The 54550-nt window shown below is 70.3% G+C and carries 58 protein-coding genes and 2 pseudogenes (1 of these 60 only partly in view); 41 read left to right on the top strand and 19 right to left on the bottom strand.

The window, feature by feature from the left end:
* The first annotated feature begins 330 nt into the window (after positions 1-330).
* The 8 genes from rpmH to MKD51_RS01380 all read left to right on the top strand — a co-directional run bounded on the left by rpmH (position 331) and on the right by MKD51_RS01380 (position 6415).
* A complete protein-coding gene (rpmH, locus tag MKD51_RS01415; protein WP_240237309.1) occupies positions 331-468 on the top strand; it encodes a 50S ribosomal protein L34 in 138 nt (45 codons plus the stop codon).
* A gap of 7 nt (positions 469-475) precedes the next feature.
* Entirely contained in the window at positions 476-799 is a 324-nt protein-coding gene (gene rnpA / locus MKD51_RS01410; protein ID WP_240237307.1) for a ribonuclease P protein component, read from the top strand.
* Entirely contained in the window at positions 796-1086 is a 291-nt protein-coding gene (gene yidD / locus MKD51_RS01405; protein WP_240237305.1) for a membrane protein insertion efficiency factor YidD, read from the top strand. The genes rnpA and yidD overlap by 4 nt, the downstream gene beginning before the upstream one ends.
* A gap of 4 nt (positions 1087-1090) precedes the next feature.
* A complete protein-coding gene (gene yidC, locus MKD51_RS01400) occupies positions 1091-2056 on the top strand; it encodes a membrane protein insertase YidC (protein ID WP_240237303.1) in 966 nt (321 codons plus the stop codon).
* A gap of 5 nt (positions 2057-2061) precedes the next feature.
* On the top strand, positions 2062-2547 hold the full coding sequence (locus MKD51_RS01395; protein ID WP_240237302.1) for a R3H domain-containing nucleic acid-binding protein: 486 nt from the start codon (positions 2062-2064) through the stop codon (positions 2545-2547).
* Positions 2548-2551: 4 nt separating this feature from the next.
* Positions 2552-3202 (top strand): 16S rRNA (guanine(527)-N(7))-methyltransferase RsmG, encoded by a 651-nt coding sequence (gene rsmG / locus MKD51_RS01390; protein WP_240237300.1) that lies wholly within the window; start codon positions 2552-2554, stop codon positions 3200-3202.
* A 1342-nt stretch (positions 3203-4544) separates the two neighbouring features.
* A complete protein-coding gene (locus tag MKD51_RS01385; protein WP_240240792.1) occupies positions 4545-5378 on the top strand; it encodes a ParA family protein in 834 nt (277 codons plus the stop codon).
* Positions 5375-6415, top strand: a complete 1041-nt coding sequence (locus MKD51_RS01380; protein WP_240237298.1) for a ParB/RepB/Spo0J family partition protein — start codon at positions 5375-5377, stop codon at positions 6413-6415. Before MKD51_RS01385 ends, MKD51_RS01380 begins: the two co-directional genes overlap by 4 nt.
* Before the next feature lie 58 nt (positions 6416-6473).
* On the opposite strand, the gene trxA is transcribed toward MKD51_RS01380, so the two are convergent.
* From trxA to MKD51_RS01355, 5 genes are all read right to left on the bottom strand, one after another.
* Positions 6474-6785, bottom strand: a complete 312-nt coding sequence (trxA, locus tag MKD51_RS01375; protein WP_240237295.1) for a thioredoxin — start codon at positions 6783-6785, stop codon at positions 6474-6476.
* Complete coding sequence (gene trxB, locus MKD51_RS01370; protein WP_240237293.1) at positions 6782-7756, bottom strand: thioredoxin-disulfide reductase; 975 nt, start codon at positions 7754-7756, stop codon at positions 6782-6784. Before trxB ends, trxA begins: the two co-directional genes overlap by 4 nt.
* Before the next feature lie 44 nt (positions 7757-7800).
* Entirely contained in the window at positions 7801-8202 is a 402-nt protein-coding gene (locus MKD51_RS01365) for a hypothetical protein (RefSeq protein ID WP_240237291.1), read from the bottom strand.
* 111 nt (positions 8203-8313) lie between these two features.
* Positions 8314-9996, bottom strand: coding sequence for a murein biosynthesis integral membrane protein MurJ (gene murJ / locus MKD51_RS01360; protein ID WP_240237289.1), 1683 nt, complete (start codon positions 9994-9996; stop codon positions 8314-8316).
* Positions 9993-12035 carry a DUF6049 family protein gene (locus MKD51_RS01355; protein ID WP_277603902.1) on the bottom strand — a complete coding sequence of 681 codons (2043 nt, stop codon included), beginning with the start codon at positions 12033-12035 and terminating at the stop codon, positions 9993-9995. The genes murJ and MKD51_RS01355 overlap by 4 nt, the downstream gene beginning before the upstream one ends.
* Before the next feature lie 73 nt (positions 12036-12108).
* Between MKD51_RS01355 and MKD51_RS01350 the strand changes: the two genes are divergently transcribed.
* From MKD51_RS01350 to MKD51_RS01315, 8 genes and pseudogenes are all read left to right on the top strand, one after another.
* Positions 12109-13557, top strand: coding sequence for a CCA tRNA nucleotidyltransferase (locus MKD51_RS01350; RefSeq protein ID WP_240240790.1), 1449 nt, complete (start codon positions 12109-12111; stop codon positions 13555-13557).
* A 29-nt stretch (positions 13558-13586) separates the two neighbouring features.
* Positions 13587-14828, top strand: a complete 1242-nt coding sequence (locus MKD51_RS01345; protein WP_240237285.1) for a hypothetical protein — start codon at positions 13587-13589, stop codon at positions 14826-14828.
* Between the two features lie 148 nt (positions 14829-14976).
* Positions 14977-15336: pseudogene (rpsF, locus tag MKD51_RS01340) on the top strand (30S ribosomal protein S6); the annotation flags it as partial.
* A 164-nt stretch (positions 15337-15500) separates the two neighbouring features.
* Positions 15501-16055 carry a single-stranded DNA-binding protein gene (locus MKD51_RS01335; protein ID WP_240237281.1) on the top strand — a complete coding sequence of 185 codons (555 nt, stop codon included), beginning with the start codon at positions 15501-15503 and terminating at the stop codon, positions 16053-16055.
* Positions 16056-16115: 60 nt separating this feature from the next.
* Positions 16116-16370: a 30S ribosomal protein S18 gene (rpsR, locus tag MKD51_RS01330; protein ID WP_240237279.1), complete on the top strand. Its 255-nt coding sequence runs from the start codon at positions 16116-16118 to the stop codon at positions 16368-16370.
* 11 nt (positions 16371-16381) lie between these two features.
* Entirely contained in the window at positions 16382-16834 is a 453-nt protein-coding gene (gene rplI, locus MKD51_RS01325; protein ID WP_240237277.1) for a 50S ribosomal protein L9, read from the top strand.
* A gap of 388 nt (positions 16835-17222) precedes the next feature.
* Positions 17223-18572, top strand: a pseudogene (dnaB, locus tag MKD51_RS01320) (replicative DNA helicase); the annotation flags it as partial.
* 107 nt (positions 18573-18679) lie between these two features.
* Positions 18680-19591 carry a serine hydrolase domain-containing protein gene (locus tag MKD51_RS01315; protein ID WP_240237275.1) on the top strand — a complete coding sequence of 304 codons (912 nt, stop codon included), beginning with the start codon at positions 18680-18682 and terminating at the stop codon, positions 19589-19591.
* Positions 19592-19746: 155 nt separating this feature from the next.
* Here MKD51_RS01315 and MKD51_RS01310 read toward each other — a convergent pair whose 3' ends face one another.
* Entirely contained in the window at positions 19747-20028 is a 282-nt protein-coding gene (locus tag MKD51_RS01310; protein ID WP_240237273.1) for a Fe-S cluster assembly protein HesB, read from the bottom strand.
* Between the two features lie 196 nt (positions 20029-20224).
* On the opposite strand from MKD51_RS01310, the gene MKD51_RS01305 reads away from it, so the two are divergent.
* The 3 genes from MKD51_RS01305 to MKD51_RS01295 are packed head-to-tail and all read left to right on the top strand — an operon-like array spanning position 20225 to position 23516.
* Complete coding sequence (locus MKD51_RS01305) at positions 20225-21490, top strand: MFS transporter (RefSeq protein ID WP_240237271.1); 1266 nt, start codon at positions 20225-20227, stop codon at positions 21488-21490.
* 20 nt (positions 21491-21510) lie between these two features.
* Positions 21511-22566: an NYN domain-containing protein gene (locus tag MKD51_RS01300; protein ID WP_240237269.1), complete on the top strand. Its 1056-nt coding sequence runs from the start codon at positions 21511-21513 to the stop codon at positions 22564-22566.
* 47 nt (positions 22567-22613) lie between these two features.
* Complete coding sequence (locus MKD51_RS01295) at positions 22614-23516, top strand: DNA-formamidopyrimidine glycosylase family protein (RefSeq protein WP_240237267.1); 903 nt, start codon at positions 22614-22616, stop codon at positions 23514-23516.
* Between the two features lie 99 nt (positions 23517-23615).
* On the opposite strand, the gene MKD51_RS01290 is transcribed toward MKD51_RS01295, so the two are convergent.
* Entirely contained in the window at positions 23616-24974 is a 1359-nt protein-coding gene (locus MKD51_RS01290; RefSeq protein ID WP_240237266.1) for an NAD(P)/FAD-dependent oxidoreductase, read from the bottom strand.
* The gene (locus tag MKD51_RS01285) at positions 24974-25252 is read right to left on the bottom strand and encodes a YciI family protein (RefSeq protein ID WP_240237264.1); all 279 of its coding nucleotides are present in this window, start codon (positions 25250-25252) and stop codon (positions 24974-24976) included. Before MKD51_RS01285 ends, MKD51_RS01290 begins: the two co-directional genes overlap by 1 nt.
* Before the next feature lie 113 nt (positions 25253-25365).
* On the opposite strand from MKD51_RS01285, the gene MKD51_RS01280 reads away from it, so the two are divergent.
* Positions 25366-26295 carry a CPBP family intramembrane glutamic endopeptidase gene (locus MKD51_RS01280; protein ID WP_240237262.1) on the top strand — a complete coding sequence of 310 codons (930 nt, stop codon included), beginning with the start codon at positions 25366-25368 and terminating at the stop codon, positions 26293-26295.
* A 119-nt stretch (positions 26296-26414) separates the two neighbouring features.
* On the opposite strand, the gene MKD51_RS01275 is transcribed toward MKD51_RS01280, so the two are convergent.
* Together MKD51_RS01275 and MKD51_RS01270 are read right to left on the bottom strand one after the other, a co-directional pair.
* Positions 26415-26987, bottom strand: coding sequence for an NADPH-dependent FMN reductase (locus tag MKD51_RS01275; protein WP_240237260.1), 573 nt, complete (start codon positions 26985-26987; stop codon positions 26415-26417).
* 119 nt (positions 26988-27106) lie between these two features.
* The gene (locus MKD51_RS01270) at positions 27107-28327 is read right to left on the bottom strand and encodes an amidohydrolase (RefSeq protein WP_240237258.1); all 1221 of its coding nucleotides are present in this window, start codon (positions 28325-28327) and stop codon (positions 27107-27109) included.
* 57 nt (positions 28328-28384) lie between these two features.
* On the opposite strand from MKD51_RS01270, the gene MKD51_RS01265 reads away from it, so the two are divergent.
* From MKD51_RS01265 to MKD51_RS01250, 4 genes are read left to right on the top strand one after another with little or no spacing between them, the layout of a single operon-like run.
* Positions 28385-28969 (top strand): hypothetical protein, encoded by a 585-nt coding sequence (locus tag MKD51_RS01265; RefSeq protein ID WP_240237256.1) that lies wholly within the window; start codon positions 28385-28387, stop codon positions 28967-28969.
* Positions 28966-29223: an ABC transporter ATP-binding protein gene (locus MKD51_RS01260; RefSeq protein ID WP_240237254.1), complete on the top strand. Its 258-nt coding sequence runs from the start codon at positions 28966-28968 to the stop codon at positions 29221-29223. The genes MKD51_RS01265 and MKD51_RS01260 overlap by 4 nt, the downstream gene beginning before the upstream one ends.
* Positions 29220-29819, top strand: coding sequence for a hypothetical protein (locus MKD51_RS01255; RefSeq protein WP_240237252.1), 600 nt, complete (start codon positions 29220-29222; stop codon positions 29817-29819). Before MKD51_RS01260 ends, MKD51_RS01255 begins: the two co-directional genes overlap by 4 nt.
* 42 nt (positions 29820-29861) lie before the next feature.
* Positions 29862-30701 carry a sulfurtransferase gene (locus MKD51_RS01250; protein ID WP_240237250.1) on the top strand — a complete coding sequence of 280 codons (840 nt, stop codon included), beginning with the start codon at positions 29862-29864 and terminating at the stop codon, positions 30699-30701.
* On the opposite strand, the gene MKD51_RS01245 is transcribed toward MKD51_RS01250, so the two are convergent.
* Positions 30688-31338 (bottom strand): response regulator transcription factor, encoded by a 651-nt coding sequence (locus MKD51_RS01245; RefSeq protein ID WP_346986719.1) that lies wholly within the window; start codon positions 31336-31338, stop codon positions 30688-30690. The genes MKD51_RS01250 and MKD51_RS01245 overlap by 14 nt on opposite strands.
* Positions 31335-32525, bottom strand: coding sequence for a histidine kinase (locus MKD51_RS01240; protein WP_240237246.1), 1191 nt, complete (start codon positions 32523-32525; stop codon positions 31335-31337). The genes MKD51_RS01245 and MKD51_RS01240 overlap by 4 nt, the downstream gene beginning before the upstream one ends.
* Before the next feature lie 117 nt (positions 32526-32642).
* On the opposite strand from MKD51_RS01240, the gene MKD51_RS01235 reads away from it, so the two are divergent.
* From MKD51_RS01235 to MKD51_RS01225, 3 genes are all read left to right on the top strand, one after another.
* Complete coding sequence (locus MKD51_RS01235) at positions 32643-33392, top strand: GAP family protein (protein ID WP_240237244.1); 750 nt, start codon at positions 32643-32645, stop codon at positions 33390-33392.
* An 80-nt stretch (positions 33393-33472) separates the two neighbouring features.
* A complete protein-coding gene (locus MKD51_RS01230; RefSeq protein WP_240237243.1) occupies positions 33473-33895 on the top strand; it encodes a Fur family transcriptional regulator in 423 nt (140 codons plus the stop codon).
* Positions 33896-33920: 25 nt separating this feature from the next.
* Positions 33921-35426, top strand: coding sequence for a catalase (locus tag MKD51_RS01225; protein ID WP_240237242.1), 1506 nt, complete (start codon positions 33921-33923; stop codon positions 35424-35426).
* A gap of 136 nt (positions 35427-35562) precedes the next feature.
* On the opposite strand, the gene MKD51_RS01220 is transcribed toward MKD51_RS01225, so the two are convergent.
* Complete coding sequence (locus tag MKD51_RS01220) at positions 35563-36195, bottom strand: hypothetical protein (RefSeq protein ID WP_240237240.1); 633 nt, start codon at positions 36193-36195, stop codon at positions 35563-35565.
* A 131-nt stretch (positions 36196-36326) separates the two neighbouring features.
* On the opposite strand from MKD51_RS01220, the gene MKD51_RS01215 reads away from it, so the two are divergent.
* Genes MKD51_RS01215 through MKD51_RS01195 form a run of 5 tightly spaced genes read left to right on the top strand, consistent with a single transcriptional unit; the run spans position 36327 to position 39076 of the window.
* A complete protein-coding gene (locus tag MKD51_RS01215) occupies positions 36327-37046 on the top strand; it encodes a hypothetical protein (protein ID WP_240237238.1) in 720 nt (239 codons plus the stop codon).
* Positions 37047-37061: 15 nt separating this feature from the next.
* Positions 37062-37667 (top strand): hypothetical protein, encoded by a 606-nt coding sequence (locus tag MKD51_RS01210; RefSeq protein ID WP_240237236.1) that lies wholly within the window; start codon positions 37062-37064, stop codon positions 37665-37667.
* 7 nt (positions 37668-37674) lie between these two features.
* Positions 37675-38169 carry a hypothetical protein gene (locus tag MKD51_RS01205; protein WP_240237235.1) on the top strand — a complete coding sequence of 165 codons (495 nt, stop codon included), beginning with the start codon at positions 37675-37677 and terminating at the stop codon, positions 38167-38169.
* 23 nt (positions 38170-38192) lie between these two features.
* Positions 38193-38639 carry a hypothetical protein gene (locus tag MKD51_RS01200; protein ID WP_240237233.1) on the top strand — a complete coding sequence of 149 codons (447 nt, stop codon included), beginning with the start codon at positions 38193-38195 and terminating at the stop codon, positions 38637-38639.
* Entirely contained in the window at positions 38636-39076 is a 441-nt protein-coding gene (locus MKD51_RS01195) for a hypothetical protein (RefSeq protein ID WP_240237231.1), read from the top strand. The genes MKD51_RS01200 and MKD51_RS01195 overlap by 4 nt, the downstream gene beginning before the upstream one ends.
* Before the next feature lie 30 nt (positions 39077-39106).
* Here MKD51_RS01195 and MKD51_RS01190 read toward each other — a convergent pair whose 3' ends face one another.
* From MKD51_RS01190 to MKD51_RS01180, 3 genes are read right to left on the bottom strand one after another with little or no spacing between them, the layout of a single operon-like run.
* Positions 39107-39670: a GAD-like domain-containing protein gene (locus tag MKD51_RS01190; protein ID WP_240237229.1), complete on the bottom strand. Its 564-nt coding sequence runs from the start codon at positions 39668-39670 to the stop codon at positions 39107-39109.
* 14 nt (positions 39671-39684) lie between these two features.
* Positions 39685-41064: an adenylosuccinate lyase gene (gene purB, locus MKD51_RS01185; protein ID WP_240237227.1), complete on the bottom strand. Its 1380-nt coding sequence runs from the start codon at positions 41062-41064 to the stop codon at positions 39685-39687.
* A gap of 9 nt (positions 41065-41073) precedes the next feature.
* Positions 41074-41586 carry a low molecular weight protein-tyrosine-phosphatase gene (locus MKD51_RS01180; RefSeq protein WP_240237225.1) on the bottom strand — a complete coding sequence of 171 codons (513 nt, stop codon included), beginning with the start codon at positions 41584-41586 and terminating at the stop codon, positions 41074-41076.
* 136 nt (positions 41587-41722) lie between these two features.
* Between MKD51_RS01180 and MKD51_RS01175 the strand changes: the two genes are divergently transcribed.
* Together MKD51_RS01175 and MKD51_RS01170 are read left to right on the top strand one after the other, a co-directional pair.
* A complete protein-coding gene (locus MKD51_RS01175) occupies positions 41723-42001 on the top strand; it encodes a hypothetical protein (protein WP_240237224.1) in 279 nt (92 codons plus the stop codon).
* Positions 41998-43602, top strand: coding sequence for a hypothetical protein (locus MKD51_RS01170; protein ID WP_240237222.1), 1605 nt, complete (start codon positions 41998-42000; stop codon positions 43600-43602). Before MKD51_RS01175 ends, MKD51_RS01170 begins: the two co-directional genes overlap by 4 nt.
* A gap of 9 nt (positions 43603-43611) precedes the next feature.
* Here MKD51_RS01170 and MKD51_RS01165 read toward each other — a convergent pair whose 3' ends face one another.
* On the bottom strand, positions 43612-44016 hold the full coding sequence (locus tag MKD51_RS01165; protein ID WP_240237220.1) for a phage holin family protein: 405 nt from the start codon (positions 44014-44016) through the stop codon (positions 43612-43614).
* Between the two features lie 58 nt (positions 44017-44074).
* Between MKD51_RS01165 and MKD51_RS01160 the strand changes: the two genes are divergently transcribed.
* The 5 genes from MKD51_RS01160 (at position 44075) to MKD51_RS01140 (ending at position 49252) form a co-directional block, all read left to right on the top strand.
* On the top strand, positions 44075-45133 hold the full coding sequence (locus MKD51_RS01160; RefSeq protein ID WP_240237218.1) for a histidinol-phosphate transaminase: 1059 nt from the start codon (positions 44075-44077) through the stop codon (positions 45131-45133).
* Positions 45130-46266, top strand: a complete 1137-nt coding sequence (locus MKD51_RS01155) for a thiamine pyrophosphate-dependent enzyme (protein WP_240237216.1) — start codon at positions 45130-45132, stop codon at positions 46264-46266. The genes MKD51_RS01160 and MKD51_RS01155 overlap by 4 nt, the downstream gene beginning before the upstream one ends.
* Positions 46263-47237 carry an alpha-ketoacid dehydrogenase subunit beta gene (locus MKD51_RS01150; RefSeq protein ID WP_240237214.1) on the top strand — a complete coding sequence of 325 codons (975 nt, stop codon included), beginning with the start codon at positions 46263-46265 and terminating at the stop codon, positions 47235-47237. Before MKD51_RS01155 ends, MKD51_RS01150 begins: the two co-directional genes overlap by 4 nt.
* Before the next feature lie 18 nt (positions 47238-47255).
* Complete coding sequence (locus tag MKD51_RS01145; protein ID WP_240237212.1) at positions 47256-48542, top strand: dihydrolipoamide acetyltransferase family protein; 1287 nt, start codon at positions 47256-47258, stop codon at positions 48540-48542.
* 161 nt (positions 48543-48703) lie between these two features.
* Positions 48704-49252 (top strand): hypothetical protein, encoded by a 549-nt coding sequence (locus MKD51_RS01140; RefSeq protein ID WP_240237210.1) that lies wholly within the window; start codon positions 48704-48706, stop codon positions 49250-49252.
* Positions 49253-49369: 117 nt separating this feature from the next.
* On the opposite strand, the gene nadE is transcribed toward MKD51_RS01140, so the two are convergent.
* The gene (nadE, locus tag MKD51_RS01135; protein WP_240237208.1) at positions 49370-50203 is read right to left on the bottom strand and encodes an ammonia-dependent NAD(+) synthetase; all 834 of its coding nucleotides are present in this window, start codon (positions 50201-50203) and stop codon (positions 49370-49372) included.
* A 121-nt stretch (positions 50204-50324) separates the two neighbouring features.
* Between nadE and nhaA the strand changes: the two genes are divergently transcribed.
* The gene (gene nhaA / locus MKD51_RS01130; protein ID WP_240237199.1) at positions 50325-52154 is read left to right on the top strand and encodes a Na+/H+ antiporter NhaA; all 1830 of its coding nucleotides are present in this window, start codon (positions 50325-50327) and stop codon (positions 52152-52154) included.
* A gap of 6 nt (positions 52155-52160) precedes the next feature.
* On the opposite strand, the gene MKD51_RS01125 is transcribed toward nhaA, so the two are convergent.
* Positions 52161-53849, bottom strand: coding sequence for an FAD-dependent oxidoreductase (locus MKD51_RS01125; RefSeq protein ID WP_240237197.1), 1689 nt, complete (start codon positions 53847-53849; stop codon positions 52161-52163).
* 113 nt (positions 53850-53962) lie between these two features.
* Between MKD51_RS01125 and MKD51_RS01120 the strand changes: the two genes are divergently transcribed.
* A protein-coding gene (locus MKD51_RS01120; protein ID WP_240237195.1) for a metal ABC transporter substrate-binding protein crosses the window boundary here: on the top strand, positions 53963-54550 show its 5' portion. 474 nt of this gene lie beyond the right edge of the window; the window shows 588 of its 1062 coding nt (coding positions 1-588); it begins with the start codon at positions 53963-53965; the stop codon falls past the right edge of the window.

Raw genomic sequence — 54550 nt, 5'->3', positions numbered from 1 at the left:
GGTGCGGTTCCTCTCCGCGAGCAGTCGCGTGACGGGTGGTGTCCACACCATTATCCACAGGTTGCTGGGGAAGAGAGGACCGCCCTGAGCGGTGCCCCTGGCACCTGCCGCGGCGCGGATTCATAGAGTCTGCACGCATAGTGCATCGCGTGCAAGTCCCGATGTCACACGCTCGGCGTGGCGTGAATCGCAGTCTGTCCTCGTTGACCCCGGGGCCCGGTTCGCGTATGCTCGTCAGGTTGCCGCGCCCGCAGTGCGGCGCATCGTCGAGCCCGTTGGCTCGCCACCATGACTTGCGGCGCGGTGAGCGCCGGACCACGGGAGAACACCATGAGCAAGCGCACGTTCCAGCCGAACACCCGCCGTCGCAGCAAGAAGCACGGCTTCCGCCTCCGCATGCACACGCGTGCCGGTCGCGCCATCCTCGCTGCGCGCCGTCGCAAGGGTCGCACCGAGCTCTCGGCGTAGCACCGAGGTGCTCGCGAAGGCGAACCGGATCGTGCGCGGAGACGACTTCCGTCGTATCGTCCGCACCGGTCGTCGCGCGGGCTGTGAGCTCGCGGTGGTGCACCGCACGGAACCCGAAGCGGCAGTCGCCCGCTTCGGGTTCATCGTTTCCAAGAAGGTCGGCAACGCCGTGATCCGCAATCGTGTGAAGCGCCGTCTGAGCGAGATCGTGCGCGCCGAGCTCGGCGACATCGAGACCTCCGACATCGTGATCCGCGCGCTCCCAGCGGCGGGCACGGCCGATTTCGCTACACTGAGTGCCGGCATCGCGCCGCTGCTGGTGCGTCGGTGAAGAGTCTCTGGCTCCTGCCGCGCAACATCTGCGTCGCGATCCTCGTCGCCTACCGGGCAGTGATCTCACCGCTCTACGGCGACGTGTGCCGCTATTACCCCAGCTGCTCCCAGTACGCCATGCAGGCGATCCAGCAGCACGGGGTGGTGCGCGGCATCTGGTTCGGTGTTCGACGCATCCTCCGCTGCCACCCGTGGGCGGCAGGCGGGGTCGACGACATCCCAGAACCGCGTGAGCGGTTCGCAACGACTCGGGTGGGATTCGTGCTCGCCCGCAAGGAGCAGTGACAGCTTGGACATCTTCGCCCTGCTGATGTGGCCCATCAAGTGGGTCATCGAGGCGATCCTCGTCGGCTTCCACACGCTGTGGACCGCGATCGGCTTCAGTGACGGCTCAGGCCTGACCTGGGTGCTCTCCATCGTGGGCCTGGTGCTCGTGATCCGCAGCGCGATGATCCCGCTGACGGTTCGGCAGATCGTCTCGTCGCGCAAGTCGCTCGAGATCCAGCCTGAGATCCAGCGGATCCAGAAGAAGTACAAGGGCAAGAAGGATCAGTTCTCTCGCGAGGCGATGCAGCGCGAGACGATGGCTGCGTACAAGAATGCCGGGACCAACCCCTTCGCGTCGTGCCTGCCGCTGCTGATCCAGATGCCGATCTTCCTCGGCCTGGTGCAGGTGCTGACGGACGCGAACCAGCAGAAGCCCGGTGTCGGCCTGCTCACGGTCGAGCTCGCCACGCTCTTCAGTCGCTCGACGCTGTTCGACGTGGTGCCGCTGCACATGACGATGCAGGCGGGCTTCCAGACCGGCAGCATCCCCGTGATCATCACCGCGATCATCCTCACAGTGATCATGTGCGCGACGCAGTTCTACACGCAGCTGCAGATCATGACGAAGAACCAGACGCCGGCGATGAAGGAGTCGCCGATGTACAAGCAGCAGCGCATCCTGCTGTACATCATCCCGGTGTTCCTGCTCGTCTCCGCCTGGCTGTTCCCGCTCGGCACGATGTTCTACTGGCTGGTCTCCAACATCTACACGCTGGTGCAGCAGCTCATCATCATCAACAAGCTGCCGACGCCAGGTTCCGAGGCCGCTCTGGCACGTGAGGCGCGCCTTGCCCGCAGGCGCCAGCGCATGGGCCTGCCGGCTGCCGACGACGCGGATGCGGCGGAGCCGACGCCCGAGATCGACACGAAGACGCAGCGGAATCAGCCGAGGTCGAAGCGGCCCAAGTCTGCGCGAGAAGAGGACTGAGCAGCATGACGAATCAGGACACATCGGTGCAGGACGAGCAGACGACCCCCGATGAGGGCGAGATCGCCGCAGACTACATCGAGGGCCTCCTCGACATCGCCGATCTGGATGGCGACATCGAGATCGAGCAGACGGATGCACGCACGACCATCGTCGTCGGCGAGACCGGCGATGAGCTCGGCGGGCTGTCGACCCCCGACGTCGTGTCGGCGCTGCAGGAGCTGACGCGGCTGGTGGTGCAGCAGCAGACCGGCGAGTTCTCACGTCTTGTGCTCGATGTCGCGGGTTCCCGTGATGCACGCGCGGAAGAGCTGCAGGCCCTCGTGGATCGTGCAGCGGCGTCGATCGCGGGCGGTGCCGAGCGCGTGCCGCTGCAGCCGATGTCGTCGTACGAGCGCAAGCTGGTGCATGACCTCATCCGCGAGCGTGAGCTCTCGAGCGAGTCCGAGGGCGAAGCCCAGGACCGCCACATCGTCGTGCTCCCCGCTTGAGGCGATGACCGACTCCACTCCCCCGGCCGTCGAGGGCGAGCCTGCTGCAGCCACTGCGCTGTTCGGCGACCGCATCGAGCTGGCTCGCTCGTACACGGCGTCGCTCGCAGCGCACGGCGAGACGCTCGGCCTGATCGGGCCTCGCGAGCTGCCGCAGCTGTGGAGTCGACATATTCTCAATTCAGCATTGTTGGCGCCGCTGCTCCGCGGTCGCGTCGGGGATGTGGGCTCCGGCGCAGGCTTGCCCGGGCTCGTGCTCGCGATCGCCCGTCCGGATGTGTCACTGACGCTCATCGAGCCCATGGAGCGGCGCACCGACTGGCTCCAGTCCGAGGTGGATCGGATGGGCTTGGACAACGTCACGGTGCTGCGCGCGCGGGCCGAGGATCTGCCCGGGTCAAGCGCCCTGAAGCCGCTCGACCAGGTGACGGCGCGTGCTGTCTCGGCGCTTCGCACCCTGATCCCGTTGACCGCTCCCCTGGTCCGCAGCGGTGGCCAGCTTGTGCTGATGAAGGGCGGCCGCGCTGAGGACGAGATCGCCGCGGCACAGAAGGTGATCCGGAGGCACAGGCTGCAGGACGTCGAGGTGCTTGAGCTGGGCGTCGAGCACGGACTCGAGCTGACTCGCGTGGTGCGCGCAGTCGTCGATCCTTGATTCTCGTGACGTGGATGCGCGGGCGGTGTGGGTCGGGTCCTACACCGCCCGCAGTGTTTCACGTGGAACATCGCGCCTCGGATGGGCGACCGGACTCTGACGGCGCAGGGCACGACAACGGGCTCTTGTCGTGAGGCTCACGCTTGCCGGGTCACGCGTGGGCCGATGCCACGACTCTGGGCCACCTGTCCCGGCATTGCGCCCTCCGCCGGCGCAGCGCCATATGCCTCCTGCTCGTGTTGGTTCTCAGGATTGCTCCTCCAACGCCAGAGCCGGTTTGACGGTTGCCACGGAGCCGAAGCATCTCTGCGACGGGAGCCGAAGCTCGCGCGCATCCAATCCCGGTGGCGGGTGGTGCGCGCAACAGTTCGCGCGCTCCGAGCGCCGGAATGTTCCACGTGAAACATCGATGACTTACCCACGCGTGGCGCGGCAGCGGCGCGCATAGATTGAGTGAGTGCGCAGTATCGGCGCAGATGGTGCGACACGGTGCAGGAGGTCGGAGTCGATCCATAGGTTTCACGTGAAACATACGCTCGATCGAGATCGCCGCGTCCCCGGGTCTCCACAGCCGCGACTGTGTGCATGCAGCACCGGCGCGTCGCGAGGCTTTGATCACGCCCCTGGTCGCCCCCGGCCCGGGGATCCCGACGTGGTCATGGGTTCCCGCAGCAATCAGAGAGCCCAGAGTCGGCGGCGAGAACGTGCGCGCGGGGGCCGGCAACTGCGCGGATGAGCGTTCTGTTGGCTTGGTTAGGTGTTCCACGTAAAACATCCACTGGAGCGCTTCACACCAGTGTCGCGACCATGCGCCATGGCGACGAGAAGGAAGACTCGGTGGAAGCTACACCGCGTCGTCACTCGCGGCTGAGGTGATCAGGTCTCGATTTCGCCAAAGACATCGTGGTGCACGTCGCGTCACGCGATGCTGTAACCCATGGGCAGAACCGGCCCCGCCTGTGGAGAGCTGTGGATAACCGGGCGCGGGCATTCAGCGCGTCGACGGCCGGCGGCGTGCCAGCGAGACGCGGATTCCGCGGAATCACGCGGGTAATCGGGTGTACCCCACAGGTTTCAGGTTGCAGTTGAGGTGCGACCAATGCAAACACTGTTGTCCACAGGGGTGTGGATAACTCTGTGTGGGCGGCATGGCCCCAGAGAACGCAGAATCGGCCTGTCTCCGACTTTGCGTTTGAGCGATGGCGGGCCAGACTAGGGGTCTCACACCCCACGTGCTGTTCGTCGCGCACACGACGATGTTCCACGTGAAACATCGACCAGGAAGGCACGCGTGACCACGGGAAAGTTCGACACGACCCCGATCGCTCGCGAACTGGCGGCGATGGCACGACGTCGACAGGCGCTCTCGTCTCAGCATCTGCCACTCCCTGCGCGCACCCGGATCTTCACGGTGGTCAACCAGAAGGGCGGCGTCGGCAAGACGACAACCGCCGTCAACCTGGCTGCAGCGCTGGCGCAGGGCGGCGCGCGAGTTCTCGTGCTCGACCTCGACCCGCAGGGCAACGCATCCACCGCACTGGGGATCGACCACCACGCGGATGTCGCGAGCACCTACGACGTGCTCATCGATGGCGAGCCGCTGAGCAGCGCGATCGCCATCAGCCCGCAGAGCAAGCTGCTGCAGGTCGTTCCGGCGACGATCCACCTGGCCGGCGCCGACCTCGAGCTCGCTGGCATGGAGCGCAGGGAGCACCGTCTGCGCGAGGCGCTCGACGCGCACCTCTCCTCGGTGGAGGAGCCTCCCCACTACGTCTTCATCGACTGCCCTCCGTCGCTCGGGCTGCTGACCATCAATGCCTTCACCGCCGCGAGCGAGGTGCTGCTGCCCATCCAGTGCGAGTACTACGCGCTCGAGGGGGTCACGCAGCTGCTCGACACCATCGGCCGCATCCAGGAGCACCTCAACCCGAAGCTGCTGGTGACCACCGTCATCCTCACGATGTTCGATGGCCGAACGCTGTTGTCGCGTCAGGTCGTCGACGAGGTGCGCGCACACTTTCCGGAGCAGACACTCGAGTCGGTCATCCCGCGCTCGGTGCGAGTCTCTGAAGCGCCTGGCTACGGCCAGACGGTGATCGCCTACGACCCCAACTCTCCTGGCGCGCTCTCATACCGTGAGGCAGCGGCGGAGATCGCACGCAGAGGAACGGCATGAGCAAGAAGGCAGGACTCGGGCGCGGCATCGGCGCGCTCATCCCGACCACCCCCACGCCCGCAGCGACAGCGACGGAGGTGCCCGACGAGGCAGGCTCCGAGACCGCGTCGCCGGCACGGCGTCGTCGCCCTGCCAAGCCGGGGGCGCGGCCGGTCGATGTGTTCTTCTCCGGCGAGGACGACAGCCAGGAGCTGCTCGAGGTGCCCGGCGCAACGCTGCTGGCGGTCCCGCCCGGCTCCATCCGTCCGAACGCCAACCAGCCGCGCATGGTCTTCGACGAGGACGACCTCAGCGAGCTCGAGCACTCGATCCGCGAGTTCGGTGTCCTGCAGCCGATCGTCGTGCGCCCCGCGACGCCAGCGGAGGACGGCACCAAGTACGAGCTCATCATGGGGGAGCGGCGCTGGCGAGCGAGCCAGCGCGCAGGGCTCGAGACCATCCCGGCGATCGTCAAGGACACCCCTGATGACGCGATGCTTCGCGACGCGCTGCTCGAGAACCTGCACCGCGCGCAGCTCAACCCGCTCGAAGAGGCCTCCGCGTATCAGCAGCTGATGGAGGACTTCTCCATCACGCAGGACGAGCTGTCGAAGCGCATCGGCCGCAGCCGGCCGCAGGTCTCCAACACGATCCGCCTGCTCAAGCTGCCGCAGCCCATCCAGACCCGCGTCGCGAGCGGTGTGCTCTCCGCCGGCCACGCGCGAGCGATCCTGTCGCTCTCGACGCCCGAGTCACAGGAGCAGCTCGCGGCGAAGATCGTCAATGAGGATCTCTCAGTACGCGCGGCCGAGGCGGCGGCGGGCCTCGTGCAGACGCGCAGCCCGCGCACGACGCCGACGAAGGGGGCGCTGCAGCACGGACTCGACGAGATCGCCGCTCGCCTGGAGGACCGCCTCGACACTCGCGTGCGCGTCGCGCTCGGCCGCTCGAAGGGTCAGCTCACGATCGACTTCGCCACCGTGGCCGACCTCAACCGCATCCTCGGCCAGCTGGGGGAGCAGGGGTTCGGCGCGGCAGGAGAGCCCGCAGCGGACTGAACCGCATGCCGACAGCAGAAGGCCCCGAGGACGCATCCTCGGGGCCTTCTGGCGTCGCTCAGAGGAACGCCGCGAGCTCCTGCTCGATCGCGGGCTTCGGGCGCGCACCGATGAGCTCGTGCACGACCTCTCCGCCCTTGAAGACCTTCATGGCCGGGATCGAGGTGATGTTGTAGCGCATCGCCAGATCGGGCTCCTGGTCGACGTTCACCTTGACGACGTCGAGCTTGTCCGACTCGCTGTCGATCTGCTCAAGGATCGGGCTGACCGCGCGGCAGGGGCCGCACCAGGCTGCCCAGAAGTCGACGACGATGGGCTTGTCCGCGAGCAGGACGTCCTGCTCGAACGATGCGGTGGTGACTTCCTTCACAGTGCTGCCTCCGTAGGGGTGGTGACGAGTGCCGGCACGGCGTGCGCGGCCAGGTAGTGCTGGGCGTCCAGCGCGGCGACGGTGCCGGATCCGGCTGCCGTGACGGCCTGGCGGTAGGTCGGGTCGATCACGTCGCCCGCGGCGAAGACGCCGGAGACCGAGGTGCGCGAGCTGCGGCCATCGACCGCGATGGTGCCCTCGCTCGTGAAGTCGAGCTTGCCGTGCACCAGGTGCGTGCGCGGGTCGGAGCCGATCGCCACGAAGACGCCGTCGATCGGCATCTCCCACGTGCTGCCAGAGGCCGTGTCGCGCAGCGTGACGCCCGAGACCTGGTCGGTGCCATTGATCTCGGTGCCGTTGATCTCCTCGACCACCGCGTTCATCAGGAACTCGATCTTCTCGTCCTGACGAGCGCGCTCCAGCATGACCTCGCTGGCACGGAAGCTCTCGGAGCGGTGCACGATCGTGACCTTGTCGGCGAACTTCGTGAGGAAGGTCGCTTCCTCCATGGCCGAGTCGCCGCCGCCGACCACGATCAGCTGCTTCTGCTTGAAGAAGAAGCCGTCGCAGGTGGCGCACCAGGAGACGCCGTGGCCAGACAGCGGCTCCTCGCCCGCGATGCCGAGCTTGCGATACGCGGAGCCGGTGGCGAAGATCAGCGTGCGCGTCTCGAGCACGTCGTCACCGACGTGGATGCGCTTGACCTCGCCGTCGAGCTCGAGCTCCGTGGCATCCTGCATGCGCACATCCGCACCGAACTTCTCGGCCTGCTGCTGCATGGCGAACATCAGGTCGGGACCCTGCACGCCATCGGGGAAGCCGGGGAAGTTCTCGACCTCGGTCGTGGTCATGAGGTCGCCGCCCATCTCGACGCTCGAGGCGAGCACGATCGGCTGCAGATTGGCGCGGGCCGCATAGATGGCTGCGGTGTAGCCGGCCGGTCCGGAGCCGATGATGATGACGTCGTGCACGAGGCCTCCTGGTTCGTGGCGGAATCCTTCTGGGACAACCGATTCTAGGTCGCCGGCATTCCCTGGCCGCGTGGCTGGCCGACACCGTGCTCGCTGACCACGGTCAGCAGGTCGCCGGTCGCTGCGTCGACGACGATGAGGCCGCCGGCAGGCCATTCGGGCGTCCTGCGCACCACGGGTCGCTGCACGCGGTCGCGGATGCGTCGATCCCAGGAGTCGATCAGGCGTGCGGTGTCGGCGTCGACGATGAGCACTGCAGGGTGCGCGTGCGCGAGCGACGACGAAGCATCCGACGACCACCAGCCCTCGACCGCGAGCGGTCTGGGCGCCGCCGTGAGCTCGTGCTGCTTCCGCTCGCGCGTGAGCGTGCTGGCGACGATGGCGCCGACGCCGGCGAGTGCGCCGACGAGCAGCGGACCAGCGATGCGGATGAGCGGACGTGTCATGTCTGCCTCCTGGCGGTGTCTGCCCGACGGACGGGACGCATCCGCCCCGACCTGGCCGCCATGCTAGACGTCGTGCTTGTGCGCGCGCAGTGGGAGGCGTCCGCCGCAGGCTCAGACCGGGTCGGTGCCGTCGGGGACGTCGGGTGCGGCGCCGCCCTTGCCGCCGTCGCCGCGGCCGCCGCGGAACTTCGAGACGACGATGTCGACCGTGGCGCGGAAGTCCGGATTGCGCGTCAGGTAGAGGAGCCCGAAGTAGATGAGGGCCATGACGATGCCGGCCGCGATGCAGGTGGCGACCGCGCCGGTCACGTTCACGGTGCCGAACCCACCGGCGCGGTAGCCGCCCAGCGCCCAGACGGTCCCAGCGCCAGCTGCGGCCGCCACCAGCGCGTATGCCAGGTACTGCACATGCCGCAGGCCGATGAGCTTGAAGCCGAAGGGACCGATCTTCCTCCGCACCAGGACGAGCCAGACCGCGCAGGAGATGAGGTTGGCACCGGAGACCGCCAGCGCGGTTCCGGCAATGATCCAGACGGGTGGAAGCGTCGACGCCCACCAGAGCAGGCCGAACGTGATGAACATGCCGAAGCAGGCATAGATGAACGGCGTGCGGGTGTCTCCCAGGGAGAAGAAGACCCGCTGGATGACGTATTCGGCGCTGAAGGCGACGAGGCAGACGAGGAACGCCCAGATGACCCAGGCCATCGAGAGCATCAGGTCGAAGCTGGGCTCGAGGATGCGTGCGAACGGCACCGCGACGACGGCGAGCATGAAGGCCGAGATGGTCGTGAGCATGCCGACGCCACGCAGCGCCGAGGAGAGATCCTGGCGGACGCCGGCGATGTTCGACTCGCTCGCGTGCCGCGACATGCTCGTGAAGTAGGCGATCGCGATGGAGACGGCGATGACCGAGTGGGGGAGCGAGAACACGTACCAGGAGTTCTGCATCGTGGCGATGTTGGCGACTTCGCCCAGCGACGCGACGCGCGACTGCACGATGCCCTTGATCTGGCCGATGATGACGATGCCGAACAACCACATCGCGGCCGTGCCCGTCGCCTTGAGGCCCACTCCGCGCCATCCGAAGTCCAGCCTGAACTTGAGGCCGGTCTTGCGGAAGAAGAGCACCAGCACCAGCGCCTGCACGGCTACCCCGGCGGTGGTGACGGCGCCGAGCAGGGTGATGCGATCCGGGTTCCACACAGCAATGTCGCTGTTCACCGCCTCGCCGCCGAACAGCAGCATGAAGGCACCGAGGCCAGCGATCGAGACCACGTTGTTGACGACCGGAGCCCAGGTGTAGGGGCCGAACTGCCCGCGTGCGTTGTAGATCTCGCCGAGCAGCGTGTAGATCGCGTAGAAGAGGATCTGCGGCATGCACCAATAGGCGAGGGCGACGGCGAGCGCCATCTGCTCGTCCGTGAACCCCGTGCCGTTCTCGCCCGCGCTGACCGCGTAGACGTTGACCAGGAGCGGTGCTGCGATGGTCGCGACGATCGCGAGCAGCAGGAAGACCGTGCCGCCGAGCGTGAGGATCTTCGAGACGTAGGACTCGCCGCCATCCGCGGCCTTCGACGCCTTGACGATCTGCGGCACGAGCACGGCGCTCATGACGCCGCCGGCGACGAGCGCGTAGATGTTGTTCGGCAGCTGGTTCGCAAGGCCGAAGGCCTCTGCGGCGAGCGAACCGCCCTGGCCGATCGCCCAGGCGAGCATCGCCATCTTCACGAAGCCGAGCAGTCGGGACACCATCGTGCCCGAGGCGATGATCGCGCTCGCCCTGCCTGCGTTCACGCAGTCTCCTCCGGGATCGGGTTCGCAGCCTCGTCCTGCTGGCTGCGCGGCGCGAGGTCGTCGAGGTCACCGCGGGTCTCGCCGCGGCGCCGCTTCTGGATGGAGCGGAAGATGCCGAAGCCGAGCAGTAGCGCGACCGCGATGCCGAGCGTCCACGCGACGGCGACCTCGATGGTCGGCTGCGCCGACACGCTGAGCGACTGGATCTGGCCGAGCGGGACGCCATCGGGCGTGTGCAGCTGCACCACCACGAAGAGCGAGCCGGTGCCGACCACGTCGATCGGCACCTGCACACGCTGCTCGCTGGTGGGCGCGATGGTCACCTCGACCTCGGGCTCCGGCACGCTCACGAGGGCGTTCGTCGGCCGCACCGACAGCACCACGTTGGCCGGCACATCCAGATCGTTCCTGATCGTGACGGGCAGCCCGACGCTCTCGCCGACCGCTCGGATGGGGCTGCCGGCGACGAGCTGCACGGCGGTGCGCACGTCGCTCATGCTGGCGCCGAAGCCTTCGATCGCACGCCGGTCTGCCTCGGTGACCTCGCGCCCGGCGGTGGGCAGCGCCGCGAGGAGTGCGAGGCGCAGCTCTGCCAGCAGCGTGTCGGGCTCGTCGACGATCGTGGCGATGCGGGAGACCTCTGCCTCCTGTTCGAGTGCGGCGACGACGAGCTCGGCCCCGGCGTTGCGCTGCGGGTCGTCGGTCTCGACCAGCGTCGCTTCGCGCGGCCCCGTCTGCTGCGCGGCGTCGAGCCCCGCAGTGTCGACGAACTGCGCCTCAGCGAGATCGGCGAGCAGCGCGGAGACGTCGCCGCGGCTCGCCTCGGGCAGCATCGCGGCGAGGGTGCGGGGGTCGCTCGGCCGCTCGCGGGTGATGGTGGCCAGCAGTGCGACGACCTGGGAGCGGACGTCGGCGGCTGCGACGCCGTCGGACGTCGCGGCCGCGTGGATCAGCTCCTGCAGCTGCGCATCTGCGGCGAGCACCTCGACGCCGCCGACGCTCACGTTGGCGCTCGGTGTGGCGCCGCCGAGCTCCTCGTCGAGCATGGCGGTGGAGAGCACCACCGTGCCTGCGCCGGCCAGCGAAGCGAGCTCATCCTGCTGCACGACCGCTTCCGTGGCGTCGAACACGTGACCGGCATCGCCCACGGCACCGGTGTCAGCGGGGAGCGGGTCGTCGTCCTCACGAGGGATGCCGAGAGGCTCCAAGGGATAGGCCCCGGCGCGCACCTGAGCGAGCGGATCGGCGTTGCCGTAGAGCAGGGAATAGGTCTCCGGCTCGTCGACGCGCGACAGCCAGGCGTCGGCCGACTCCGGTGCCTGGTCGCCGAGCGCTGCAGCGCTGGCACCGAACGCCGGGTCGACGCCCAGGGTCGCCCCCGCACCCATCGCGGCGTCGAGCGCCGTGCGCGCGCTGCCGCCGAACTCGGTCGCCTCCTCGAGCTGGTCTGCGTCGAGCAGGCCGGTGTCCCCGATCCCCGAGTCGATCGGCGCTGCGAGCGCGAGCGTCGTCGGCTGCGCTTCGCCGGGCTCATCGCGCACGACCACGCTCGTGGCGCCGCCGAACTCCGGGGCGGATGCGGCGAGGCCGTAGGGGCCCCAGGCCCGGCCGTCGAGCCCGAGCGCCTCGGCGTCGACCTCGGTGCGCACGGTGGCGCTGTCGGCAGCGTCGACGGCGGGCACGTTCACCGTCGCGATGACCGAGCTCGCCAGGAACGCCTCGCCGTCGAACCAGCGACTGAGGCTGTAGCGCGTGCCGATCGGCTGCGAGGTCAGCAGCAGGTCGACCGACGTGGCGGCAGTCGGGGAGGAGCTCTGGTTGTCGATGGTGAGCTCCACCTCGATGCCCTCGCCGTCCTGCAGCAGCGGGTCGACAGGAGCGATGCGGAGCTGCGGTGCTGCATCGGTCGTCTCGTCGGGCTGGCCGGTGGCGCTGGCGGTGCTGGGAGCGAGCATAGGAGCCGCCACGATCGCCGTCGCGAGCGCAACGACGGCGCACGCGGTCGCGCGCCGTCGCGCGAGGCGACCTGCCGACAGCATGCTGGCAAGTGTAAGCGGCTCGGCCACGACAGCCCTGTTCGCCGACCTGTCAGAATGTTCCTCCGTGACTGACATGGCTGAGGCGACCGCGCGACTGCACGCGCTCGTCGCCACCGCGCCCACGGCGCAGCTCGCAGAGGCCTTCGCCGCCGCCGGCCACGAGCTGGCCCTCGTCGGCGGCCCCGTGCGCGACGCGTTCCTCGACCGCGCGGTGACCGATCTCGACTTCGCCTCGAGCGCGACGCCCGACGAGATCCTGTCGATCATCGCGCCGCTCGCCGACGCCACCTGGGATGTCGGCCGCGAGTTCGGCACCATCGCCGCGCGCATCGGCGACGACACGATCGAGATCACCACCTACCGCGCCGACAGCTATGACGGCGTCTCCCGCAAGCCGCAGGTCGCATTCGGCGACACCCTCGAGGGCGATCTCGTGCGCCGCGACTTCACCGTCAACGCGATGGCGCTGCGGGTCACGCCGCTGCGCGGCGAGCAGATGACGGATGGGTCGCCCCAGCTCGTCGACGTCGGCGGCGGCCTCGAGCACCTGCTGGCCGGGGTGCTCGACACCCCACAGGCGGCCGAGCAGTCCTTCGACGACGACCCGCTGCGCATGATGCGCGCCGCGCGCTTCGCTGCGCAGCTGGGCTTCGACGTGGCCCCTCGCGTCGTGACGGCCATGACCGAGCTGGCCGAACGCATCCGCGACATCTCCGCAGAGCGCGTGCGCGACGAGCTCACCAAGCTGCTGCTGACAGCGGAGCCCGTGCCGGGCATCCGTCTGCTGACCGACACCGGCATCCTCGACCGGGTGCTGCCCGAGGTGCCGGCGCTGCGACTCGAGGCCGACGAGCACGCGCATCACAAGGACGTCTACGAGCATTCGCTCACGGTGCTGCAGCAGGGCATCGCGCTGGAGGCGTCGAGGCACCCGGATGCGGCTCCCGACCTTGTCTCGCGGCTCGCGGGCCTGCTGCACGACATCGGCAAGCCCGACACGCGTCGCATCGAGGGGCGCGTCGTCACGTTCCACCAGCACGACCTCGTCGGTGCGCGGCTGGCGAAGCACCGACTGAAGGCGCTGCGGTTCGACAACGACACCGTGAAGGCGGTCGCGCGGCTCGTCGAGCTGCACCTGCGGTTCTACGGCTACGGCGAGCAGGCGTGGACGGATTCGGCGGTGCGCCGCTACGTGCGCGACGCGGGTCCGCAGCTCGAGCGGCTGCACATCCTCACGCGCTCGGACGTCACCACACGCAACCGCCGCAAGGCCGAGCGACTGGAGTTCGCCTACGACGACCTCGAGCAGCGCATCGCCGAGCTGCGCGAGCAGGAGGAGATGGATGCGGTGCGTCCCGACCTCGACGGCGAGCAGATCATGGCGATCTTGGGGCTGAAGCCCGGCCGCGAGGTGGGGGAGGCGTACCGGATGCTGCTCGAGCACCGGCTCGAGGAGGGCCCGCTGGGACCCGAGCGCGCCGAGGCCGTGTTGCGCGACTGGTGGGCGGCGCGCGCCTGCTGAGCCGAGTCCCCGGCGGTTACGCTTCGTCCATGTCAGGAGCCGTGCAGCACGAGCCTGACGGTGTCGAGCTCGCCATCGTGCCTCGCTCGCCCGCGACAGGGCTCAGAGATCGGATGCTTGCGGCGCTGCGTTCTGAACGGTTGATCGGCGTCGTGTACCCGTTCTCCGACGATTCCACGCTGCACGGGTGGATCTTCGTGGACGACGGGGCTCTCGCGCTGCGCGCGGCGGGGGACGACGTGGAGTCCGGACTGGAACTCGCGACGGTCGCTGCGAGGCTCTCGCGAGCCCTCGACGCGGCTGTGCTGCTGGATACCTGCGAGCTACCGGTGCGGCCGCACGGCACGGACGAAGACGGAGAGCTGCGGATCGTGCCGGACGGCATCGACCTCGACGCCGCGTGGGACAGAAGGGAAGCGTCGATATCGCAGACATCGGACCAGGCAGTTCGTGCTGTCGCGGTGGCGCCGCTGTCAGCAACGGTCGTCGCGGCGCGATTCCCGCAGGCCGCACTCGGCGCGCGCGCCCGTACCGTGCTCGTGCCGGACGGCGACCGGACGATCGTGGTGACGGATAGCCTCCGATCCATTTCCTGGTGGCGGGCAGCCTGCCCGATTGTGCGGCTCGCGGAAGCCCCTGACGGGACAGAGATCGAGGTACTCGTTCATTCGCGATGGCTTGGGCCCGACCGTGCGTGGGGCCGTGGCTGGGGCGACCCTCCGGTCGGCATCCAGTCGCAGGAGCATTCCGCTGCGGTCGACCTGCAGTTGGCAGTGACGCAGAGCGCGCCGTATATCGAGCCGTCTCCAGAGCTCGCGCAGCGTCTCGGATGGAATGCAAGCACGCTCGACGCGCTGCGGTCGATGGCGGACGAGCCGCGCCCCGCTCTCCATGCGCTCGCGGTCGCCATCGAAGGCTCTCCCACATTGCTCCGGATCGCGGCTGGCGCCGATCCGGAGCGAGAGGCCGGGGCGATCGTCTATCCGCAGACCACGGCAAGGGCCATCCTCGCCGAGGCGATGCGGACGCCGGATCCCGACCAGGATTCAGGGTGGTCGAGATATGCGCGGTGGTGGCGTGAACGCCCAGGCTTCTCGATCGCAATCGGCATCCTGATGCTGGCGATCAGCGCTGCTGTCGCGATGCTCGCGACCCTCACCAGCGGCTGGACCTGGTGGCGCGCCATCCTCTGCATCGTCGTCCTCATCAATGGCATCGGCGTCCTCACCTCTGCAGCACGAGCGACGCGCACTCACCGACGCGCCGACTGACCCCGGCATCCGTACCGCGAAACCTTGAGGGCGGGCGCACGCCTGCGCTACAGTTGACAGGTTGCGCTGGGCCCTGCCCGCGCACCATGCATACCCTCCTGCTGCAGACCGTCTGCAGCCGTTCTAGTCCGAAGGAGGTGGGTGAAGCATGCAGCAGTACGAACTCATGGTGATTCTCGACCCGGAGGTGGACGAGCGCACAGTCGCTCCGTCGCTCGACAAGTTCCTCAACGTGATCCGCAACGATGGCGGCACGATCGAGAACATCGACATCTGGGGCCGTCGCCGCCTCGCATACGAGATCGACAAGAAGACCGAGGGCATCTACGCCGTCGTCAACTTCTCGGCAGAGTCCGCGACCACCGACGAGCTGGACCGCCAGCTCGGTCTCTCGGAGGCCGTCATGCGCACCAAGGTGCTGCGTGCCGACACCGCCGTCGCGGTGACGAGCGACTCGAGGCGTCACGCCGAGGCGAAGGCCGCGAAGGCCGCGAAGGCTCCCGCCGCACCGGCAGCTCCGGCTGCGGATGCAACTGCGCCCGCCACCGACGCGAAGCCCGCTGCCAAGAAGGCCGCTCCCGCCAAGACCGCTCCCGCGAAGGCCGCCGCTGAGGCAGAGGTCGCTCCGGCTGAGGCAGAGGCCGTTCCGGCTGAGGCAGAGGCCAAGTAACGATGGCTGGCGAGACGATCATCACGGTGGTCGGCAACCTCACTGCCGACCCGGAGCTGCGGTACACGCAGAGCGGACTCGCCGTCGCGAACTTCACGATCGCGTCGACTCCCCGCACGTTCGACCGCCAGGCCAACGAGTGGAAGGACGGCGAAGCGCTGTTCCTTCGCGCATCGGTGTGGCGCGAATTCGCCGAGCACGTCTCGCAGAGCCTGACGAAGGGCAGCCGTGTCATCGCACAGGGCCGCCTGAAGCAGCGCTCGTTCGAGACGCAGCAGGGCGAGAAGCGCACGGTCATCGAGCTCGAGGTCGACGAGATCGGCCCCTCGCTCCGCTACGCCACCGCGCAGGTCACCCGCACCACGGGCGGCGGCGCAGGTCGCAGCTCCGGAGGCAACCAGGGCGGCGGCTTCGGCCAGCCGCAGCAGGTCGCTGAGGAGCCGTGGGGCCAGCAGCAGTCGCAGCCGCAGGCCGGCGCTCCGCAGGCCGGTGGCCAGCAGGGCGGCGACGTCTGGGGCGCCCCGGGCACCGCTTACAACGACGAGACGCCCTTCTAAGGCTTCTCGCTCACATCTCAGTTTCACGGGACGAGAGTCCCGAGCACGAAAGAAGGAATCATGGCTGGAAAGCCGCAGAACCGCAAGCCGCGGGGACCGAAGGGCGGCAAGCCCGTCGCTCCGGCAAAGGCGATCAGGGTTGGCATCATCGACTGGAAGGACGTCGCGACGCTCAAGAGGTTCATCTCGGAGCGTGGCAAGATCCGCGCCCGTCGCATCACCGGAGTCTCGGTGCAGGAGCAGCGTCTGATCGCCAAGGCGATCAAGAACGCACGCGAGATGGCGCTCCTGCCCTACTCGGGCGCCGGACGCTGAGGGGCTGAACGATGGCAAAGCTCATTCTCACGAACGAGGTCTCCGGCCTCGGTTCCGCTGGTGACGTGATCGAGGTCAAGAACGGCTTCGCACGCAACTACCTCGTGCCCCAGGGCCTTGCTGTCGCGTGGACGCGCGGCGGCGAGAAGCAGGTCGAGTCGATCAAGGCAGGCCGCGTCGCTCGCGAGCACGCCACGATCGAGGAGGCGCAGGATCTCCGCGCTCGCCTCGAGGCGAACCCGGTGACGCTGTCGGCCAAGGCCGGCGCTGAGGGCCGTCTCTTCGGCTCGATCCAGACGAAGGACATCGCTGACGCCGTCAAGGCAGCCGGTCACGGCTCGCTCGACAAGCGCGTCATCGAGATCGCGACGCCGATCCGCTCGGTGGGCGAGTTCCAGGCGACCGCTCGCCTGCGCGACGACATCGTCGCGACGATCACCCTCAAGGTGGTCGCTGCGAAGTAGTCGCGCCGCACGCACGAGGGCCCGCATCCGTCATGGATGCGGGCCCTCTGTCGTGCACGGCACAGGGGCGGATGGGCGTCAAGTCGACCCGGGGGACGCCAACCTTCAACGTGTACTTCAGTCTCGAATCTACCCACCGGGTGTGGAATCGAAAAAGCCCGGTCAGCATCCCTTTAGGGGCGAAACTGATTTCTGCGTCCACAGGTCTGTGCACAGGGTCGCGGGGTCTCGCGCGACGGTTGTCCCGGCGTTGTCCCCAGGTCTCCACAGGGTTCTCCACAAGGCGATTCGACGCCCGCGCCTGCGGCTCCTAGCCTGTGCGAGGCTCCCTCTCTCGATCGCCTGCGTGGGTGGGATGCGCCATCGTCGAGTCGGAGGGAGACGCGCCATGACGGATCTGGCTGACATCGGCATCGAAGAGCGCCGCTACAGCGAGCGCACGCCCCCGTTCGACATGCTCGCCGAGCAATCGGCGATCGGCGGCATGCTGCTGTCGAAGGATGCGGTGGCGGACTGCCTCGAGACCGTCCGCGGCGGTGACTTCTACCAGCCGAAGCACGAGATCGTCTACGAGGCGATCCTCTCCCTCTACTCGCGCGGTGAGCCCACCGACGTCATCACCGTCTCCGATGAGCTGACGAAGACGGCGATGCTCTCGCGTGCCGGTGGCGTCGAGTACCTCCACTCGCTCACCTCGATGGTGCCGACGGCCGCGAACGCCGGCTTCTACGCCGAGATCGTCGCCGAGAAGGCCGTGCTGCGCCGACTCGTAGAGGCAGGCACCCGCATCGTGCAGATGGGCTACGCGTCCGAGGGTGAGGTCACCGACCTGGTCAACAACGCGCAGGCCGAGATCTACGCGGTGATGGGCGACGACCAGTCCGAGGACTACGTGCCGTTGAGCATCGCCGTCGAGATGGCCATCGAGGAGATCGAGGCCGCGAAGGGACTCGATGGCGTGATGACCGGGGTGCCGACGGGCTTCCGCGAGCTCGACGAGCTCACCAATGGGCTCCACCCCGGCCAGCTGGTCGTCATCGCGGCCCGACCGGGCCTCGGCAAGTCGACGCTCGCGATGGACCTCGTGCGCTCCGCGTCGATCAAGCACGACATGCCCTCTGCCTTCTTCTCGCTCGAGATGGGTCGCACCGAGATCGCGATGAAGCTGCTCTCGGCCGAGTCGAACATCCTGCTGCAGAAGCTGCGCAAGGGTGCCATCGAGGGACGCGACTGGACGACGCTCGCGCAGGTGCGCGGCCGCATCAACGACGCTCCGCTCTACATCGACGACAGCCCCAACCTGACACTGGTCGAGATCCGCGCCAAGTGCCGCAGGCTCAAGCAGCAGGCCGGGCTGAAGATGGTGGTCGTCGACTACCTGCAGCTCATGACCAGCGGCAAGAAGGTCGAGTCGCGACAGCAGGAGGTGTCGGAGTTCTCCCGTTCGCTCAAGCTGCTCGCCAAGGAGCTGCAGGTGCCCGTCATCGCGCTGTCGCAGCTGAACCGTGGCCCCGAGCAGCGCGGCGACAAGAAGCCCGCGATCAGCGACCTGCGCGAGTCGGGCTCGATCGAGCAGGACGCCGACATCGTGATGCTGCTGCACCGCGAGGACGCCTACGACCGCGACATCCGCCCGGGTGAGGCCGACATCATCGTCGCCAAGCACCGCGGTGGCCCCACAAAGACGATCCCGGTCGCCTTCCACGGACACCTGGCGCGCTTCGCCGACATCGCGCCCGGCATGGGCCCGAGCGACGGCGGCGGCATGCCCGGGCTGCCGCCAGGTGGCACCCCCTTCGGAGGCAGCCCGTATGGCGCGCCGTCGGAGCCCCCGCCGGAGGACTGATGCGGGTGCTCGAGCGTGCGCTGGCCGCTTATGTCGCGGCCGTCGATGCCGAGGGGCTCGCAGCGCACGGCGTGAACGTGCTGGTCGGCGACGAGACTGTGGAGCACCGCTGGCGCAGCGACGACCGCGTCGACCTGCACTCGGTCTCGAAGGGCGTCGCCGCACTCGCGGTCGGCATGGCGGTCGACGAGGGGCTGCTCGCGCTCGAGACGACTGCGGGCGAACTGCTGCCGGAGCTCGCGACCGGGCGCGGCTGCGCGGCCGTCACGGTGCGGCAGCTACTGACGATGACGAGCGGCATCGACTTCGCCTGGTTCGCGCAGCAGCCGGTGCCGTGGCCAGATATCGCCGGGGAGATGCTCGGGCGCGACGTCACGGGCACGCCGGGAGCGACGTTTCAATACAGCGATGCCTCGACGTACGTCGTGCTGCGCATGCTGCGCGCCGCGACGAGCGTCGATGTGCGGGACTGGCTGCTGCCACGCCTCTTCGAGCCGCTCGGCATCGACGATCCGCAGTGGCGGCGCTGCCCGCTCGGACATCCGCTCGGTGGCTCCGGGCTGCTGCTGCGCACGAGCGAGCTCGGTCGCACCGCGCTGCTGCTGCGCGACGAGGGTGCCTGGCAGGGTCGCCAGCTCGTCTCACCCCGCTGGATCCGAGCGATGCACGCTGCCGACCCCGTGCATCCGAGCTGGACCGCCACGGGAGCGCCAAGCGCATCCGACTTCCATCATTACGGGCTCGCGATCTGGGAGGGCCCCGCAGACTGCTGGCGCCTCGACGGGCTCTACGGGCAGTACGTGGTGATCGACGCAGCCTCGGCGGTGGCCGTGGCCATCACGGCGCACGAAGAGGCACGTGACGCGCGCCTCGTCGAACTCGTCGCCGAGGTGCTGCTGCCGCAACTGTGAGCGGGTGCGGCCCGGGGAGACTTCGGCTCCGCCTGGCTCGCGGGGACGGCGGCGGCGCGAGGCAAGTTCGAGACTCCAGTGCGCATGGCGCCACGTGCCACAGACCGGGCATGAGAGAACCCCCGATCACATGACCGGGGGCTCTCCACATGCGATCAGTCCTGCTGGCCGATCGCGAAGTCCACGCGCCCGTCGGGCTGTGCCGACGCATCCAGCACCTTGTCGTCCAGGCTGGTCGCCGCCTGCGGGTCGAGGAAGACCTTCGCTCCGGCGGACTCGACGACCTGGTCCTCGGCCTCCGGCTGGTTGGCGACGGTGACGTTGAGGCCAGCGCCCTCGACGTCCTGGGAGATGCGGATGCCGCCGGTCTGCGGCGCCTGCGCGCCGTCGACGATGCCGGTGATCACGGTCTGGGCGTTCTCGGTCAAGGTGAGCATGGCGCTCCTTCCGATCGGTGAGTCAGCCACGATGCCGTGCCCAGCGCGCCCCCGCAACCGCTGTTCGCCCTGCGCGTGGTTCGTGGATCCGCGCGTGTCGCAGGCGAGGATGCCGCTGCGGCCGGCCCGCTGCTGACAGCAGAACGCGCCACATCGGAGCTCGAGGGAGCTGCCGCGCGTGCCAGGATCGGATGCCGTGAGCGACGACGGAGGCAGACGGGCGCGCCCCACGAGCAAGAGCCTCGGTGCGAGCTTCTGGCGGCTGTTCGCCTCGTCGACCGGCTCCAACCTCTCGGACGGCATCCTGCAGGCGGCGCTGCCACTGCTCGCCGCCAGCCTCACGCGCGACCCGTTCCTCGTCTCGCTGGTCGCATCACTGGCGTTCCTGCCATGGTTGCTGTTCGCGATCCCGGCGGGGGCGCTCGTCGACCGCATCGATCGCCGCCGCGCGATGCAGCTCGCGAACCTCTCGCGGGCAGTGATCCTGGTGCTGCTCGCGGTCGCTGTCGGTGCCGGCCTCTCGAGCATCGGCGTGCTCTACGCCGCGGCCTTCCTGCTCGGCGTCGCCGAGACCGTCTACGACAACGCGGCCCGCGCCATGCTGCCGCGCGTCGTGCGACGCGATCAGCTCGAGCGCGGCAACGCGCTGCTGTCGACGGCCGAGAGCGTCTGCAACCTGTTCCTCGGCGCACCGCTCGGCGCTCTGCTGTTCGCGCTCTCAGCGATGCTGCCGCTGGGCGTCGCCATGGCGCTCTACGTGCTCGCCGCACTGCTCATCGTGACGGTGCGCGGCTCGTTCGCGCCCGAGCGCAAGGCCGAGCACGAGCGCACGACCTTCACCGCAGACATCCGGGAGGGCCTCGTGTGGCTCATGCGGCATCCGATCCTTCGGCAGCTGCTGTGGGTGACGACGATCGGCGGTCTCGGCAACTCGATCGCGAACGGCGTCGCGGTGCTCTTCGCGCTCGAGGTGCTCGGCATCGAGGAGGCGGGCTTCGGCCTGTTGCTCGCGACCGTTGGTGTCGGCGCGGTGATCGGCTCCATCGCCTCGCCGCTGCTGACCCGGCTGCTCGGGCGAACGGCCGCGATGGGTGTCGCCGCCACCGTCGGCGGCCTCACGCTCGTCGCGATGGGCATCTGGCCGACCCTCGTGATGACGCTCATCGCCTGGCCGCTCGGCGCCGCGGCGATCAGCGCCTTCAACGTGCAGATCATGTCGGTGCGGCAGGTGCTCATCCCGGATGCGCTGTTCGGCCGGGTGCAGGGTGCCTACCGAACGGTCCTCTGGGGCAGCATCCCGATCGGCACGGCGGCCGGCGGCGCGATCGCCTCGTTCAGCGACATCCCGACATCGCTCGTGGTCGGCGGCCTGCTCGGTGCGGTCTCCGGCGTCGGCGTCTGGCTCGTGCTGGCCGTCTATCGGGAGCGGATCGCTGCCGCGTTCCTGGAGGAGCACGCGTAGGGGACTGACAGACTGGCTGCATGCCCACAGACCTCGAGACGCGTGTCGCCGTCTACATCGACTTCGACAACATCCTCATCTCCCGCTACGACCAGCTCCACGGTCGCGGCGCCTTCCATGCCGACAAGGTGCGCACCCTGCCAACGGACGGGCGCGAGTCGAAGGCACGCACCCGCTTCCAGCAGGCCACCGTCGACCTCGGCGCCATCATCGACTACGCCTCGAGCTTCGGCTCGATCGTGCTGAGCCGCGCCTACGCCGACTGGTCGGTGCCGGCGCACGCCGCCTACCGCGACCAGCTGCTGGCGCGCGCTGTCGACCTCGTGCAGATGTTCCCGACCACTCGGGCCCTGAAGAACGGCGCCGACATCCGCCTGGCCGTCGACGTGGTCGAGGACCTGTTCCGCCTCGACGACATCACGCACGTCGTGATCGTCGCCGGCGACAGCGACTACATCGCGCTCGCGCAGCGTGCGAAGCGCCTCGGCAGCTATGTCGTCGGCATCGGCGTCGCTGGCAGCACCTCCAAGTCGCTCGCGGCTGCCTGCGACGAGTTCGCCGACTACGACGCGCTGCCGGGCATCGAGCCGGTGCAGATCGACGAGCTGGAGCCCGAGCCCGAGGCGACATCTGCTCCGGCGAAGAGCGAGACGAAGTCGTCCAGGCGGGGCAGCTCGAAGACGGCGAAGGCCGCGGCTGCTGCGGATGCATCGGCTGAGCCGCAGGCGGAGGCAGAGGCGGAGCCCGAGCCCGAGGCGCCGCCGGCCCGCCGTCGCCGCCGCGCGACGAGCGAGTCGGTCGCCGCCACGCAGGATGAGGTGGCGATGTCGGCCGACCAGCGTGGCGATGCCGCGACCGGGCTCCTCGAGCGCGCCATGCGCATCCTGCACCAGAAGACCGACGACGAGTGGCTGCACGCCAACGTCGTGAAGGAGCAGATGAAGCGCATGGACCCGGTCTTCAACGAGAAGTCGCTGGGGCACAAGACGTTCTCGGACTTCGTGACGGCCCGGGAGAGCCTCGTCGACATGCGTGAGGAGGGGCAGGCCCGCCTGCTCCAGCTCAAGGACGCCTAGCGAGACTCGCTCGCCCCGCGTGGGTGGGCGGGTGCAGACTGGGCGGCATGCCGGAGCTGCCGGAGGTCGAGGCGCTCGCGGCCGACCTGGGCGAGCGCCTGATCGGCCGCACGATCCGCCGTGTCGACGTGACCGAGATCGCCGCGCTCAAGACCTTCGACCCATCCGTCGACGCCCTGCACGGCGCGGTCTTCACAGAGATCGGCCGGCGCGGCAAGCACCTCGTGCTGTCGGTCGACAGCGGGCTGCACCTCGTGCTGCACCTGGCGCGCTCGGGATGGGTCAGGTGGCGTGACGCTTCGCCGCGACCGACAGCGGGGCGCGGCCGGGGACCGCTCGCGGCGCGGGTGGTGCTCGAGCCGCCTTCGGCGGACGCGGCCGGCAACCCGCTCGGCGGCGACGGCGTCGACGTCACCGAGCAGGCCACGCACAAGCGCCTCGCGATCCACGTCGTCGAGCACCCCGATCAGGTGCTCTCGATCGCCACCCTCGGGCCCGAGCCGCTCGATGAGGCCTTCACGGAGGAGCGCTTCGCGGCGCTGCTCGCGCACGCCGGCCGCGCGCAGATCAAGGGCGTGCTGCGTGACCAGCGGCGCATCGCCGGCATCGGCAACGCCTACTCCGACGAGATCCTGCACGTCGCGAAGATGTCGCCGTTCCATCCCGCCTCGATGCCGGCGGCAGACGTGCGCCGGCTCTACGACGCGCTGCGGCAGGTGCTGGGCGACGCGGTCGATCGTGCGCGGGGCGTCCCGGCATCGTCGCTCAGGGCCGAGAAGAAGCAGGGGATGCGCGTGCACGGCCGCAAGGGGGAGGCGTGCCCCGTCTGCGGTGACACCGTGCGACAGGTGATCTATGCCGACTCGACCTTCGAGTACTGCGCCACCTGCCAGACGGGCGGCAAGTCGCTCGCCGACCGGGTGCTCTCGCGGCTCGGCATTCGGCGATAGGCGCGGTCTCGAGATGGCTGCGACCTGCGATCGCGGCCTCCTCGACCAGCGGGAGCTCGTGCTGCGACCTGCGGTCGCGGCCTCCTCGACCAGCCGGCGTCAGCGCAGCTCGCCCAGCACCTCGTTGAGGGCCTCGGTCGACGACGGATGGGTCCAGATGCCGTCGCGCAGCTCGGTGGCCGTGACGCCGGCGCGCATCGCGAGGGCGACGAGGTTGATGACCTCCTGCGCGTCGACAGTGTGGAGGGCAGCTCCGAGCACGAGATCGGTCTGCGCGTCGACCACGATCTTGATGATGCCGTGCGTCTCCTGCACCGCCTTCGGTCGAGGCATGGCGGCGATCTTCGCGACCGGCTTGGCCCCGACTCGCACCTCGCGGCCACGCTCACGAGCCTCGCGCTCGGTCATCCCGACACGGCCGAGCGGGGGCGTCGTGAAGGTCGTCGTCGGCACGGCCGTGCGGTCGGCGCGGCTTCGGCCGGCCGCATCCGTGAGCTGCGCCTTCACGATGCGGAAGTCGTCGAGCGAGATGGGCGTCAGCTGCTGACCGCCGTTCACGTCGCCGACCGCCCAGACGCGCTCGGCACTCGTGCGCAGCAGGTCGTCGACCTGCACGAAGCCACGCGCGTCGGTCTCCACGCCACCGGCGGCGAGGTCGAGCGCTGCGGTCACGGGGGTGCGGCCGGTGGCGAGCAGCACGGCCTCGGCCTGCAGCTCGCCGGCGCTGGTCGCGACGGTCGCGATCGTGCCGTCGTCGATGCGGGAGGGCTCGGCGTTGGGGAGGATCGAGACGCCGGCGTCGGCGAGCGCCTCCTCCATGGAGGTGCGCACGTCGTCGTCCTCGTCTGGGAGGATCCCGGCGCCGCGCGCGACGATGGTCACGGCGCTGCCGAAGCGGGCGAACATGCTCGCGAACTCCAGCGCGATCACGCCGGCGCCGACGATCACCAGCCTGGCCGGCACCCCGCTCAGGTGCTGGATCGAGGTGGAATCGTGCACCCGCGGCCCCCGCTCGCCCGGGATGCCCGGCAACCGTGGCTCCGTGCCGGTGTTGAGCACGACGTGCTGTGCGGTGATCTCGAGCTCTTCATCGCCGCCGGTCACGCGCACGGTGCGCTCGCCTGTGAAGGCGGCCTCGCCGCGCACCAGCGTGACGGCATCGACGGTGGCGAGCAGCTGCCGGTTCGCCTCGCGCAGCCGTCCGACGATGCCGTCGCGCGTCGCGACCGCCTGCGCCAGGTAGGTCTCAGGGTCGTCCTCGGGTCGGCGCTGCTCGGCCTGGTGCACGAGCGCCTTCGTCGGCACGCACGCGATGTTGATGCAGGTGCCGCCGACCATGGCGTCGTCGCGCTCGACGAGCACCACCCTGCGCCCAGCGCTGCCGAGCGCGCGGGCCAGCGTCTTGCCGCCCTTGCCCCACCCGACGACCAGCAGGTCGGTCGTGAGGCGCTCGCCCATCAGGCTTGCCCCGGGATGGCCCCGGTGGCGACCGTCCAGGGCTGCACGGTGACGACCTGCACGCCCGGCGCCGAGTAGTAGGGGTCGTCGGCGATCGCCGCTTCGACGACGGCCAGGTCATCGGTCGAGAACAGCAGCAGTGCGCCCGACTGATCTGCGAAGGGGCCGCCCGCGAGCAGCACGCCCCGCTCGTGCAGCGCGGCGGCGCGCTCGCGATGCGCCGGACGCAGCTCGAGGCGGGCAGGGTCGTCGGAGAAGGAGAGGGTGACGGCGATCATGCCCTCAGCCTAGGCAGTGCTCGCCCGATCGGTCGCGAGGCTGGGGGTTGACCGGAACACAGCCTCCGGGAACCCCCGCCGACAGCGCGGCACCGTGCGACAAGGCTGGAGGCATGGCCCCGAGCACCCGCCAGCATGCCTCAGCGCCGGTCACCGCGACGGCTCACGCCGGCGAGCGCCCCGCCGACCAGCGCCGCGCCGCCGCCCATCCCGCCGAGGTCGGCACCCCATCCGGGTGGGCGCCCCACGCCCGCATCGCGCTGGCTGCCTTCGCGGCACTGACGCTGCTGCCGATGCTGGGCCTCGCAGCACTCGCCTTCGCCGGCGGCATCGACGGCGCCATCCTGCAGGACATGACGCCGGCACTCATGCTGCTGCCGGCACTGGTCGCGGTCTTCGTCTGGTCGGTCACACGACCGCACGACTTCGGTGATGCACTGCGGCTGCGGGCGGAGCGGGGCTGGCTGCGCGCCATCGGCTGGTCGCTCGCCGCGCTCCCGGTCGTCGCGCTGCTCGGCATCGTGACCGCAGGCGCCGCGGTGCTGCTCGGCGTCGCGCAGCCGGGTGTCGACTGGCAGACGCTGCTGCCAGCCGTGCCAAGCGTGTTCACGAGCATGCTGCTGCTCGCGCTCGCGGAGGAGGTCGGCTGGCGCGGCTTCGCCCAGCGGCTGCTCGCGCCGGTCGGTGTGGTGCGCGCCTCGCTCGCCATCGCGGCGTTCTGGGCGCTCTGGCACACGCCCGCGATGGCCATCTGGGTCTGGGAGGGCACGATGCCGGTCGCCGTCGCCGCGACCACGCTCAGCAGTCTGCTGCTCGGCGGTCTCGTGCTCTCGGCGCTCGCGGCCCTCGGGGGCAGCGTGTGGCCTGCGGTCGTCGGCCACGCGGCGATGAACTCGCTCGTCGTCTTCACCACCAGCACGCTCGTCACGGGCGACGCCGCCGCGATCGGCGCGATCGGCTGGCTGCCGTGGGCACTGGCGGCAGTCTCGCTGCTGCTGCTGACGACGCGCGCGCTGCGCGGCCGTCGCGCAGCCGGCGCCTGACCGGGCCGATGACGAAGGGCGGATGCGCTGCCCGGTCTGGCAGCGCATCCGCCCGTGTGATCCGCCCGTGTGATCCGCCCTGTGTGATCCGCCCTGTGGTCGTGCGGCTCGTGGCGGCGTCAGGCCGCGATGAGCTGCTTGCTGGCGCGGGCGACGACCTCCGCGATCGTCGCGCGGACGGCCTCCGCGTTGCGCTCGACGATGGCAGGCACGCTGACGACCGTCATCTGCTCGGTGAAGTCCTCGGGCTGGAAGGCCATCTCGGCGGTCGGCGCGAGCTCGGCGCCGATGAACTCGAGCACGTCGCGCAGCTGCTGCGCGGCGAAGTGGCCGCCGGCCCAGCCGTAGGCGACGATGCCGCCCTGCTTGCCGACCCACTCGTTCTTGAGGCCATCGACGGCGTTCTTCAGCACCGCGCTGTAGCCGCGGTTGTACTCGGGCGAGACGAACACGACGCCGTCGAGCGACTGGATCTGCTCGGCCCACGCGATCGTGTGCGGCAGGGTGCGCACACCGGATGCCGGCGGCAGCGCCTCGTCGAGGAACGGCAGGTCGATCTCCTTGAGGTCGAGCATCACCGCGTCGGCTCCGGCGGCCTCGATCATCGGCACGAGCTGGTCGGCGACCTCTCGTGCGATGCGGGCGGGGCGGTTGCTGCCGACGATGATGCCGACCTGCGGGCGTGCAGACATGACTCTCCTCTGGAAGGTGGTGTGGTTGCAGCGCGCGACCGCGGGCGCCACTCCGAGCCAACATCCCGAAGGAGGTCAGATATTCCAGATTCGAAACAGATGACGGATGCGGCCGGCGACTACGCGAGGAAGGCGCGCGCCGCCGTGACCATCGCGGTCGTCGCGGTGTCGAGCGTCGGCTGCAGCACGGGGATGAAGTCCGGAGCGTGGTTCGAGGGCACCTCGACGTCGAAGGTGCCGCGCTCGCGGGCCTGCCCGACGAGCTCGGGGTCGAAGCCGCCATACATCCAGAAGACGTACGGGGCATCCCAGACGGCCGGCAGGTAGCTGAAGTCCTCCGAGCCGAGGTACTGCGGCGAGGGCACGTGGGCCGCGCCGAACGCCTCGTCGAACGCCGCCCCAACGGTCGCAGCCGCATCCGCATCGTTGACCGTCAGCGGCGCGATGTCGCCGGTCTCGATGGTCGCGGCCGGTGCACCGGCCACCGCGCACTCGCCCTGCACGATGCGCTCGATCGCGGCGATCATCCGCGCACGCACCTGCGGCTCGAAGGTGCGGATGTTGATCTCGAAGCGCGCAGAGTCGGGGATGATGTTCTGCTTCACGCCCGCGTGGAAGGTGCCGATCGTGAGCACGGCGCGATCGGCTGGCGCCACCTCGCGCGAGACGATCGTCTGCAGCCGCAGCACCATGCTGGCGGCCAGGACGATCGGGTCGATGGTCTTCTCGGGCTGCGAGCCGTGGCCGCCGCGACCGTGCACCGTCACGATGAAGTGGTCGCTCGCGGCCATCAGCGGGCCCGCAGCGGTCTGCACCTCGCCGGCTGCGGCGGGCATGACGTGCTGCCCGAGGGCGATGTCGATGCCTCCGGGCAGCAGCTCGCGCAGCGCATCCTGCATGCCCATCGCCCCCTGCATGACCTCCTCGGCCGGCTGGAAGACGGCGACGATCGTGCCCGCCCAGTCATCCTGCTCGGCGAGGATCGCCAGCGCGCCCTGCAGCGACGCCATGTGGGTGTCATGGCCGCAGGCGTGCATGACGCCGGTCGCCTGACCGTCGAGCTGATCCGTGGCGGTCGAGCGGTAGGGCACGCGCTCTGCCTCGGTCACCGGCAGCGCATCCATGTCGGCGCGCAGCAGCACCGTCGGCCCCTCGCCCCGGCGCAGGATGCCGACGACGCCGGTCGCCGCACCCACCTGCTCATGCGTCTCGAAGCCCCGCTCGCGCAGCAGCTCGGCCATGCGGGCAGCCGTGCGGTGCTCTCGGTTCGAGAGCTCGGGATTCGCGTGCAGCTCGCGGTAGAGGTCTTCGATGAACGGCCGGTGCGTCGCAAGCGTCATGCCGCCAGGCTACGCCGCGCGCGCCGGTACGATGGAGGACGAACCGTGAGGAGAGCCGTGACCGCCACGCCGACCGCCTCGCAGGGGCTGCAGCACTGGCATCTCCCTGCGCTGCGAGCCGTCCCCGCCCTCGTCGTCGGGCTGCCGCTGCCCTTCATCCAGCTGCACGCGCCCGTCGTCGGGCTGATCGCGCTGGCCGTGCTGCTGGCGGGCACCGGCGTCGCCATGTGGCTCGGGCGCCGCAGCGTGCCGGACGGCACCGGCCGCTGGCCGGCTGTGGTGGCGGTCTGGTCTGCCTTCGTCGCACTCGTCGCGGTCGTGCTCGCGATCGTGGCGCCCACCGCCACGCTGCTCGGGCTCGCGGTCGCGCTGTGGGCGATCCCGGCAGGGCTGGTCGAGCTGCAGGGATGGGCACGGATGCGGTCGGTCGCCGAGCCGCGCACCGTGCAGCTGCGGCGCGACTGGCTGGCCGTCGGCGGCTTCACGGTGCTCCTCGGCCTGGTCTTCGCGTTCCTGCGCGACCCCGTCACGCTCGTCGGGCTCCTCGGCGCCTACGCCGTCATCGTCGGCGTCTTCCACGCGGTCGCGGCACTCTCCGCTCGCCCGGCCCGCACCACCACCACACAGCGGAGCGACGCATGAGTGACCCCCAGCAGCCCGAGCCCACCAGGCGCCAGAAGCTGAAGCCCTTCGAGTACCTCGTCTTCGCCGGGGGCGTCGGCATCTTCGTCGGCTTGGTGATCCTGCTCGCGGTGCGCGACATCACGCTCACGCTCATCTTCGGCGGAGTCGGCTTCATCGCGACGCTGCTGCTCACCGCCACGCTCATGCTCGCCGTCAAGCCCAAGGGGCGCTCGGCGGCCGAGCTCGACAAGCGCGAGGGCTTCGACCAGTGAGGCGCGCCCCGCTGCTGGCGGTCGGGCTGCTGCTGCCTGCGCTCGTGCTTGCCGGCTGTGGGACGACCACGACGCAGCGGCCGGGGGTCTCGCAGACCCCGACAGGCGAGTCGGCCCCCGCCGACCAGGCAGCGCCCGCCGGCCCGCACCTGGTCGCAGAGGGACGCGTCTTCGATCCCTTGGCCGACGACGTCGACCCTGACAGCGACTGCGAGGGCGTCGCAGGGCGCGATGCGGTCGAGGTGTTCGACCGGGCCGCCTGGCCGGCGCTCGACGTGCCCGCCGGCGAGGCCACGCTGACCTGCGGCAACGCATCCGGCGCCGGCTGGCGGCACATCGCCGACGGCCACACGGGCGACTTCGGCGAGCTCGCCGACCTGGTCGATGCCGAGTGGGAGGACGTCGCGTGGTTCGCGATCGACCGCGCGCTCGAGCAGCCGACGCAGGTCGAGGCCTACCGCGACGACATCGTCAACTACGACGTGCTCGTCGAGTACGTCGACGGCGAGCGGGCCTCGCGCTCGTGGATGGTGACCGTCGGCGTCGGGCTCGGCTCCGGCCAGATCATCACCTCGTTCCCCGACGAGCAGCACTAGCGCTCGCCGTCCATCGCGCCGAGCCTCTGCGACGATGAGGGCATGCATGCTCTCGTCACGGTCGATTGGCTCGTCGAGCACCTGGCAGCCGACGCCCTCGTGGTCGTCGACGCCAGCATGGCCCCGCCCGGCACCGACGATCCCCTGCCGACCGACGGCATCCCAGGCGCCGTGCGCTTCGACATCGGCGGCACCATGTCACGGAGCGATGCGTCGGATGGGCTGGGCCCAGTGGGCGTGCACGACATGCTCGCACCCGCCGACTTCGAGCGCGAGCTGCGGGCGCTCGGCATCCGGGCGGGCGATCGCGTGGTCGCCTACGACGCGGCCGGCATCTTCTCGAGCGCCCGCGCCTGGTGGATGCTCCGCGCCGCGGGCATCGAGGCGGCCGTGCTCGACGGCGGCCTGCCCGCGTGGGTCGATGCCGGCCAGCCGCTCGCCCCGGTCGCGGCCTCGACCGGGCTCGAGGGCGATGTGACGGTGGCGTGGGATGCGTCGGCGCTCGTCGACGCGGAGGTCACGGCCACCGCGCTCGCCACGGGCACCGCTGCGGTGCTCGACGCCCGCTCGCCGAGCCGCTTCACGGGCGACGAGCCCGACCCCAGGGAGGGCGTGCGCGCCGGGCACATGCCGGGCGCTCTCTCGCTGCACTACGGCGCGCTCGCCCCCGCCGGCCGCATGCTGCCGATGGACGAGCTCGGCCGGCGGCTGCAGGCGGCGGCGGGCGACCGCCCGATCATCGCCAGCTGCGGCTCGGGCGTGACCGCCTCGGTCGTCGCGCTCGCGGCGACGCTCGTGGGCCGCGAGGCCACCGTCTACGACGGCTCCTGGTCGGAGTGGGGTCACGCAGGCTCGGGGCGACCGGTCGTCACCGGCGACTGAGCCCCGCCTCGCGCGCGACGATCGAGGCCTGCAGCCGGGTCGAGCAGCCGAGCTTCGCCAGCACCCGCGAGACGTGGGTCTTGGCCGTCGCCGCGCTGATGCCGAGGCGCGTCGCGAGCTCGGCGTTGGACAGGCCCTCGCCGAGGCACGCGAGCACCTCGCGCTCGCGCTCGGTGAGCTCGACGACCCCCGGATGCGCGGTGGCCGTCGCGGGCTCGGGGGTCGCGGTGAAGGCGTCGAGCACGCGCCGCGTCACCTCCGGTGCCATCACACCCTCGCCGAGCGCGACACGACGGACGGCATCGACGAGCGTCGGCGCATCCGCAGACTTCAGCAGGAAGCCGGCGGCGCCCGCCCGCAGCGCGCCGAAGACGTAGTCGTCCAGATCGAAGGTCGTGAGCACGAGCACCTGCGCGAGGCCCTCGGCGACGATGCTGCGAGTGGCCGCGATCCCGTCGGTGCCGGGCATGCGCACATCCATCAGCACCACGTCGGGCCGCAGCGCGCGAGCCTGGCGCACCGCGGCGGCGCCGTCGCCGGCCTCACCGACGACGGCGATCCCGGCCGACTCCAGCAGCAGCCGCAACCCGCCACGGATCGCCTCGTGGTCGTCGGCGATGAGCGCTCGCGGCGTCATCCCTGCAGCGGCAGCGTCGCCTGCACGGTCCATCGCGCGTCTCCTTCCGGTCCCGCGGTGAGCTCGCCGCCGAGCGCGAGCGCGCGTTCGCGCATCATCCGCACCCCGAGCCCCGCCGAGGGCGGTGCCGCGCGCGGCGTCGACGCATCCATCGCCGACTCGACCCGCAGCAGGAGCATGCCGGCGGTCGCGGTGTCGGGCGCGGCATCGGCGCTGACGCGCACGACCGCGCTGGCGCCGGGCGCGTGCTTCATGGCGTTGGTGAGCGACTCCTGCAGGATGCGCCCGGCGGCCTGGTCGATCGCGACCGGCAGCGCGGGCGCCTCACCGACGAGCTCGACCTCAAGCCCGCGCGCCCGAGCACGGTCGAGGATGCCGGCGGCTCCGCTCAGGCGGTCGGGTGCGGCAGGGGCCTCGCCGCCGGAGCGCAGCACCAGGATCATCGAGCGCATCTGCTCGAGGCTGCGGATGCTCGCGGTGCGGATGGTCTCGAGCGAGGAGCGCGGCGGTGCGGGAGCGGCGAGTGCCGCCTCGGTGTGGATGGCGATGGCGGAGAGCTCGCTCGCGATGGCATCGTGCAGGTCGCGGGCCATGCGGCCGCGCTCCGCCTGCACGACCTCCTGCTGCGCCAGGGCGGCGAGCCGTTCGAGGTCGTCGGCGCGCTGCGCCTCGAGCGCCGCGCGGGCGCGCTCGCGCTGCACCGCGAGGCCCCACCAGTAGGGCGTGACGATGATGGCGACCAGCTGGATCGCCGTCAACGCCGTCACCCTGGGGTCGCCGGTGAGCACGAGCACCACGGCGGTGCCTCCGACCACCAGCGTGGCGACGATCACCAGCAGGGCCCGACGGCCGCGATCGCTCGCGTGCATGGCGGCGCTGTAGATCGCGTCGACGAGCACCAGCAGCATGCCGAGGCCACCGCCGAGCGCGAGATCGACGGCGAACAGCATGGTGGCCGCGGCGAGCACGGTGAGCGGCATGCGGCGCTTGGCCAGCAGCGTCAGGCAGCCGAGCAGCAGCAGCGCGACCTGCGGCCAGATGCCGAGCCCCGGCTGCACGAGCGGCTGCCCGATGATCGGCACGTCGAGCGCGAGCAGCAGCAGCCCGACCGCCAGCAGGACCGCCGAGTTGAGAGGCACGGCCCACGCGCGGATGCGCGCCGGCACGAGCTCCAGCAGGCGAGGCATGCACTCATTCCAGCACGACTGCCCGACTGCCGCGTCACCCGAAGGAGGTACGACGCATTCGCCGAGACACCTCGTTCGGCCGATGCGCGCGAGCGCGCCGCTCGCGAGGCTCGAAGCATGGATCTTGAGACGCTGCTCCCGCTGGTCGTGCTGGCGCTGATCGACAGCCTGAGCATCGGCACGCTGCTCGTGCCGGTCTTCTTCCTGCTGGCGCCGGGCGGGGTGCGCTACGGCCGCGTCACGCTGTACCTGCTGACCATCGCCGGCTTCTACTTCGCGGTGGGCGTCGCGGTCGCGAGCGGCGCCGGGTGGATCGCCGATGGCCTCGAGTCGATCGGCGACAGCAGCCCGGTGACCTGGCTGCAGCTGCTGCTCGGCGTCGCGCTGCTGGCCGGCGCGCTGGTGTTCGGCAAGAGCGCGCCGAAGCCGGGCACGCCGGAGGCGGAGGCGATCCTGAACCGCCCGGCGGGCAGGCTGGCCCGCTGGCGCGACGCGGCGATGGGCGATGGCGGCGCTGTCGCGCTCGTCGGCGTCGCGGTGGGCGCGGGCGTGCTGGAGCTCGCGACGATGCTGCCCTACCTCGCCGCGATCGGCATGCTGACGACCGCCGCGCTGCCGCTGCCGCAGCTGCTCGCGGTGCTGGCCGGCTACTGCGCCGTGATGATCGCGCCCGCGCTCGTGCTGCTGCTCGGCCGTGCGCTGCTGCGAGGCGCCGTCGAGCCTGCGCTGCAGCGGCTCGCCCGGTGGATGCAGCTCAACGGTGCGGAGAACACGGCCTGGATCGTCGGCATCGTCGGGTTCCTGCTGCTGCGCGACGCGGCGTCCCGGCTCGCGCTCTTCGAGCAGCTCGGGGTCGTGATCGGATGAGGTGCGTGCGGTCGATCGCGACGCCGCGCCGCGCGAGCGTGGTCTTTTGATTCATTCACGATAAGCGATACGGTGAGGGCATGACCGAGCGCGACACCGAGCTGCTGCGCGAGCACGGGCTGCGTGTGACGCAGGGCCGCCTCGCGGTGCTCGACCAGCTCGAACGACTGCCGCACGCCGACGCCGAGAGCGTGCACCGCGCGCTCGTCGCGGCCGGCAACGACACGAGCGTGCAGTCGGTCCACAACGTGCTCGGCGACCTCGCGGCCGCCGGCCTCGTGCGCCGGTTCGAGCCCGAGCGCTCTGCTGCGCGCTACGAGCGGCGCATCGACGACAACCACCACCACGCGGTCTGCGCGCGCTGCGGCAAGGTCGAGGATGTCGACTGCGTCGTGGGCGAGGCCCCCTGCCTGCACGCCGATGCCCCTCCGGGCTTCACGGTGCGGACGGCAGAGGTCACCTTCGTCGGCATCTGCGCCGACTGCGCACAGACCGCCACCTGAGACACGACACGAAACGGAGCGAGACATGACGACACCCACCACGAACAGCGTCGGCACCCCGATCGCGAGCGACGAGCACTCGCAGAGCGTCGGCGCCGAGGGCGCCATCGCGCTGACCGACCACTACCTGGTCGAGAAGCTCGCGCACTTCAACCGCGAGCGCGTGCCGGAGCGCGTCGTGCACGCCAAGGGCGGCGGCGCGTTCGGCTCCTTCGTCACCACGCACGACGTCTCGCAGTACACGCGGGCCGCGCTCTTCCAGCCGGGCGTCGAGACCGAGATGCTCGCGCGCTTCTCGACCGTCGCCGGCGAGCAGGGCAGCCCCGACACCTGGCGCGACCCGCGCGGCTTCGCGCTGAAGTTCTACACCAGCGAGGGCAACTACGACCTGGTGGGCAACAACACGCCCGTGTTCTTCATCCGCGACGGCATCAAGTTCCCCGACTTCATCCACTCGCAGAAGCGCCTCCCGGGCAGCCACCTGCGCGACAACGACATGCAGTGGGATTTCTGGACCCTCTCGCCCGAGTCGGCCCACCAGGTGACCTGGCTGATGGGCGACCGCGGGCTGCCGAAGTCGTGGCGCCAGATGGACGGCTTCGGCTCGCACACCTACCAGTGGATCAACGCCGCGGGCGAGCGCTTCTGGGTGAAGTACCACTTCAAGTCGAACCAGGGCAACGACTTCCTGCCCCAGGCCGAGGCCGACGAGCTCGCGGGCTCGGATGCCGACCACCACATCCGCGACCTCTTCACCGCCATCGAGCGCGGCGACCACCCGAGCTGGACGCTGCACGTGCAGGTGATGCCCTACGAGGATGCGAAGACCTACCGCTTCAACCCCTTCGACCTGACGAAGGTGTGGCCGCACGCCGACTACCCGCTCATCGAGGTCGGCCAGATGACGCTGAACCGCAACCCCGAGAACTACTTCGCGCAGATCGAGCAGGCGGCGTTCAGCCCCGCGCACTTCGTGCCCGGCATCACCGGCAGCCCCGACAAGATGCTGCAGGCGCGCATCTTCAGCTACGCCGACGCGCACCGCTACCGCGTGGGCGTCAACCACGCAGAGCTGCCCGTCAACCGCTCGAAGGCCGAGGTGCACTCCTACGACAAGGAGGGCCAGATGCGGCACGGCTTCCGCGCGGCGGACCAGCCGGTCTACGCGCCGAACTCCTTCGGCGGGCCGGCGGCGGATGCGGCTGCGGCCGGTGACGACGCGGGCTGGGTCTCCGACGGCGAGCTCGTGCGTGTCGCGCACACGCTCCACCCCGAGGACGACGACTTCGGCCAGCCAGGCACGCTCTACCGCGAGGTGCTGACGGACGAGGAGCGCGCCCGCCTGGTGGCGAACATCACCGGCCACGTCGGCGGCACGCGCGTGCCCGCGATCCGCGAGCGCGCCATCCAGTACTGGAAGAACGTGGACGCCGAGCTCGGCGCGCGCGTCGAGGCCGGCCTGACGCCCATCACGGAGCCGCGCACGCGCCTCGCCGGAGAGCCCGAGCCCGCGCCCGTCGGCACGACGTGATCGCGGTGGCGGGCACACGGCCCGCCTGACGCTCTCGGCATCCTCAGGGGTGTCGACGGATGCGTCTGCACGCGGCCCGCGCTGGTTCCGACCGGCGCGGGCCGCGTCGCTCTCTGCGGAGCGCGACCCGCAGGTGCTAGAGCGGGCGCTCGGCGAGCACGGCCTGCGTCTGCTCATCCACGAGCATCTCGACCGCGTCGCCCGTGATCGCCGCCTTGATGCCGAGCGGCAGCGCCAGGACGCGCGCGGCAGCAGGCCGCGCCATGGCCACCTGCCAGAGGGGCACGACGACGACGTCGTCGAGCGTCCAGGGCTCGCTCCGCTCCACGCCGAGCAGATCGATGAACCAGCCGGAGTCGCGATCGTCCCGCCCGGGGGAGCGGGTCATGATGAGCCGGTCGTGCTGCTCCCAGCCCTTGACTGCCTCGACCGTCTGGTTGAAGCGCACGTCCTGCGGCATGCGGTTCGCGGCATTCAGCACGCGCACGACGCCGTCGCTCGCCTGGAGCGCGAGGCTCAGGTCGGTGGTCCGGTCGTTGAAGGCATCGCCTGCGTAGTCCGGCGTCTCGAGCACGAACCCATCCGTCTGCTCGGTCATGACGATCGGGCTCCAGGTCGACCAGACGAACAGCCCGTCGCTCCACTGGCCGCGGATGTCAGCGAACCGGGCGAGCAGCGCGTCGATCGCGCCCTGCAGGTCTGGGACGGCGCTCGCGGAGAGCGAGCGCCCGTCGACGGAGATGGTGGTGGTCGTGGTGGTCGGCGTCACACATGCACCGTACCCGGGCCGCCGAGCGAGGCGGATGCGCGGTCGCGGCCATGCTGGGCAGTTCTCCCCATCGCACCTTCGGCAGCGAGGCGCTTCACTTGCATTGCAGGATTGATGAGAGGTGGTGTGTCTTGGCACTGACAATCCCGGGAGAGCTCGTCTGGGTGCTCGAGATGCTCGACTACGAGTGGCCTCCGCTCGACGAGGACGAGATCCATCGCGCCGCGGAGATCACGCGCACGTTCCGCGAAGATCTGATCGGCACGATGGAGGAAGCGAGCTCGCGCATCAACGACGATGTGCCTGCAGCCTTCAAGGCCGGCGCGGCGAAGAACTACACGGAAGCGTGGAACGAGACGCGCGAGCAGCACATGCAGCAGCTCGTCGACCTGCTCGACCCGGCGGCGACCGGCATCGACATCCTCGCCGACGCCGTGCTCGCGCTCAAGGTCAAGGTCATCGCAGAGCTGGTGATCACAGCGGCGCAGATCGCGGCCGCCATCGCCACTGCGGCCTTCACGTTCGGCCTCAGCGCTGCGGCCAACGTCGCGATCATCGCGGCGCGCAAGGCAGCGCTCAAGATCGCGACCAACATCGCCATCGACGCGCTGGTCGGCCAGATCCTCTCCATGCTCATCGAGCCCCTCACCGAGGGGGCGCTGGCGCTCATCGGTGCGATCTCCGATGCACCGATGGTGAAGGGCGCAATCGGCGAGGTCAGCGAGTTCCAGGCCGACTTCGCCGCGCTCGAGCAGGCCGCGGGCGACATCGACTCGACCGGCGGCGACCAGGAGAAGGTCGGCTCCGAGTACATCTCCCAGATCACTTCGCTGCAGATCATCCAGGGGTAGGCGACCATGGCGACAATGAGGAAGCTCGGTCAGGACGTGATCGACGCGCTCGAGAAGGCGGGCAAGGACTTCGCCGACTCGATGGGGGACCGCTCGAAGCTGCAGAGCCGACGTCTGCGGGAGATCATCGAGGAGACGCGCAACCGCGATGAGATCCTCGCGCACCAGCAGCGCCGTCCAGATCGGCCCGACCCGCACCGGGCGCCAGACCCCTCGACCCCCAACGCGGATGGCCTGGACGCGCCAGAGGTGAACCGCGGCGACCCTGCGGAGTTCGGCGACGCCGACAGCTCGCGCTACCGCGACAACTACGCGAACGATCCGGACAACGTGGATGCGGCCGCCAACAACGTCATCCACCACGCCGTCGAGCAGCAGATCCTGCGCCGCTATCCCGACATCGACATCACGCCTGGCCAGATGCATTCGAGCGAGAACCTTCGCGGCATCCCCAGAGACATCAACGGACCCCTGCACCTGAGCGGGATCCGTCGCATGTGGAACCAGTTCTACAATCACTACGAGCGGCTCGGCGTCGATCCGACACCGGAGCAGCTGCTCGACTACGCGACGTTGATCGACGACGCGCTGGGCGACCTGTTCGACCCGCCCATCCGATAGGAGCGCGATGTACCACCGCTTTGAAGCCGAAGTCGCCGGCGGGCTCGGCCCCGGCATCGATTACAACGGTCGGCGCGACCCTGCGTTGATCGGTCCCCTGCACTACGAGTTCGCTGGCTGGCTCGGTGACGACATCGTGACGACCTCGGGATTCTGGCTGGTGACGGGCGAGCTCGCCGAGGCGCTTCGCGCTTCCGACCTGACCGGGTTCGAGTTCGCCGAGGTCGTCGTCACGAAGGAGGCGCAGTTCGACATGCTTCCGACGCCGCGCCCGTTCCCCGCGGTCTGGGAACGACTCGTGCCGACAGGGACTCGCGACGCTGGCGCCGACCTGGTGCTGGAGAGTCGGGTGGATCTGCTGGTGAGCGATGCTGCGCTGGCGCTGCTGCAGAGCTTCCAGATCACGGAGGCGTTCACGACCTCCGCCGACGAGCCGCCCTTCCAGAGCGACATCATGGCCGCGTTCCTCCAGCAGCAGCGGGCCAAGGGCAACGCGGTCTGAACCGCCGAGACCAGAGAGCACTGATGACCACGAAACTCACGGGCGAGATCGCCTCGTATGCCGAGCTGATCGGCGCTGCCAAGGACGACGCACGAGTGCTCGCCAAGATGCAGGCCTCCCCGCACTTCCGCGAGCAAGCGCCATTCCTCGACCCCGACTCTGGCGCGACATGGATCGTCGTCGAGAGTGCGAGCGACGGCGTGCGCATGCAGTTCCGCGACGGCGCGCTCGCGAAGGCCTCGTTCGAGGTCGCGGGCAGCGCGCATCTCGATGCGCATGGAGAGGCTGAGCACCTGATCTCGGGACTCGACCTGTCGACTGCGTCCAAGGAGGCAGTCGTCGAGCAGCTGGGAGCGCCGGCCAAGCGCGGCCGGACGTCGCTGCAGTACGTCATCGATGGCGTGACGCTGACGGTCGCGTTCCTGAACGACCGTGTGCGCGCCGTGACGGTCAGCGACGGGAAGCGTTGATACCCACCGGGGAGATCGCACGGTTCTTCGCGCTGCTCGGTGCTGCGCGAGGCGACGATCGGGTGCTGCAGCTGCTGCAGACGCGCGCAGATTTCCGCGAGGGAGAGGCGTTCACAGAGCCAGGCAAGGCCGAGACGTGGGTCTCGATCGACAGTGTTCCCGGTGGCGTCTCGCTGCGGTTCCTGAACGGGGTGCTCGACCGGGTCGTCATCCACGCACAGGACGAGGCTTGGTGGGAAGCGTACGCGAACCCGACCGACCTGATCGCCGGGCTCGACCTCTCGACTGCGACGAGGGAGGACGTCCTCGGTGTGCTGGGCGTGCCGTGGAAGTCCGCTCCGAAATACGTGAAGCACCGTATCGGCACGCAATACCTGCACATCTCCTTCCTCAACGAGAAGATCTCACGCATCGTCGTGATGGCGAAGCCGCGCTGATCGCGCGGATCGAGCGTCGCCCGGCCGGCCTTAGTGCAGGATGGGCCCCTGCCGGTCGAGCATCGCCTCGACTGCGGGCAGCGCGGGTCGCAGCGCCAGCGCAGCGGCGCCCGCCTCGCGATCTGCCGACCGCAGCGTTGCCGGCACGAACGCCTCGTCGTAGGCAGGCACGCCGAGCCGCTCGAGCGCCTCGGGGTAGGGCGCCCAGTCGAATGCGCGCGCCAGGTGCCGTGCGCCATGCTGCGCCGTCAGCCGCACGAGCGTGCGCGGCCGGGAGCCCAGTCCGACGGCGGCGTGCTTGCGCAGCAGCAGCCCGGTGACGCCGCGATCCGGCTCCCAGGCGATCACGTCTGCGAGCGCGGTCACCATGATCGGCACGGCGGGGCCGGCGCCGATGATCTTGCCCATCAGGTTGCCGATGCGCGCCTCGTAGGCGCCCGGGTCGATGACGCGCACGAAGCCCTCGCCGAAGGATCCGTAGCCGTACCGCTCCCACAGCTCCACCATCTCCTCCGGTACCAGTCCGGCATACGCCTCGATGGTCGTGACCGCGACCGGCGAGTGGGGCACGAAGTCGGGGATGTCGAGCATCATCGCTGCGGCGCTTCCTACGGCAGGCGGTCGACCAGCGCGCTCGCCACGCCCGTGTACGCACCGGGCGTGAGACGACGCAGGCGCTCCTTGGCCGCATCCGAGATGTCGAGTCCGTCGACGAAGGCGACGAGCTGCTCCTGCCCGACGCGCTGCCCGCGCGTGAGCTCCTTGAGCTGCGCGTAGGGGTCGGCGATCGACGAGCTGCCGGCCAGCACCTCTGCGCGGATCACCGTCTGGATCGCCTCGGCCAGCACCTCCCAGTTGTCCTCCAGCGCGGCGTCGAGGGACGCATCCGAGACCGCGATCTCGCTCAGGCCGCGCGTCAGGTTGTCGAGCGCCAGCAGGGAGTGGCCGAGTGCGACGCCGATGTTGCGCTGCGTCGACGAGTCGGTCAGGTCGCGCTGCAGGCGGCTGGTGACGAGGGTCGCCGACAGCGACTCGAGCAGCGCCGAGGCGATCTCGAGGTTGGCCTCCGCGTTCTCGAAGCGGATCGGGTTGATCTTGTGCGGCATGGTCGACGAGCCCGTGGCGCCTGCGACCGGGATCTGCGTGAACGTGCCGAGCATGATGTACGTCCACACATCGGTCGCCAGGTTGTGCAGGATGCGGCCGGCGTGCGAGATCGCGCCGAAGAGCTCTGCCTGCCAGTCGTGCGACTCGATCTGGGTGGTGAGCGGGTTCCAGGTGAGGCCCAGGTGCTCGACGAAGGCGGATGCGGTGGCCGGCCAGTCGGCGTCGGGCTCGGCCACGACGTGGGCCGAGAAGGTGCCGGTGGCGCCCGAGAACTTGCCGAGCACCTCCACGGCCTCGATGCGCGTCGCCTGCCGCTCGAGCCGCCATGCGACCACCGCGAGCTCCTTGCCGAGCGTCGTGGGGGTCGCCGGCTGGCCGTGCGTGAGGGAGAGCATGGGGCGCTCGCGCTGCTCGAGCGCGAGCTCGCGCAGGCGGTCGATGATGCCGCGGAAGGCGGGCATCCAGACCTCGGCGACCGCTGCCCGGATCGTGAGGGCGTAGGAGAGGTTGTTGATGTCCTCGCTCGTGCAGGCGATGTGCACGGCCTCCGAGAGGCGCTCGAGGCCCAGCTGCTCGAGCCGGTCGCGCACGAGGTACTCGACGGCCTTCACGTCATGCCGGGTGACGGCCTCCTTCTCGGCGAGCCAGTCGATCTGCTCCTGGCCGAACTCCTTCGCCCAGTGCCGCAGCGCATCCGCATCATGCGTCTCGACCGGGGTCGCGCCGAACAGGCCGCGCTCGGCCACCCAGAGCAGCCACTCGACCTCGACGTGCACCCGCGCGCGGTTCAGGCCCGCCTCAGAGAGGTGCTCGGCGAGCGCAGACGTCTGCCGCTGGTAGCGGCCATCGAGGGGGGAGAGGGGCTGGATGGGCAGGGGCATGGGGCTCCTTCAGGGGCGCATGGCGGGCTGGATCTGGCGGAACAGCCTGCCGACGGCGGTCTCGATCTGGTGCAGGACGGTGCCGAAGAAGGCGTCCTCCGAGTAGTAGGGATCTGGCACGTCCTGGACGGTGGCATCCGGGTCGAACGAGAGCAGCAGGCGGATCTTGGAGTGCTGCTCGTCGTTGCGCGCCAGCGAGCGGAGCGCGCGCTCCTGCCCGCGATCGAAGGCGATCACGAGGTCGAACGAGTCGAGCCACTTCGCCTTGAACTGCTTGGCGCGATGCGCGACGGCGTCGTAGCCGGCGTCGGTGAGCGCGGCGAGGGTGCGCGGGTCGGCGGTCTCGCCCACGTGGTACTCGCTGATGCCGGCGCTCGCCACCAGCAGGCGGCCGGCGACACCGTGCTTCTTGGCGAGGTGCTCGAACACGGTGGCAGCCATCGGGGATCGGCAGATGTTGCCGGTGCAGACGAAGCAGACGCGGAAGCGCGTCGCATCGGCGAACTCCCGGTCGATGGTCACGGCTCCATTCTGGCAAACCTGGAGCCCCATCGGTGCTGCGGGGTCGAATGCAGCGCGCCGCGCTCTCCACAGCTCGGCCGGATGCTCGAGCGGGCGAGCGCGGCGTGGTGTCACCGTGCGCTCGGAGGTGGCGGACATGACGACGACGGATGCGGCGGCTGCGGCCGCGCTGGCGCGCGCGGCGCAGGCCAGGGCGAGCGCCGTGGGCGAGGCGCAGGAGGCGATCTGGGCGGCGCGGCGGGCGGCCGCGATGCTCGAGGAGGCCGCCGAGCTGGCGGTGCTGCGCGGCCAGGAGGCGTGGCTCGGCCCCGCGCGCGACGCCTTCGACGCGCGCGGAGCGAGCGTGCAGGCGCAGCTGCGCGGTCAGGTCGAGGAGCTGCATCGGCTGCGGCTCGCGATCGAGGGCGCGATATGAGCGGCTGGGGCGGCGCCGGGGGCTCGTTCGGCGGCTGGGGCGCCGGCGGCGGCTCGTTCGGCGGCGGGAGCGCTGCCGGCGGCGGCGGTGCCTTCGGAGGGCACGGGAGCGGGTTCGTCGGCAGCGGCGGCACGTTCGCGGCCGCTGGCGGCAGCAGAGGAGGCAAGCTGCGCGCGTGGGATCCATCGGTCACCGGCATCGCCTGCGCACAGCTGCGTGACGCGCAGTGGCGGGCGCAGGGTGCCGTGCAGGCGCTGCGCTCCGCCCCAGACCTGCGCGTGTCGGCGGCGCCCGGGGTGCTGGCAGGCGACCTGCGCCGCTGCGGGGACTGGCTCGACGAGTGTGCGGCGACCGCGCAGCAGCTGGCCGATGATCTCGGCCGGCTGCACGACGACACGCTGCTGGCAGGCCGCTGCTACGAGTGGGCGTCGGATGCGGTGCGGCACCTGATCGAGGAGGTCGCGGGCGGCGGCGCCTCCGCGCTCGGCGCCGCCGTGCGCGCCGCGGCATTCGCGGCCGCACCCTGGGCGATCGCCATCGGGCTCGTCGCCGTGCCGCTGGCGGCCAGGCTGGTGCTCATGCACCCGCCGCTGCTCGCGCGGATCACCGCGCAGGCACAGGCGGCGGGCGTCTCGATCGAGGCCTTCCTGCAGCAGACCTCCGGATTCTGGGAGCGCGCGGGCGAGGTGCTGATGGCCAACCCGGTGTTCGCGAGCGCGCTGGCGCTCGCGGTCGAGTCGACCGACGAGGCCCTCGCAGGGATGCTCGGGATCCCGGCGCCGATGGCGCGAGAGCTGGAGGCGGCGGTGGGCGACGACGAGGTGTTCGGCCTGGTCACGCTCGCGGGAGCGGCAGGGGCGGGGCTGCTGACCGGAGGGGGTCGCGTGCAGGCCGTGTTCTCACGGCCGGTGGCGCCGCCCGCCGAGCCGATCTCCGATCCCGCGGAGGCGATGCGCATCATCATCGAGCAGGACGAGCAGGTGACGATCTACGCGTTCGAGATGGAGGACGGGTCCACCCGCTACCAGGTGTTCGTGCGCGGCACCCAGACGATCGCGCCGTCGGGCTCCTCCGGCCTCGACATGCGCGCGAACCTCGAGAACGCCGGCTCGCTCGACAACGTCAGCGGACTGGACGGGCAGCTGCACGGCTCCGACGCCGCGGTCGCCGAGGCCATGCGCGAGGCCGGCATCCGACCGGGCGACGCGGTCGACATGTTCGGCTTCTCGCAGGGCGCGGGGGCGGTGGCGAACGTGGTGGCGTCAGCCGAGTTCGACGTCGAGACGGCGCTGCTCGTCGGCGGGCCGGTGCGCGCCGCAGCGCTCACGGATGGCGTGACGGTCTTCAGCATCGCGCATCACGGCGACGTGGTGCCGCCGCTCGACGGCTGGGCAGATGGCGAGGGTGTGCACACGACCATGGTCGAGAGCGCGGGAGGGCACGGCACCGGCCCGATCGCGCGGCACTCGGGTCTGGAGTACGTCGACACGCTCGAGACGGTCGACGACTTCGTCCTGCAGGACTACCGGTCGCGGCTCGAGGCGGCGACCGCCGGAGGTGTCGGCACCGCTGGGGTCAGCGTGCACCTGCGGCGGAGGTGAGCGTGGGGCTCACCTTTCCCGCGGGCGCTCCTTGCCGAAGATCGGTCGGGTCACGATCGTGATGAGCCAGGTGAGGAAGGCGATGCAGACGGCCGCGAGCATGCCCCACCAGAAGCCGTCGACCCGCAGGCCGTAGCCGACCGCCTCCGAGATCCAGTGCACGATCATCAGCAGGAAGGCGTTGACGAACAGCGCGACGATGCCGAGCGTGAGGATGTAGAGCGGGAACGCCACGACGCGGATCAGGTTGCCGATCGTCGCGTTCACCAGCGCGAACACGAGCGCGACGCCGAGCGTGGTCAGGCCGACCTGCCACCACTGCTCGCCGACCGGCACGATGTGGATGCCACCGATGAAGAGCGTGACGAGCCAGATCGCGATGGCGGTGAACACGACGCGGAGCAGGAAGCGCATGCCCTGATTCTCGCACCCATATCCCCGAGCGAGCCGAGAGTCGCAATAGCCTGAGGCCGTGACTGTGCGACTTCGACCCGAGATCGCGGCGGTACCGCCCTACCAGCAGGGGCGGCCCGCGCCGCAGGGGGGCTACAAGCTCTCCAGCAACGAGAACCCCTTCCCGCCGCTGCCGGCGGTGGTGGAGGCCGTCAAGCGGGAGGCGGAGCGCGTCAACCGCTATCCGCGGCCCGGTGCCCCAGACCTGCGCGCGGCGCTCGCCGCGGAGCTCAGCGTCGACGTCGAGCGCGTCCTCATCGGCGATGGCTCGGCCTCGCTGCTGCAGCAGCTCATCCACGCCGTGGCGGGTCCCGGCGACGAGGTGATCTATGCGTGGCGCTCGTTCGACGCTTACCCGCTGTTCGTGCGGATGGGTGGCGCGACGCCGATCGAGGTGCCGGTGGATGCTGACCACGCGCACGACCTCGACGCGATGGCCGACGCCATCACCGAGCGCACCCGCGCCGTCATCGTCTGCAGCCCGAACAACCCCACGGGCACGATCGTCGATCGCGAAGCGCTGGATGCGTTCATCGCCCGTGTCCCCGCCGACGTGCTGATCATGCTCGATGAGGCATACATCGAGTTCGTGCGCGAGCAGACCGTCGACGGCATCGCGCTGCAGCGGGCGCACGACAACCTCGTCGTGCTGCGCACATTCTCCAAGGCGCATGGACTCGCAGGCCTGCGCGTCGGCTACGCGGTGGGCGATCCGGCCGTGCTCCGAGGCGCCGACATGGCGGGGGTGCCGCTGTCGCAGACGGCGCTGGCCTCGGCGGCCGCGATCGCGGCGCTCGAGCACGTCGGCGAGACCTTCGCCCGCATCGAGGCGCTCGCCGATCAGCGCGACGCCCTCTGGCAGCGCCTCGTCGACGCAGGGGTCGCCGTGCCGAGGCCCTACGGCAACTTCTTCTGGATCCCGTCGAGCCCCGGGCAGGAGGACGCGATCCACGACATCCTCGACGCCAACCGCATCGTGGCGAAGGTGTTCACGGATGGCACGCGCATCTCGGTGGGCGAACCCGCGGCGGACGAGCACATCCTCGCCGCGGCCACGGCGATCCAGGCGCTGCAGTGACGGCAGCGGCCGTGACCGACCCCGCAGCGGCGACCGAGCCCATCCGGCTGCTCGACGCCGACGGCCGGCTGGTCGAGACCGACGCCAACGCCGAGTGGCGTGAGCTCGCGGCGCAGCTGAGCACCGAGGATCGCCTGGCGATGCACGGTGAGATGGTGCGCACGCGCCACTTCGACATCGAGGCGGGCCACCTGCAGCGGCAGGGCAAGCTGGGGCTGTGGGTGCCGTCGCTCGGTCAGGAGGGCGCGCAGGTGGGGGCCGCGTGGGCCGCGCGCGATCAGGACACGATCTTCCCCTCCTACCGCGAGCACCTGCTGGCGCTGCACCGCGGCGTCACGATGAACCAGATCATCGACATCTTCCGCGGCGCCCGACACGGCGGCTGGAATCCGCTCGAGACCCACGGCATGCGCATCTACTCGCTCGTGATCGCCACGCACGCGCTGCACTCGACCGGCTACGCCATGGGCATCACCCTCGACGGCAAGGCCGGCACGGGAGACGCGAGCATCGACGAGGCCGTGATGGCCTTCTACGGCGATGGCGCGGCGAGCCAGGGCGACGCGAGCGAGGGCCTCGTCTTCGCGGCGAGCTATGAGGCGCCCATCGTCTTCTTCGTGCAGAACAACAAGTGGGCGATCTCAGTGCCGTCGACGCGGCAGAGCCGCTTCCCGCTGCACGAGCGCGCTCGCGGCTTCGGCGTCGACGCGGCCTGGATCGACGGCAACGACCCGCTCGCGAGCTTCGCGGTGACGAGGCGGATGCTCGACGCGGCCAGGCAGGGATCCCCGGGCTACATCGAAGCCGACACCTACCGCATGGGCGCGCACACCACGAGCGACGACCCCACCCGCTACCGCTCGAGCGACGAGGAGGAGTCGTGGCGGCGCCGCGACCCCATCGCCCGGCTCGCGGCGCACCTGCGCGAGCGGGGCGTCGACGATGCGGCGCTCGCGCAGCAGGCGCAGGAGGCCGCCGACCTCGCGAGCGACATGCGCCGCACGACGCTCGCTGCCGACACCGCTGCCAGCGACGACATCTTCGACTTCGTCTACAGCGAGCCGCATCCGCTCATGACCGAGCAGAAGCGCGCGCTCGCCGACTTCGAGGCTGGGTTCGGGGGCGACGCATGAGCACGACCATGCCGATCGCCAAGGCGCTGAACTCGGCGCTCCGCGAGGCCATGCGCGCCGACGAGAAGGTGCTGCTGATGGGCGAGGACATCGGCCCGCTCGGCGGCGTCTTCCGCGTCACCGATGGCCTGCACGCCGAGTTCGGCGGCGACCGCGTGCTCGATACCCCGCTGGCGGAGTCGGGCATCATCGGCACCGCGATCGGCCTCGCGATGCGCGGCTATCGTCCGGTGATCGAGATCCAGTTCGACGGCTTCGTCTATCCCGGGTTCGACCAGATCGTCTCGCAGCTCGCGAAGATGACCGCCCGGCACCGCGGCGCCGTGCGCATGCCGGTCGTCATCCGCATCCCCTACGGCGGCCACATCGGCGCGGTCGAGCACCACCAGGAGAGCCCGGAGGCGTACTTCGCGCACACCGCCGGCCTGCGGGTGGTGAGCCCTTCGACCGCCAACGACGCGCACTGGATGCTGCGGCAGGCGATCGAGAGCGACGACCCGGTGGTCTTCCTGGAGCCGAAGTCGAAGTACTGGTCGAAGGGCGAGGTGCTCGACGCGCCCGCGACCGAGCTGCATGCATCCGTCATCGCGCATCCCGGCACCGACGTGACCCTCATCGGTCACGGCGCCATGGTGCACGTGCTGCTGCAGGCGGCGCAGATCGCCGAGCGCGAGGGCACCTCGTGCGAGGTCGTCGACCTCCGCTCGCTCTCGCCCATCGACTGGGCGCCGCTGGTCGAGTCGGCCCGGCGCACGGGCCGCGTCGTCGTCGCGCAGGAGGCGCCGGGGCACGTCTCGGTCGGCTCCGAGATCGCGGCGACGATCGCGGAGCGCGCCTTCTACTCGCTCGAGGCGCCGGTGCTGCGGGTGTCGGGCTTCGACACCCCCTTCCCGCCCGCGCAGCTGGAAGACATCTACCTGCCTGACGCCGATCGCGTGCTCGATGCGGTCGATCGCGCCATGGCCTACTGACCCACGCAAGGAGTCCCCATGCAGGAGTTCCGACTGCCCGACCCGGGCGAGGGCCTCACTGAGGCCGAGATCGTCACCTGGCGCGTCAAGCCCGGCGACACGGTGCACGTCAACGACGTGCTGCTGGAGGTCGAGACGGCCAAGTCGCTCGTCGAGCTGCCGAGCCCGTTCGAGGGCACGGTCGAGGCGCTGCTGGTCGAGGAGGGCCAGACCGTCGAGGTCGGCTCGCCGATCATCCGCGTCTCGGGCGGAGATGCGGATGCGGTGGAGACCGCGCAGGACACCGCCGACACCGTCGAGAAGGATGAGGATGGCGGTGCCGTGCTGGTCGGCTACGGCGTGCGCGGGGGTGCGGAGACCCGCCGCCGCAAGCCGAGCACCGTGCGCGATGTGCCGGCACCCACCCAGCCGGTCAGGCCCGCATCGGTGCCCGCGGCATCCGCATCGCCCGTGATCGCGAAGCCCCCGACCCGCAAGCTCGCGAAGGACCTCGGCGTCGACCTCGCCGCCGTGATCGGCTCGGGCCTCGCCGGCGAGGTGACGCGCGACGACGTCGTGCAGGCCGCCAAGCAGGCGAGCGTGTTCCGCAACCTCGAGACGCCCTCGTGGGCGGGCGGCCGCGAGGAGCGGATCCCGGTGAAGGGCGTGCGCAAGGTGATCGCGCAGGGAATGGTCGACTCGGCGTTCACGGCGCCGCACGTGTCGGTCTTCACGGATGTGGATGCATCGCGCACGATGGAGTTCGTCAAGCGGCTGAAGGCCTCGAGCGAGTTCGCCGACGTGAAGGTCTCGCCGCTGCTGATCATGGCGAAGGCGATCCTGTGGGCCATCCGCCGCTCGCCGCAGGTGAACTCGACGTTCACGGGTGACGAGCTCGTCGTGCACCACTACGTCAACCTCGGCATCGCCGCGGCGACGCCGCGCGGCTTGCTGGTGCCCAACGTGAAGGACGCGCAGGACATGTCGCTGCTCGAGCTCGCGACGGCGCTGCAGGAGCTCACCGCGACGGCACGCGAGGGCCGCACGCAGCCGGCCGACATGCAGCACGGCACGATCACGATCACGAACATCGGCGTCTTCGGCATGGACAGCGGCACGCCGATCCTGAACGCGGGAGAGACCGGCATCATCGCGCTCGGCACGATCCGGCAGAAGCCGTGGGTGGTGGATGGCGAGGTGCGCCCGCGCTGGGTGACGACCGTCGGCGGCTCGTTCGACCATCGCGCGATCGATGGCGATGTGATCAGCCGCTTCGTGGCCGATGTGGCGTCGATCCTGGAGGAGCCGGCGCTGCTGCTCGACTGAGGCACCGCCGATTCTGCAACGGCGTGTGCGAATCCACCCACCTGCAGAGGCCCGCGCCAAAGAGAAGCGGACACCGATCGGTCAATATTGCGTCAGCCCGGTGTAGTGGAATCCGCTTCCACACAGAAGCGGGCGCAATCCGCGACACTTACGATTGCGGTATGGAACCGGATGCGATGTTCGTTTCGACTGTCACAGGTCTAGCGGCGCTCGGTGGTGCGGTCGTTGGTGGGGCTGCGACGATCGTCGCGCAAGTGCTCGCTGCGAAACACGCCGCCACCCGCGAGCGCGAAATGTCGCTAAGTCACCATCGTTACTCGGCATACCTGAAAGCTCTCGACTATGCGATGTCGTTGGCCCAACACGTAGACAAGAACGGTCAGCAACTCATCGAGTTCGCGTCGCAGGATTCTGCCCGTGATGAGCGAGAGTACGAGGTTGGGTGGCGTGGAGAAATCCTAGATTCAGATAGCGCACGGGCGAAGTCAGCATTCGTGGAGCTCGGAATGGTTGCGCCCGAATCAGTCCGCCATGCAATGCGACAACTAATTGATTCGCTTCAACGATACCGTTCTACGGCGGAGGGACTTGTGGAATCACCGTCTCATGGCGCTACGAGACTGGAGCAGGCCCGGGCGGATTTCGCCGCAGATTACGACGCGCTGCTCGAGGAGATACGTAAGGACGGTCCGTTCGGTCCGATCCTGTGAACATTAAGAGGGTGAGTTTCCACGAAGTGTAGGCAATCAGTCGCTTCGTCGCCGGCTTGGCCTCGATTCCAGGGGCGCCTGCGCTGCTGCAGGTTTAGGGCCTCAGCTCCCACCAGTTCAGCGCCACCAGGCGTCGTCCGGGCCCGGCGGCAGCTGGCGCTTGTGCTCGGTGCGGTCGTACTTGGCGACGATCTCCTGGGCGACGGCGTCGTCGACGGGCTCCCCGCGCAGGAAGGCGTCGATCTGCTCGTAGCTGAGCCCGAGCTCCGCCTCATCGGCCTGGCCCGGCGTGCCGTCCAGCAGGTCGGCGGTGGGCTCCTTCTTCCAGAGCCGCTCTGGCGCCTCGAGCAGCCGCAGCAGCTCCTTGCCCTGCCCCTTCGTAAGCCCCGAGAGCGGCAGCAGGTCGGCGCCACCGTCCCCGTACTTCGTGTAGAAGCCGGTGACCGCCTCCGCCGCGTGGTCGGTGCCGAGCACGAGCAGTCCGAGCTGCCCGCCGATCGCGTACTGCGCGATCATCCGGGCCCGCGCCTTCACGTTGCCCTTGTGGTAGTCGCTCACCTCGCCGATCGCCGCCTCCACCGAGGCCTCGAGCGCGTCGACGCCGGGCTTGATGTCGACGACCGTCTCTCGATCCGCGCCGATGAACTCGAGGGCGAGCTGCGCATCCGCCTCATCCCGCTGCACGCCGTAGGGGAGCCGCACCGCGACGAACGTCGCCTCGCCGCCGGCCTCGCGCACGCGCTCGACGGCGAGCTGCGCGATGCGCCCGGCGAGCGTGGAGTCCTGGCCGCCGGAGATGCCGAGCGCGAAGCCCTTGGCGCCGCTGGCACCCAGGTAGTCGACGAGGAAGCGGATGCGTCGCTCGAGCTCTGCGGGCGGGTCGATCTGGGGGCGCACGCCGAGGGCGGCGATGATCGCCGACTGCCGGGTGCCGATGGAGGAGGTCGCCATGGCTGCGAGCCTACGCTCGCCGTGTTGCGCGAGTGTTGCGGGGCGGAGGTGCCGGAGTGAGGGGCATCGGCAGGGCCTGCTCGCGCCGCGGACGGCTGGCTATTCTGAGCGCGGAGGCATCATGAGAGACGAAGCGACCCGTGCACGCTGGTTCGCTCGGCTGCGCTCGGAGAGCGGCGGCGCGATCATGCTGCTCACCGTCACAGCGATCGCGCTGCTGCTCGCCAACTCGCCCCTCTCGCAGTCGTACGCCGAGTTCTGGGAGACCCCGCTGGTCGTCGCGCTCGGCGAGGAGCGGCTCGAGCTGAGCCTGCACCACTGGGTGAACGACGGGCTGATGGTGCTGTTCTTCCTGCTCATCGGGCTCGAGGTGCGACAAGAGCTCGCGGTCGGCTCGTTGCGCGATCGCACGCGGGCGATCGCACCGCTCGTGGCGGGCGCCGCGGGCGTCGCGCTCCCCGCGCTGCTGTTCCTCGTCATCGCGGGTCGCGACGCCCCGCAGGCGTGGGGCGCCGTGGTGGGCACCGACACCGCGTTCCTGCTCGGCACGCTCGCGCTCGTCGGCCCGTCGATGTCGAACCAGCTGCGCATGTTCCTCCTCACGCTCACCGTCGTCGACGACTTCCTCGCCGTGCTGATCGTGGGCGTCGTCTACTCCGATGACGTGCGCATCTGGCCGCTGGTGATCGCGGCCGCGTGCCTCGTGCTGCTGTGGCTGCTGGGCAGGCTGCGCGAGTGGCGCACCGCGCCCTACGTGCTCGTGGTCGTCGTGCTCTGGCTCGCCACCCTGCTCTCGGGCATCCACCCATCCATCGCCGGCATGGCCGCGGGGTTGCTGATCCCCTCCTTCGCACCGGATCGGCAGGGCGTGGTGCGCGCCAAGCGCCTGTTCGTCTCCTACTGGCAGTCGCCGGAGGCGTCGGTGGCGCGCGACGCCCAGCGCGGGCTCTCTCGCTCGATCGCGGTGAGCGAGCGCTTCTCGAACGCCCTGCGCACGCCGGTCTCGCTCGTGATCGTGCCCGTCTTCGCGCTCGCGAACGCCGGCATCGACCTGCGCGGCGACGCGATCCCCGAGGCGATCGGCTCCTCGGTGATGTGGGGCATCGTTGTCGGGCTCGTGGTCGGCAAGCTGGTCGGCATCGCCGGCGGCACCTGGCTGATCGTGCGGTTCGGATGGGGTCGGCTGCCCGACGGGGTGGGCTTCGGCAGCGTCATGGGTGGCGCCGCGCTCTCGGGCATCGGCTTCACGATGTCGCTGCTGATCGTGGGCCTCGCCTTCGACACGGCCGAGGAGCGCCGCCCTGCCGTCGTCGGCGTGCTGCTGGCCATGGTGCTCGCAGGCCTGCTGGGCTGGCTGATCTTCGCGGTCGCCCGCCGCCGCTTCGGCGAGACGGCTGCCGACCTGCCGCTCACGCTCACACCAGCCGTGCATGAGCACGATCATGCGCGCGGGCCCGCGGATGCGCCGCACACGGTGGTCGAGTACCTCGACTTCGAGTGCCCGTTCTGTGCCGAGGCGACCGGCATGTGGCGCCAGGTGGAGGAGCGCTTCGGCGACCGCGTTCGCTACGTCGTGCGCCACCTGCCGATGGAGGATCTGCACCCGGCGGCCTGGCGATCGGCGATCGCCGCCGAGGCGGCAGGCAGGCAGGGCCGCTTCTGGGAGATGCACGACCTGCTGTTCGCGAACCAGTCGGCGCTGGGGCCGCGCGACCTGCGTCGCTACGCGGGGCAGCTCGGGCTCGACCTCGAGCAGTTCGAGGCCGACTGCGAGGACGACCTGCTGGCGGGGCGCGTTCGGCTGCACGCGCAGAGCGCTCACGACAGCGGTGCGCGCGGCACGCCCACCTTCTTCATCGACGGCGTGCGGCATCGCGGGCCGCACGACGCGCGCACGCTCATCGCCGCGATCGAAGCGATCGGCGCGCAGCCGCGCACCATCGGCTCCTGAGCCGGCTCAGTCCAGCAGCAGCTGCTGCGCGCGCAGCTCCGCGAGCCGCGCGTGCACCATCGGCAGCACCGACGCGCCCTCGCCGCTGGCCGACGCCACGCGCTTCATCGAGCCCGCGCGCACGTCGCCGGCGGCGTAGATGCCCGGCACCGTCGTCTCCAGCGCGGCGGGCGGGCATCCGTCGACCCACGCATCCATCGGCACCTCGCGGCCGGTGAGCACGAAGTCGTGATCGTCGCGGGCGACCTCGTCGGGCAACCAGCCGCAGGCCGGCGTCGCGCCGAGCATGAGGAACATCGCGTCGACCTCGACGGAGCGGCGCTCGAGCGAGCCGATGTCCTCGAGCTCGATGCGCTGCAGCATCGGGTCGCCCTCGGCACCGACGACGCGCGTGCCGGTCGTCACCTCGACCGTGGGGTTCGCGGCGATCTCGCGCACGAGATAGGCCGACATCGTCTCGTCCAGCCGCGCTCGTCGCACGACGATCGACACCTTCCTGGCGAAGCGCGCCAGGTGCAGGGCGGCCTGGCCCGCCGAGTTGCCGCCGCCCACGACGACGACGTGGCGGCCGCTCGCGAAGCGGGCGAAGGAGGTGGCCGAGCCGTAGAACACGCCGTTGCCGACGAGCGCCTCGACGCTCTCGACGCCGAGCCGCCGGTAGGCGACGCCGGTGGCGAGCACTACCGTGCGGGCGCACAGGTGCGTGCCGCCGACCAGCACGTGGTGGTGCTCCGGCTCGTCCGGCGGGCCAGGCTCGATGCGCACGGCGGCGCGGCCGGTGTAGAACTCGGCGCCGAACCGCAGCGCCTGCACGCGGGCGCGCTGCGTCAGCCGCATGCCAGAGACGCCGCGCGGGAACCCCAGGTAGTTGCGGATGAGCGAGCTTGTGCCCGCCTGCCCGCCGATCGCCTCCGACTCGAGCACCACGGTGCTCAGGCCCTCGGATGCGGCGGTGACGGCGACCGCGAGGCCCGCGGGGCCGGCGCCGATCACGGCGACGTCGGCGACCGTGCCGGGCGGGATGTCGTCGACGGCGCTGTACATGCGCTCGGCGACGGCCTGCGCGGTGGCCCCCACCAGCAGCTCGCCCTGCAGGTTGCGCACGATCGGCAGCGGTGCACCCGGGCCCGCGGCCTCGACGAGCGGGCGCGCCTCCTCGCTGTCGACGTGCAGCTTGCGGTGCGCCCAGCCGAGCCGGTCGAGCAGGTCGTGGATCGCGGCGGCGTTGGGGTCGCCAGGCGCCGTGACGATGTCGACCATCGAGACGACGGGCTTCGCCACCGACCAGCCCCACTCCGAGAGCGCCTCGACGATCACCGTGTGGAACTCCTCGTCGCGCGCGCCCCGAGGGATGCCGACGAAGGTGTCGAAGTCGCTGTCGGCCGTCGCCTGATGCATCGCAGGGAGCAGCTCGCGATAGCGGTCGATGGGCACGAGCGCGATGCGGCGGGCAGTCGGCACGATCGCATGGGCCTCGCGCAGCGTCTCGATCGCGCTGCCGTCGCTGAGCTCGGCCTCGGCGACGACCATGGCGACCTCGTCACCCTCGGCGACCCCGCGTCGGAGACGCTCCGTGCCCGCGGCGGCACTGGTCACGGTCTCGATCGCGTAGTCGCGGGCATAGCGCGCTCGGAACTCGTCGCCGAGCACCTCGAGGTGCCGATCGGCGATCACGAGCAGCAGTGGGAGCGACATGCGTGCAGAGTACGCGGCTCGCGGACATCCGCGGTGGGCGACATTGACAATCGTTCTCAACTGCGCGTAGCGTTGCGGGGCACGGCAAGTCGCTGTGCTGACAAGGACTGCTCATGCGGATGCTTCCCGCCCTCGGCGCCACCGGCGCCCTCGCGCTCGTGCTCACCGGATGCGCCGGCCCGGCCAGCGGGTCGGGCTCGACCGACGATCGGCTCGAGATCGTCGTCACCACGACGCAGCTCGCCGACGTCACGCGCGAGCTGGTGGGGGATGCCGCAGACGTCACGAGCCTGCTGCAGCCGGGCGCCTCGGCGCACGCCTTCGACCCCGGCCCGACGGCGCTCAGCGCGCTCGCGGACGCCGACCTCCTGATCGTCAGCGGCGCGGGGCTCGAGGGCTGGCTCGACGACACCGTCGAGGCATCGGGCTTCGGCGGCACGCTCGTCGACACCTCGGGGGCGCTCGACCTGATCGCCGCGGAGGACGACCCGCACGCAGGGCACGATCACGGCGACGAGCACGCAGGCGAGACCGCCCAGGAGCACGCCGAGCACGACCACGCCGACGAGGAGCACGCTGAGGAGGGCCACGAGGGCCACGACCACGGCGAGTTCGACCCGCACGTCTGGACGGATCCCGCCAACGTGATCCTGCAGGCGGAGGCCATCGTCGACGCCGTGACCGCGGCGGACCCCGGGGCC

The sequence above is a fragment of the Agrococcus sp. ARC_14 genome (assembly GCF_022436485.1).
In the GTDB taxonomy this organism is placed as follows: Bacteria; Actinomycetota; Actinomycetes; order Actinomycetales; family Microbacteriaceae; genus Agrococcus.
The sequence above is the reverse complement of the archived record's forward strand: the minus strand, read 5'-3'. Positions and strand labels throughout refer to the sequence as shown.

What these genes read in the sequence shown, in the direction of transcription:
- rpmH (WP_240237309.1), top strand. Translation starts at nt 331, where the DNA reads ATGAGCAAGCGCACGTTCCAGCCGAACACCCGCCGTCGCAGCAAGAAG.
- MKD51_RS01395 (WP_240237302.1), top strand. Translation starts at nt 2,062, where the DNA reads ATGACGAATCAGGACACATCGGTGCAGGACGAGCAGACGACCCCCGAT.
- rsmG (WP_240237300.1), top strand. Translation starts at nt 2,552, where the DNA reads ATGACCGACTCCACTCCCCCGGCCGTCGAGGGCGAGCCTGCTGCAGCC.
- MKD51_RS01385 (WP_240240792.1), top strand. Translation starts at nt 4,545, where the DNA reads ATGGCACGACGTCGACAGGCGCTCTCGTCTCAGCATCTGCCACTCCCT.
- MKD51_RS01380 (WP_240237298.1), top strand. Translation starts at nt 5,375, where the DNA reads ATGAGCAAGAAGGCAGGACTCGGGCGCGGCATCGGCGCGCTCATCCCG.
- MKD51_RS01365 (WP_240237291.1), bottom strand. Translation starts at nt 8,202, where the DNA reads ATGACACGTCCGCTCATCCGCATCGCTGGTCCGCTGCTCGTCGGCGCA.
- MKD51_RS01355 (WP_277603902.1), bottom strand. Translation starts at nt 12,035, where the DNA reads ATGCTGTCGGCAGGTCGCCTCGCGCGACGGCGCGCGACCGCGTGCGCC.
- MKD51_RS01350 (WP_240240790.1), top strand. Translation starts at nt 12,109, where the DNA reads ATGGCTGAGGCGACCGCGCGACTGCACGCGCTCGTCGCCACCGCGCCC.
- MKD51_RS01345 (WP_240237285.1), top strand. Translation starts at nt 13,587, where the DNA reads ATGTCAGGAGCCGTGCAGCACGAGCCTGACGGTGTCGAGCTCGCCATC.
- MKD51_RS01335 (WP_240237281.1), top strand. Translation starts at nt 15,501, where the DNA reads ATGGCTGGCGAGACGATCATCACGGTGGTCGGCAACCTCACTGCCGAC.
- rpsR (WP_240237279.1), top strand. Translation starts at nt 16,116, where the DNA reads ATGGCTGGAAAGCCGCAGAACCGCAAGCCGCGGGGACCGAAGGGCGGC.
- rplI (WP_240237277.1), top strand. Translation starts at nt 16,382, where the DNA reads ATGGCAAAGCTCATTCTCACGAACGAGGTCTCCGGCCTCGGTTCCGCT.
- MKD51_RS01315 (WP_240237275.1), top strand. Translation starts at nt 18,680, where the DNA reads ATGCGGGTGCTCGAGCGTGCGCTGGCCGCTTATGTCGCGGCCGTCGAT.
- MKD51_RS01310 (WP_240237273.1), bottom strand. Translation starts at nt 20,028, where the DNA reads ATGCTCACCTTGACCGAGAACGCCCAGACCGTGATCACCGGCATCGTC.
- MKD51_RS01300 (WP_240237269.1), top strand. Translation starts at nt 21,511, where the DNA reads ATGCCCACAGACCTCGAGACGCGTGTCGCCGTCTACATCGACTTCGAC.
- MKD51_RS01295 (WP_240237267.1), top strand. Translation starts at nt 22,614, where the DNA reads ATGCCGGAGCTGCCGGAGGTCGAGGCGCTCGCGGCCGACCTGGGCGAG.
- MKD51_RS01290 (WP_240237266.1), bottom strand. Translation starts at nt 24,974, where the DNA reads ATGGGCGAGCGCCTCACGACCGACCTGCTGGTCGTCGGGTGGGGCAAG.
- MKD51_RS01285 (WP_240237264.1), bottom strand. Translation starts at nt 25,252, where the DNA reads ATGATCGCCGTCACCCTCTCCTTCTCCGACGACCCTGCCCGCCTCGAG.
- MKD51_RS01280 (WP_240237262.1), top strand. Translation starts at nt 25,366, where the DNA reads ATGGCCCCGAGCACCCGCCAGCATGCCTCAGCGCCGGTCACCGCGACG.
- MKD51_RS01275 (WP_240237260.1), bottom strand. Translation starts at nt 26,987, where the DNA reads ATGTCTGCACGCCCGCAGGTCGGCATCATCGTCGGCAGCAACCGCCCC.
- MKD51_RS01270 (WP_240237258.1), bottom strand. Translation starts at nt 28,327, where the DNA reads ATGACGCTTGCGACGCACCGGCCGTTCATCGAAGACCTCTACCGCGAG.
- MKD51_RS01260 (WP_240237254.1), top strand. Translation starts at nt 28,966, where the DNA reads ATGAGTGACCCCCAGCAGCCCGAGCCCACCAGGCGCCAGAAGCTGAAG.
- MKD51_RS01250 (WP_240237250.1), top strand. Translation starts at nt 29,862, where the DNA reads ATGCATGCTCTCGTCACGGTCGATTGGCTCGTCGAGCACCTGGCAGCC.
- MKD51_RS01245 (WP_346986719.1), bottom strand. Translation starts at nt 31,338, where the DNA reads ATGACGCCGCGAGCGCTCATCGCCGACGACCACGAGGCGATCCGTGGC.
- MKD51_RS01240 (WP_240237246.1), bottom strand. Translation starts at nt 32,525, where the DNA reads ATGCCTCGCCTGCTGGAGCTCGTGCCGGCGCGCATCCGCGCGTGGGCC.
- MKD51_RS01235 (WP_240237244.1), top strand. Translation starts at nt 32,643, where the DNA reads ATGGATCTTGAGACGCTGCTCCCGCTGGTCGTGCTGGCGCTGATCGAC.
- MKD51_RS01230 (WP_240237243.1), top strand. Translation starts at nt 33,473, where the DNA reads ATGACCGAGCGCGACACCGAGCTGCTGCGCGAGCACGGGCTGCGTGTG.
- MKD51_RS01225 (WP_240237242.1), top strand. Translation starts at nt 33,921, where the DNA reads ATGACGACACCCACCACGAACAGCGTCGGCACCCCGATCGCGAGCGAC.
- MKD51_RS01210 (WP_240237236.1), top strand. Translation starts at nt 37,062, where the DNA reads ATGAGGAAGCTCGGTCAGGACGTGATCGACGCGCTCGAGAAGGCGGGC.
- MKD51_RS01205 (WP_240237235.1), top strand. Translation starts at nt 37,675, where the DNA reads ATGTACCACCGCTTTGAAGCCGAAGTCGCCGGCGGGCTCGGCCCCGGC.
- MKD51_RS01200 (WP_240237233.1), top strand. Translation starts at nt 38,193, where the DNA reads ATGACCACGAAACTCACGGGCGAGATCGCCTCGTATGCCGAGCTGATC.
- MKD51_RS01190 (WP_240237229.1), bottom strand. Translation starts at nt 39,670, where the DNA reads ATGATGCTCGACATCCCCGACTTCGTGCCCCACTCGCCGGTCGCGGTC.
- purB (WP_240237227.1), bottom strand. Translation starts at nt 41,064, where the DNA reads ATGCCCCTGCCCATCCAGCCCCTCTCCCCCCTCGATGGCCGCTACCAG.
- MKD51_RS01175 (WP_240237224.1), top strand. Translation starts at nt 41,723, where the DNA reads ATGACGACGACGGATGCGGCGGCTGCGGCCGCGCTGGCGCGCGCGGCG.
- MKD51_RS01170 (WP_240237222.1), top strand. Translation starts at nt 41,998, where the DNA reads ATGAGCGGCTGGGGCGGCGCCGGGGGCTCGTTCGGCGGCTGGGGCGCC.
- MKD51_RS01165 (WP_240237220.1), bottom strand. Translation starts at nt 44,016, where the DNA reads ATGCGCTTCCTGCTCCGCGTCGTGTTCACCGCCATCGCGATCTGGCTC.
- MKD51_RS01150 (WP_240237214.1), top strand. Translation starts at nt 46,263, where the DNA reads ATGAGCACGACCATGCCGATCGCCAAGGCGCTGAACTCGGCGCTCCGC.
- MKD51_RS01145 (WP_240237212.1), top strand. Translation starts at nt 47,256, where the DNA reads ATGCAGGAGTTCCGACTGCCCGACCCGGGCGAGGGCCTCACTGAGGCC.
- MKD51_RS01140 (WP_240237210.1), top strand. Translation starts at nt 48,704, where the DNA reads ATGGAACCGGATGCGATGTTCGTTTCGACTGTCACAGGTCTAGCGGCG.
- nadE (WP_240237208.1), bottom strand. Translation starts at nt 50,203, where the DNA reads ATGGCGACCTCCTCCATCGGCACCCGGCAGTCGGCGATCATCGCCGCC.
- nhaA (WP_240237199.1), top strand. Translation starts at nt 50,325, where the DNA reads ATGAGAGACGAAGCGACCCGTGCACGCTGGTTCGCTCGGCTGCGCTCG.
- MKD51_RS01125 (WP_240237197.1), bottom strand. Translation starts at nt 53,849, where the DNA reads ATGTCGCTCCCACTGCTGCTCGTGATCGCCGATCGGCACCTCGAGGTG.